This window comes from Pseudomonas sp. LAMO17WK12:I5, from assembly GCF_900215165.1.
Taxonomy (GTDB): domain Bacteria; phylum Pseudomonadota; class Gammaproteobacteria; order Pseudomonadales; family Pseudomonadaceae; genus Aquipseudomonas; species Aquipseudomonas putida_A.
Genome location: NZ_OBDS01000017.1, coordinates 1 through 56,338, shown reverse-complemented (window position 1 = coordinate 56,338; position 56,338 = coordinate 1). Strand labels below are relative to the sequence as shown.

At 60.2% G+C, this 56,338-nt stretch carries 51 protein-coding genes and 1 pseudogene (1 of these 52 cut by a window edge); 29 read left to right on the top strand and 23 right to left on the bottom strand.

Features of this window, described 5'->3' with window-relative positions; genetic code table 11:
• Positions 1-958: the 3' portion of a MerR family transcriptional regulator gene (locus CRO59_RS26500; RefSeq protein ID WP_027610871.1), read on the top strand. 2 nt of this gene lie to the left of the window's left edge; only the last 958 of its 960 coding nucleotides appear in the window; the start codon is cut by the window's left edge — 1 of its three bases falls inside, at position 1; its stop codon occupies positions 956-958.
• 3 nt (positions 959-961) lie between these two features.
• Here CRO59_RS26500 and CRO59_RS26495 read toward each other — a convergent pair whose 3' ends face one another.
• Together CRO59_RS26495 and CRO59_RS26490 are read right to left on the bottom strand one after the other, a co-directional pair.
• A complete protein-coding gene (locus CRO59_RS26495; RefSeq protein WP_027610872.1) occupies positions 962-1,567 on the bottom strand; it encodes a hypothetical protein in 606 nt (201 codons plus the stop codon).
• Between the two features lie 55 nt (positions 1,568-1,622).
• Positions 1,623-2,099, bottom strand: a complete 477-nt coding sequence (locus tag CRO59_RS26490; protein WP_027610873.1) for a PAS domain-containing protein — start codon at positions 2,097-2,099, stop codon at positions 1,623-1,625.
• Positions 2,100-2,251: 152 nt separating this feature from the next.
• Here CRO59_RS26490 and CRO59_RS26485 point away from each other — a divergent pair, with 152 nt between their 5' ends.
• Entirely contained in the window at positions 2,252-2,707 is a 456-nt protein-coding gene (locus CRO59_RS26485; protein WP_097090403.1) for a flavodoxin, read from the top strand.
• Here the strand turns inward: CRO59_RS26485 and CRO59_RS26480 are convergent.
• A complete protein-coding gene (locus CRO59_RS26480) occupies positions 2,697-3,584 on the bottom strand; it encodes a LysR family transcriptional regulator (RefSeq protein ID WP_097090404.1) in 888 nt (295 codons plus the stop codon). The two genes, CRO59_RS26485 and CRO59_RS26480, sit on opposite strands and share 11 nt — an antisense overlap.
• 94 nt (positions 3,585-3,678) lie before the next feature.
• On the opposite strand from CRO59_RS26480, the gene CRO59_RS26475 reads away from it, so the two are divergent.
• From CRO59_RS26475 to CRO59_RS26450, 6 genes are all read left to right on the top strand, one after another.
• Complete coding sequence (locus tag CRO59_RS26475) at positions 3,679-4,065, top strand: CidA/LrgA family protein (protein ID WP_027610876.1); 387 nt, start codon at positions 3,679-3,681, stop codon at positions 4,063-4,065.
• Positions 4,055-4,741: an LrgB family protein gene (locus CRO59_RS26470; RefSeq protein ID WP_097090405.1), complete on the top strand. Its 687-nt coding sequence runs from the start codon at positions 4,055-4,057 to the stop codon at positions 4,739-4,741. Before CRO59_RS26475 ends, CRO59_RS26470 begins: the two co-directional genes overlap by 11 nt.
• A gap of 131 nt (positions 4,742-4,872) precedes the next feature.
• Complete coding sequence (locus tag CRO59_RS26465) at positions 4,873-5,655, top strand: class II aldolase/adducin family protein (RefSeq protein WP_097090406.1); 783 nt, start codon at positions 4,873-4,875, stop codon at positions 5,653-5,655.
• Positions 5,655-6,557: an alpha/beta fold hydrolase gene (locus CRO59_RS26460; RefSeq protein WP_097090407.1), complete on the top strand. Its 903-nt coding sequence runs from the start codon at positions 5,655-5,657 to the stop codon at positions 6,555-6,557. Before CRO59_RS26465 ends, CRO59_RS26460 begins: the two co-directional genes overlap by 1 nt.
• A gap of 201 nt (positions 6,558-6,758) precedes the next feature.
• Positions 6,759-7,670, top strand: a complete 912-nt coding sequence (locus CRO59_RS26455) for an SDR family oxidoreductase (RefSeq protein ID WP_007968066.1) — start codon at positions 6,759-6,761, stop codon at positions 7,668-7,670.
• A gap of 601 nt (positions 7,671-8,271) precedes the next feature.
• The gene (locus CRO59_RS26450) at positions 8,272-11,754 is read left to right on the top strand and encodes a dermonecrotic toxin domain-containing protein (RefSeq protein WP_097090408.1); all 3,483 of its coding nucleotides are present in this window, start codon (positions 8,272-8,274) and stop codon (positions 11,752-11,754) included.
• A 31-nt stretch (positions 11,755-11,785) separates the two neighbouring features.
• Here CRO59_RS26450 and CRO59_RS26445 read toward each other — a convergent pair whose 3' ends face one another.
• Positions 11,786-12,571 carry an IclR family transcriptional regulator gene (locus CRO59_RS26445; RefSeq protein WP_097090409.1) on the bottom strand — a complete coding sequence of 262 codons (786 nt, stop codon included), beginning with the start codon at positions 12,569-12,571 and terminating at the stop codon, positions 11,786-11,788.
• 165 nt (positions 12,572-12,736) lie between these two features.
• On the opposite strand from CRO59_RS26445, the gene hmgA reads away from it, so the two are divergent.
• The 4 genes from hmgA (at position 12,737) to CRO59_RS26425 (ending at position 17,528) form a co-directional block, all read left to right on the top strand.
• The gene (gene hmgA / locus CRO59_RS26440; RefSeq protein ID WP_097090410.1) at positions 12,737-14,041 is read left to right on the top strand and encodes a homogentisate 1,2-dioxygenase; all 1,305 of its coding nucleotides are present in this window, start codon (positions 12,737-12,739) and stop codon (positions 14,039-14,041) included.
• A gap of 3 nt (positions 14,042-14,044) precedes the next feature.
• Complete coding sequence (gene fahA, locus CRO59_RS26435; protein ID WP_097090411.1) at positions 14,045-15,349, top strand: fumarylacetoacetase; 1,305 nt, start codon at positions 14,045-14,047, stop codon at positions 15,347-15,349.
• 12 nt (positions 15,350-15,361) lie between these two features.
• A complete protein-coding gene (gene maiA / locus CRO59_RS26430) occupies positions 15,362-15,997 on the top strand; it encodes a maleylacetoacetate isomerase (protein ID WP_097090412.1) in 636 nt (211 codons plus the stop codon).
• A gap of 160 nt (positions 15,998-16,157) precedes the next feature.
• Complete coding sequence (locus CRO59_RS26425) at positions 16,158-17,528, top strand: aromatic acid/H+ symport family MFS transporter (protein WP_097090413.1); 1,371 nt, start codon at positions 16,158-16,160, stop codon at positions 17,526-17,528.
• Positions 17,529-17,713: 185 nt separating this feature from the next.
• Here CRO59_RS26425 and CRO59_RS26420 read toward each other — a convergent pair whose 3' ends face one another.
• Positions 17,714-18,517: a SirB1 family protein gene (locus CRO59_RS26420; protein ID WP_097090414.1), complete on the bottom strand. Its 804-nt coding sequence runs from the start codon at positions 18,515-18,517 to the stop codon at positions 17,714-17,716.
• 172 nt (positions 18,518-18,689) lie between these two features.
• Between CRO59_RS26420 and CRO59_RS26415 the strand changes: the two genes are divergently transcribed.
• The gene (locus CRO59_RS26415; protein ID WP_047597781.1) at positions 18,690-19,709 is read left to right on the top strand and encodes a Glu/Leu/Phe/Val dehydrogenase dimerization domain-containing protein; all 1,020 of its coding nucleotides are present in this window, start codon (positions 18,690-18,692) and stop codon (positions 19,707-19,709) included.
• 181 nt (positions 19,710-19,890) lie between these two features.
• On the opposite strand, the pseudogene CRO59_RS26410 reads toward CRO59_RS26415, so the two are convergent.
• From CRO59_RS26410 to CRO59_RS26390, 5 genes and pseudogenes are all read right to left on the bottom strand, one after another.
• A pseudogene (locus tag CRO59_RS26410) lies at positions 19,891-20,145 on the bottom strand (YebG family protein); the annotation flags it as partial.
• Between the two features lie 186 nt (positions 20,146-20,331).
• Positions 20,332-21,102, bottom strand: coding sequence for an SDR family NAD(P)-dependent oxidoreductase (locus tag CRO59_RS26405; RefSeq protein WP_027610888.1), 771 nt, complete (start codon positions 21,100-21,102; stop codon positions 20,332-20,334).
• A gap of 13 nt (positions 21,103-21,115) precedes the next feature.
• Positions 21,116-22,264 (bottom strand): NADH:flavin oxidoreductase, encoded by a 1,149-nt coding sequence (locus CRO59_RS26400; RefSeq protein ID WP_097090416.1) that lies wholly within the window; start codon positions 22,262-22,264, stop codon positions 21,116-21,118.
• Positions 22,261-23,505 (bottom strand): AfsA-related hotdog domain-containing protein, encoded by a 1,245-nt coding sequence (locus CRO59_RS26395; protein WP_097090417.1) that lies wholly within the window; start codon positions 23,503-23,505, stop codon positions 22,261-22,263. Before CRO59_RS26395 ends, CRO59_RS26400 begins: the two co-directional genes overlap by 4 nt.
• A gap of 156 nt (positions 23,506-23,661) precedes the next feature.
• A complete protein-coding gene (locus tag CRO59_RS26390) occupies positions 23,662-24,216 on the bottom strand; it encodes an acyl-homoserine-lactone synthase (protein ID WP_097090418.1) in 555 nt (184 codons plus the stop codon).
• Between the two features lie 155 nt (positions 24,217-24,371).
• On the opposite strand from CRO59_RS26390, the gene CRO59_RS26385 reads away from it, so the two are divergent.
• Both CRO59_RS26385 and CRO59_RS26380 read left to right on the top strand, forming a co-directional pair.
• Positions 24,372-25,091, top strand: a complete 720-nt coding sequence (locus CRO59_RS26385; RefSeq protein WP_027610892.1) for an autoinducer binding domain-containing protein — start codon at positions 24,372-24,374, stop codon at positions 25,089-25,091.
• A 325-nt stretch (positions 25,092-25,416) separates the two neighbouring features.
• Complete coding sequence (locus CRO59_RS26380; protein WP_003221775.1) at positions 25,417-25,917, top strand: phosphate-starvation-inducible protein PsiE; 501 nt, start codon at positions 25,417-25,419, stop codon at positions 25,915-25,917.
• Here CRO59_RS26380 and CRO59_RS26375 read toward each other — a convergent pair.
• The 3 genes from CRO59_RS26375 to CRO59_RS26365 form a co-directional block, all read right to left on the bottom strand.
• Positions 25,914-26,231 carry a DUF3509 domain-containing protein gene (locus tag CRO59_RS26375; RefSeq protein ID WP_095139557.1) on the bottom strand — a complete coding sequence of 106 codons (318 nt, stop codon included), beginning with the start codon at positions 26,229-26,231 and terminating at the stop codon, positions 25,914-25,916. The genes CRO59_RS26380 and CRO59_RS26375 overlap by 4 nt on opposite strands.
• A 295-nt stretch (positions 26,232-26,526) precedes the next feature.
• Positions 26,527-27,828 carry an HAAAP family serine/threonine permease gene (locus CRO59_RS26370; RefSeq protein WP_096795389.1) on the bottom strand — a complete coding sequence of 434 codons (1,302 nt, stop codon included), beginning with the start codon at positions 27,826-27,828 and terminating at the stop codon, positions 26,527-26,529.
• Positions 27,829-27,914: 86 nt separating this feature from the next.
• The gene (locus CRO59_RS26365) at positions 27,915-29,291 is read right to left on the bottom strand and encodes an L-serine ammonia-lyase (protein WP_097090419.1); all 1,377 of its coding nucleotides are present in this window, start codon (positions 29,289-29,291) and stop codon (positions 27,915-27,917) included.
• A gap of 135 nt (positions 29,292-29,426) precedes the next feature.
• Between CRO59_RS26365 and CRO59_RS26360 the strand changes: the two genes are divergently transcribed.
• Together CRO59_RS26360 and CRO59_RS26355 are read left to right on the top strand one after the other, a co-directional pair.
• On the top strand, positions 29,427-30,374 hold the full coding sequence (locus CRO59_RS26360; protein WP_007914183.1) for a LysR substrate-binding domain-containing protein: 948 nt from the start codon (positions 29,427-29,429) through the stop codon (positions 30,372-30,374).
• 200 nt (positions 30,375-30,574) lie between these two features.
• Positions 30,575-30,979: an HPF/RaiA family ribosome-associated protein gene (locus CRO59_RS26355; RefSeq protein WP_027610895.1), complete on the top strand. Its 405-nt coding sequence runs from the start codon at positions 30,575-30,577 to the stop codon at positions 30,977-30,979.
• A gap of 213 nt (positions 30,980-31,192) precedes the next feature.
• On the opposite strand, the gene fecA is transcribed toward CRO59_RS26355, so the two are convergent.
• From fecA to CRO59_RS26340, 3 genes are all read right to left on the bottom strand, one after another.
• Positions 31,193-33,523: a TonB-dependent Fe(3+) dicitrate receptor FecA gene (fecA, locus tag CRO59_RS26350; RefSeq protein WP_097090420.1), complete on the bottom strand. Its 2,331-nt coding sequence runs from the start codon at positions 33,521-33,523 to the stop codon at positions 31,193-31,195.
• Between the two features lie 168 nt (positions 33,524-33,691).
• Positions 33,692-34,624, bottom strand: coding sequence for a DUF4880 domain-containing protein (locus tag CRO59_RS26345; protein WP_097090421.1), 933 nt, complete (start codon positions 34,622-34,624; stop codon positions 33,692-33,694).
• Positions 34,621-35,109, bottom strand: coding sequence for a sigma-70 family RNA polymerase sigma factor (locus CRO59_RS26340; RefSeq protein ID WP_097090422.1), 489 nt, complete (start codon positions 35,107-35,109; stop codon positions 34,621-34,623). Before CRO59_RS26340 ends, CRO59_RS26345 begins: the two co-directional genes overlap by 4 nt.
• Positions 35,110-35,287: 178 nt before the next feature.
• On the opposite strand from CRO59_RS26340, the gene CRO59_RS26335 reads away from it, so the two are divergent.
• From CRO59_RS26335 to CRO59_RS26310, 6 genes are all read left to right on the top strand, one after another.
• Entirely contained in the window at positions 35,288-35,593 is a 306-nt protein-coding gene (locus tag CRO59_RS26335) for a DUF3649 domain-containing protein (RefSeq protein WP_007967542.1), read from the top strand.
• Complete coding sequence (locus CRO59_RS26330; RefSeq protein WP_097090423.1) at positions 35,590-37,173, top strand: PepSY domain-containing protein; 1,584 nt, start codon at positions 35,590-35,592, stop codon at positions 37,171-37,173. The genes CRO59_RS26335 and CRO59_RS26330 overlap by 4 nt, the downstream gene beginning before the upstream one ends.
• A complete protein-coding gene (locus tag CRO59_RS26325; RefSeq protein ID WP_097090424.1) occupies positions 37,173-37,499 on the top strand; it encodes a DUF3325 domain-containing protein in 327 nt (108 codons plus the stop codon). The genes CRO59_RS26330 and CRO59_RS26325 overlap by 1 nt, the downstream gene beginning before the upstream one ends.
• Position 37,500: 1 nt before the next feature.
• Positions 37,501-38,067 (top strand): RNA polymerase sigma factor, encoded by a 567-nt coding sequence (locus CRO59_RS26320; protein WP_003221797.1) that lies wholly within the window; start codon positions 37,501-37,503, stop codon positions 38,065-38,067.
• Positions 38,064-39,053 carry a FecR family protein gene (locus CRO59_RS26315; protein ID WP_097090425.1) on the top strand — a complete coding sequence of 330 codons (990 nt, stop codon included), beginning with the start codon at positions 38,064-38,066 and terminating at the stop codon, positions 39,051-39,053. The genes CRO59_RS26320 and CRO59_RS26315 overlap by 4 nt, the downstream gene beginning before the upstream one ends.
• Before the next feature lie 205 nt (positions 39,054-39,258).
• Complete coding sequence (locus tag CRO59_RS26310; RefSeq protein WP_097090426.1) at positions 39,259-41,694, top strand: TonB-dependent receptor; 2,436 nt, start codon at positions 39,259-39,261, stop codon at positions 41,692-41,694.
• Positions 41,695-41,837: 143 nt separating this feature from the next.
• Here the strand turns inward: CRO59_RS26310 and CRO59_RS26305 are convergent, their stop codons facing one another.
• Positions 41,838-42,713, bottom strand: a complete 876-nt coding sequence (locus CRO59_RS26305) for a helix-turn-helix domain-containing protein (RefSeq protein ID WP_097090427.1) — start codon at positions 42,711-42,713, stop codon at positions 41,838-41,840.
• A 254-nt stretch (positions 42,714-42,967) separates the two neighbouring features.
• Between CRO59_RS26305 and CRO59_RS26300 the strand changes: the two genes are divergently transcribed.
• A complete protein-coding gene (locus tag CRO59_RS26300; RefSeq protein WP_027610905.1) occupies positions 42,968-43,870 on the top strand; it encodes a DMT family transporter in 903 nt (300 codons plus the stop codon).
• A gap of 19 nt (positions 43,871-43,889) precedes the next feature.
• Here CRO59_RS26300 and CRO59_RS26295 read toward each other — a convergent pair whose 3' ends face one another.
• The 4 genes from CRO59_RS26295 to CRO59_RS26280 all read right to left on the bottom strand — a co-directional run bounded on the left by CRO59_RS26295 (position 43,890) and on the right by CRO59_RS26280 (position 47,940).
• Positions 43,890-44,399 (bottom strand): DUF2165 family protein, encoded by a 510-nt coding sequence (locus CRO59_RS26295; protein ID WP_096795160.1) that lies wholly within the window; start codon positions 44,397-44,399, stop codon positions 43,890-43,892.
• Between the two features lie 148 nt (positions 44,400-44,547).
• Positions 44,548-45,522, bottom strand: a complete 975-nt coding sequence (locus tag CRO59_RS26290; RefSeq protein ID WP_097090428.1) for a D-glycerate dehydrogenase — start codon at positions 45,520-45,522, stop codon at positions 44,548-44,550.
• Between the two features lie 692 nt (positions 45,523-46,214).
• Complete coding sequence (locus CRO59_RS26285; RefSeq protein WP_097090429.1) at positions 46,215-46,589, bottom strand: DUF6124 family protein; 375 nt, start codon at positions 46,587-46,589, stop codon at positions 46,215-46,217.
• Between the two features lie 382 nt (positions 46,590-46,971).
• Positions 46,972-47,940, bottom strand: a complete 969-nt coding sequence (locus CRO59_RS26280; protein ID WP_027610909.1) for a LysR family transcriptional regulator — start codon at positions 47,938-47,940, stop codon at positions 46,972-46,974.
• Between the two features lie 274 nt (positions 47,941-48,214).
• Here CRO59_RS26280 and CRO59_RS26275 point away from each other — a divergent pair, with 274 nt between their 5' ends.
• The 4 genes from CRO59_RS26275 (at position 48,215) to CRO59_RS26260 (ending at position 53,116) form a co-directional block, all read left to right on the top strand.
• Positions 48,215-49,714 (top strand): efflux transporter outer membrane subunit, encoded by a 1,500-nt coding sequence (locus tag CRO59_RS26275; RefSeq protein ID WP_027610910.1) that lies wholly within the window; start codon positions 48,215-48,217, stop codon positions 49,712-49,714.
• A 142-nt stretch (positions 49,715-49,856) separates the two neighbouring features.
• Positions 49,857-52,049: an FUSC family protein gene (locus tag CRO59_RS26270; protein WP_096795163.1), complete on the top strand. Its 2,193-nt coding sequence runs from the start codon at positions 49,857-49,859 to the stop codon at positions 52,047-52,049.
• On the top strand, positions 52,039-52,239 hold the full coding sequence (locus CRO59_RS26265) for a DUF1656 domain-containing protein (RefSeq protein WP_003221811.1): 201 nt from the start codon (positions 52,039-52,041) through the stop codon (positions 52,237-52,239). The genes CRO59_RS26270 and CRO59_RS26265 overlap by 11 nt, the downstream gene beginning before the upstream one ends.
• 10 nt (positions 52,240-52,249) lie before the next feature.
• Positions 52,250-53,116 carry an HlyD family secretion protein gene (locus tag CRO59_RS26260; RefSeq protein WP_096795164.1) on the top strand — a complete coding sequence of 289 codons (867 nt, stop codon included), beginning with the start codon at positions 52,250-52,252 and terminating at the stop codon, positions 53,114-53,116.
• Positions 53,117-53,245: 129 nt separating this feature from the next.
• Here CRO59_RS26260 and CRO59_RS26255 read toward each other — a convergent pair whose 3' ends face one another.
• Both CRO59_RS26255 and CRO59_RS26250 read right to left on the bottom strand, forming a co-directional pair.
• Positions 53,246-53,644: a DUF4440 domain-containing protein gene (locus CRO59_RS26255; protein WP_097090430.1), complete on the bottom strand. Its 399-nt coding sequence runs from the start codon at positions 53,642-53,644 to the stop codon at positions 53,246-53,248.
• Positions 53,641-55,011, bottom strand: a complete 1,371-nt coding sequence (locus tag CRO59_RS26250) for an MFS transporter (protein WP_097090431.1) — start codon at positions 55,009-55,011, stop codon at positions 53,641-53,643. The genes CRO59_RS26255 and CRO59_RS26250 overlap by 4 nt, the downstream gene beginning before the upstream one ends.
• Positions 55,012-55,120: 109 nt before the next feature.
• Here CRO59_RS26250 and CRO59_RS26245 point away from each other — a divergent pair, with 109 nt between their 5' ends.
• Positions 55,121-56,002: a LysR family transcriptional regulator gene (locus CRO59_RS26245; RefSeq protein WP_097090432.1), complete on the top strand. Its 882-nt coding sequence runs from the start codon at positions 55,121-55,123 to the stop codon at positions 56,000-56,002.
• The last annotated feature ends 336 nt before the right edge of the window (positions 56,003-56,338 follow it).

The following is a 56,338-nucleotide window of genomic DNA, read 5'->3' as shown; positions in this document are numbered from 1 at the left end:
GGCTGTTATCACGGACGCTAACCCTGCCTCGCAGGCCTCTGTCGCACTTGAGCGCGAAGAGTTGTTCCCTATTCGGGAGGTGTCGCGGCTGACCGGCGTCAACCCGGTAACGCTGCGTGCATGGGAGCGCCGCTACGGTTTGATCCAGCCGACGCGCACCGAAAGCGGGCACCGGTTGTATTCGATGACCGAAATCGAGCGCGTGCGCAGCATTGTCGACTGGATTGATCGCGGCGTTGCCGTGAGCAAGGTCGGCAAGATCCTGGCGAGGACCGAGCCGCTGAAAGCCTTGGCCCATATCATCCCCGATGATCTGGTCCAGGCCGATTACGCGCAATGGCAGCAGCAGGTGCAATTGGCCGTCAGTTCGTTCGACGACCGCGCGCTGGATCAGGTTTACAACCAGATCTTCTCGTCCTACTCGCTGCCGGTGGTGTTTCCGAACATTCTCATGCCTTTGTGGCTGCAGATGTTGCAGCGCCAGGATGCCTTCGGGCAGACCAGCGAGTGGCTGTTTTTCGACGGGTTCCTGCGGGCGCGGGTGTTGCAGCGGATCGTCGCGCTGCGCGGCACCCAGCCGCGCAAAGTGATTGTCAGTGCGCTCGCCGGTCAGTGTCGTGAACTCGAGCTACTGGTTGCCGCGTTGTTTCTCAGTGGCAATGATGCGGGCGTGCGGGTGCTGACCACCGGTCAGCCATTCGATGAGTTGGCGCTGGTGTGCGAGCGGATCAAGCCGCAGGCGCTGGTGCTGTTTTCCAACCATGCCCCCACCGCGGATTTGCCGCGCCGTCTGAATCGACTGGCCTTGAGTCTCGACTGTCAGGTAATGCTCGCCGGCGACGCTGCCGATCTGGCACAGGACAGTCTGGCCGGATCGTCGATCGGTTGTCTGGGCAATGAAGGAGCGACGATGCGTCAGCGCATGACGCAATTTCTCGCAGGTACGCTGGATACCTGAATATCAGGTGTGCAGGGCGGGGTGGGTCAGACGGTGTTGTTGCAGGATGAACTGGCGCAGCCGTTCGGTTTCATCGGCGTCGGTCTGGCTCAGCTCGTAGGCGTAGAAGCCGTGCTCGGTTTCGCGCTCGAAGTTGCCGCGCAGGGAAATCCGCTCGTAACCTGAAGGGCTGAACCACAGCGCGAAATGCTTGGGCGGTTTGGTCTTGTTGCGCATTTCCAGCAGCACGCCTTTGTGCGACACCTCGTGCACCCACATCATGCCCGGTTGCCCTTTGGCATTTTCCAGCGCGACCGGCTCTTCGAGAGTCAGGCGCCATGGGCGAATCATCGGCCCGTCTTCGTAAATGCTCGGCACGCCCAGGCGCAGGTGCAACGCGTGGAATTCGTCTTCCACCAGGTGCAGCGGAAAGGTCATTTGCTGATTTTCGAAATTGGCCTGAATGGTCACTTGCTCGTGAGCCGCCAGGCGTGTGAGCAGGTCACGGATCTGCGAACCTCCATTGACCAACAGGCTCGACGTCGCATCCCGCACATTGAGCTGCGGGTTGTGCTGCATGGTCTGGATGAAATCCAGCTCATCCTGGGTCAGGAGTGCGTCGCGTTGCATGGCCTGGCTCGAAAGAAATAGTTACAAAGTCATTGGTGATTGTAGTTACTGACACTTAGTTCGCAGTTTTGTTTGCGCCGTTCGTCGCTTTCAGGGCGGCGAGTTCGGCTTGCAAGGCGGCAACTTGTGCTTCCAGTTGTGCAACGCGTTGCTGCGCCTTGACCTGAACCGTGACATCTTTCTGCACACCGACGAAATAAGTCTGGCCGTCATCAGCGTTTTTCACCGTCGAAAGCGACAGTTCGTTCCAGAACGGGGTGCCATCCTTGCGATAGTTGCGCAGGATTTCCCGGCACGCCCCGCCGTTGTGCAAGGTGTCGCGAATCAGCGACAGACCGGCTTGATCGCGGTCTCCTGACTGCAGAAAGCGGCAGTCCTGATAAAGTATCTCTTCACTGCTGTAACCGGTCAGGCGTTCGAAGGCCGGGTTCACGTAAATCAGGATGTTGTCCTGCTCGCCTTCCTTTTCGGCCACCACGATTCCATCGTTCGACGCGTTGATCACCATTTGCAGCAGACTGGCGTTGATCATCAATGAATCCTTTCAGTGTCGATAATGGCTGGCATTCTAGAAGTTCCAACGCCGCTGTCTACTGGCTATCACGGCGAATCGGGGCTGGATCGCGGCTTTTGCGTCGGACTGCTACTATCGCCGCTCTTTTTTTCAGCTTCAGGATCAGATTGATGAAAGTCGCCATCCTCTCCGGCTCGGTTTACGGCACGGCCGAAGAAGTCGCCCGTCACGCGCAGAACCTGCTGAAAGACGCCGGTTTTGAAACCTTCTACAACCCGCGCGCCAGCCTGGCGGATATCCAGGCGTTCGCACCTGAAGCGTTTCTCGCGGTGACGTCTACCACCGGCATGGGCGAATTGCCGGATAACCTGCAGCCGTTGTATTCGGCGATTCGCGACCAGTTGCCAGCCGCGTGGCGCGGTTTGCCGGGCGCGGTGATCGGTTTGGGCGATGCCAGTTACGGCGATACGTTCTGTGGCGGCGGCGAACTGATGCGTGAGTTGTTCGCCGAACTGGGCGTGCGCGAAGTGCAGGAGATGCTGCATCTGGACGCCAGCGAAAGCGTGACCCCGGAAACCGACGCCGAGCCATGGCTGGCGCAATTGATCGCCACGCTCAAGGGCTGATCCCGCGCTCACGCAGCAGAGCCAGCCAGGCCTGCGCGGCTTTCGACAGATAGGCGCCCCGGCGCCAGATGAAGGCGATGTCCCAGCGCAAATAATCTGGCGCGCGCAAGGTCAGGCGCACCACGCCCGGACGCTCCAGTGCCCGGGCCACCACGCTGGGCAGCAGCACCACGCCTTGCCCGGCGGCCACCAGTGCCACGAGAAAATCCGCCTGCCCGCTGCGCCCGCCTTCTTTCGGGGTAAAGCCCAGTTGCTGGCAGGCCTGCAGTAAACGGTCATTAAGCACGAAGCTGCGCTGATACAACAGGAACGGCGTGTCGGCCAATTCCTCAAGGCCAATCTCGCCGCGCCCCGCTAACGGATGATCCACCGGCAATAACGCATCGAGTTTCTCATCGCAGAACGGCTGGAAATCGAACTGCGGATCTTTCGGCAGCAGGCTCCCGCCTAACTCCAGTTCGCCGCTGAGCACCGCTTGCTCGACATTGCGGCTGCCGCCTTCAAGCAATTGAATGCTGATGTTCGGATAGCGCCGGCGATACTCGGCGAACAACCCGGCGAACAGCGCATCACTACCCAACAGCGGCAGACCGAGGCGCAATTCGCCGCGTGCCAGTTGGCTCAGATCATCCAGTTCGCTGAGCAATTCATTGCGCAGGCGCAACATGCCCTCGGCGCGCTGCAGCACCACGCTGCCCGCGGCGGTCAGGCGCAATTGCGAGCCGAGTCGTTCGAGCAAGGGCGTGCCGAGGCTCTGCTCCAGTTGCGCGACTTGCTTGCTCACCGCCGACTGGCTGATGTGCAGGGTTTTCGCCGCTTGGGTGAAGCCGCCCTGGTGCATGACTTCGACAAAACTGCGCAGCTGTTTGAATTCCATCTTCCGATTCCATTGTGGAATAGGACTGAGTCTAACAATTCGCTTCTGGGATGATAGGCCGCTTCGTAAAATAAGCCCCTGTAAGGAGCCCATCATGAACGCCGCATCCCTCAAATACCTGTCCCGTCTATTCGCAGAACTGGCCGTGTTGCTCGGTCTCTACCTGCTCGGCTGCCAGATCGCCGCGTGGCTGGCCTGGCCGATTCCCGGCGGCGTGATCGGCATGGCCCTGTTGCTGCTGGCGTTTGCGTTTGGTTGGGTCAAACCGGCGGCGCTGCAACTGGGTGCCGGATTGCTGATGGCCGAGATGCTGCTGTTCTTTATTCCGGCGCTGATGAGTCTGCTCGACTACGGCGCGCTGTTGCGCGATGACGGCTGGCGGATTTTGCTGGTGATCGGCGCCAGCACCCTGATGGTGATGCTGGTGACAGCCTTCACCGTGGAGCTGGCCGTGCGCCTGAGGCGGTCCCATGAAGCTTGAATGGATGCCGATGTTCTGGCTCGCCTTTACCCTGTTGGCGTACCTGTTCAGTCGCTGGATTTATCGGCGCACCGGGCGTTACTTGCTGTCGCCACTGATTCTGGTGCCGGCACTGCTGCTGGCGCTCGCCGTGCCGCTGCACACCGCCTATGCCGAATACGCCAGCAACACCCATTGGTTGATGCTGGTGCTCGGGCCGGTGACGGTCGCCTTCGCCGTGCCGATCTGGCAGCAGCGGCGTCTGCTGGTGCGGCACTGGTCAGCGCTGTTGCTGGGCATGCTTGCCGGCAGCGCGGCTTCGATCGCTACGTCGTTCGGTCTGGCCAGAGCGCTGGCGCTGGATAGCTCGGTGACGATGTCGCTGGTGCCGCGTTCGATCACCACGCCATTCGCCATGCCGCTGGCGCAGGATCTCGGTGGCGTGCCGGAACTGACTGCCGTGTTCGTGATGTTTACCGGCGTGTTCGGCGCGATGCTCGGCGGCGTATTGCTCAAGTGGCTGCCGTTGCGCAGTGCCCTGGCGCGCGGTGCGTTGTTCGGGGTTGGCGCGCACGGCGCAGGCGTCAGTCGGGCGCATGAAGTGGGTGGTGAGGAAGGCTCGGTTGCGGGGCTGGTGATGGTGCTGACCGGGCTGCTCAATCTGTTCGCCGCACCTTTGTTGGCGTCGTTGCTTTGACATGGATCCAAGGTGTTTGCCTGGCTGACCCGCTCAGTCATCAAGCTGGCTGGCAATGCAACTACGCGATCCTCTGCGCCTGACTAGACTGCTCGTACGTGCAGAACAATAAGAACGCAGAGGTGCATACAGTGAGCGTAGCCCCCGTCCAATTGTCCCTTGATGTCAAAGACCAGGTCAGTGCCGCGGAATGGCAGACCCGGGTCGATCTCGCCGCCTGTTATCGGCTGGTAGCGTTGCATGGCTGGGACGACCTGATCTTCACCCATATTTCCGCCAAGGTGCCGGGCACCGAAGACTTCCTGATCAACCCGTTCGGGTTGATGTTCCATGAGATCACCGCGTCGAGCCTGGTCAAAGTCGATCAGGCCGGCAACAAGCTCATGGACAGTCCCTACGAAATCAATCCCGCCGGTTACACCATCCACAGCGCCGTGCACGAAGTGCGGCACGATGTGGTTTGCGTGCTGCACACCCACACCGCCTCCGGTGTAGCCGTTTCCGCGCAAAGACAGGGTGTGTTGCCGATCAGCCAGCAGTCGCTGTTCGTGCTGTCGAGCCTGGCCTATCACGCCTATGAAGGTGTGGCGCTGAATCACGAAGAGAAGGCGCGCTTGCAGGCGGACCTTGGCGAGAACAATTTCCTGATGCTGCACAACCACGGTCTGTTGACCTGTGGCGGCACCATCGCCGACACTTTTCTGATGATGTTCACCTTCCAGCGCGCCTGCGATATTCAGGTCATGGCGCAGACCGGCGCTGCTGAACTGATCGCCATCGAACCGCAGATCCTGGCGGGCGCCAAAGCGATGATCGCCGGCGTCACCAAAAGTGCTCAAGGCATGGGTGGCGCGCTGGCCTGGCCGGCGTTGCTGCGCAAACTCGATAAACAAGACCCCGGATATAAACTCTGATGCCTCTTGCCGAGATTCCTCTGTGTGTCTGGCGCAAACGCAGCCGGACGTTTGTCTTTCGCGGCCAGTCGATCCGTTACTGGACGGCGGGGCAGGGTGAGCCGCTGCTGCTGATCCACGGTTTCCCGACGGCCAGTTGGGACTGGCACTACCTGTGGCAGCCTCTGGCCCAGCGCTACCGGGTGATCGCCTGTGACATGCTCGGTTTTGGGGATTCGGCCAAACCATTGCATCACCGCTACAGCCTGCTGGAACAGGCCGACTTGCAACAGGCGCTGCTGGCGCATCTTCAGGTCGAGCAAGCGGTGCATGTGCTGGCCCACGATTACGGCGACAGCGTTGCCCAGGAATTGCTCGCCCGGCATTACGAAAACCGGATCGAGATCGCCAGTTGCGTCTTTCTCAATGGCGGGCTGTTCCCCGAAACCCATCGCCCGGTGCTGATGCAAAAGCTGCTGCTCAGCCCGCTGGGCTGGATGATCGGGCGGGCGTTCAGCCGTGATGCGCTGGTGAAAAGCTTCCGACAGATTTTCGGCCCGCAGACCGGCCCCAGTGAAAGTGAACTGGATGATTTCTGGAGCCTGATCGAAACCCATCGTGGCCCACGCATCCTGCACAAACTGATCGGCTACATCCCTGAGCGGCGGGTGCAACGTGATCGCTGGGTGACGGCGATGCAACGCGGCGAGGTGTCGCTGCGAGTTATTGACGGTGAGGTCGACCCGATCTCCGGTGCGCACATGGTCGAGCGTTACCGCGAGCTGATTGCCGACGCCGATACGGTGCTGTTGCCGGGCATTGGCCACTATCCGCAGATCGAAGCGCCGGTGCAGGTGCTCAAGCATTACCTGGCGTTTCGTGAGCGCCTGGAGTTGCCGCCGCGCAAGGTCGCATGCTCCTGAAAGATCAAAAGATCGCAGCCTGCGGCAGCTCCTATACCGATCTTCTGTAGGAGCTGCCGCAGGCTGCGATCTTTTGATCTTTTGACGCCCTCATCATCCCTCACCCTTATCGCGCACCATTCAGCCTCAGCCGTATTCGTTGTGACCCAAAGCCCTGTGCCTGACACTCGGACTCAATACTGGCCTGCTGGAGTTCCTGCGATGAATGAGTCCGTACGTTTCGAAGATAAAGTCGTGATCGTCACCGGCGCCGGTGGTGGCCTGGGGCGAGCGCACGCTTTGCTGTTCGCCCGGCACGGTGCCAAAGTGCTGGTCAACGACCTCGGCGGCTCGACCCAGGGCGAAGGGGCCAACGCCTCCGCCGCCGACCGTGTGGTGGCGGAAATTCGCGAAGCCGGCGGCATCGCCGAGGCCAACCATGACTCGGTCACCGACGGCGACAAACTGGTGCAAAACGCCCTCGACGCCTTTGGCCGTGTCGACGTGGTGGTGAACAACGCCGGGATTCTGCGCGACAAGACCTTTCACAAGATGGACGACGCCGACTGGGATCTGGTTTACCGCGTCCACGTCGAAGGCGCCTACAAAGTGACCCGCGCCGCGTGGCCGCACTTGCGCGAGCAAAACTACGGAAGGGTGATCTTCACCGCTTCGACCTCGGGCATCTACGGCAACTTCGGCCAGTCCAACTACGGCATGGCCAAACTCGGCCTCTACGGCCTGACCCGTACCCTGGCCATCGAAGGTCGCAAGAACAATATTCTGGTCAATGCCATCGCGCCTACCGGCGGCACGCGCATGACCGAAGGCCTGATCCCGCCGCAAGTGTTCGAACAGCTCAAACCGGAGCTGGTCAGCCCGCTGGTGGTGTACCTGGCCAGTGAGCAGTGCCAGGAAACGTCCGGCCTGTTTGAAGTCGGTGGCGGCTGGATGGGCAAGGTGCGCTGGGAACGCAGCCTCGGTGCTGGCTTCGATCCCCGCAGCGGTTTCTCGCCGGAAGATGTCGCGGCGCACTGGCAGCAGATCTGCGACTTCGAAGGCGCGGCGCATCCGAAGGACAACATTGAAGCGCTGAAGGAAATGATGGCGAATTTGCAGAAGTATTCGCTGTAACGTTGCCACGCCCCGCAAATACCGATCCCGCCGGTAAAGCCTTCGCCCATAAAAAAGGCCGCTGCAAACGCAGCGGCCAAGGTAAGACGTTGGATCAAGGAGCTACAAATCAACGTCAGTGAACACCGGGGCGATCAATCGAAGCATCGACTCATCTGAAATCGGTCAGCGCTGGCGCGAGTTGCTCAGCAGCCAAGGCTTGGTGCTTTGCGGCGTCTGCCTGAAAGCCCGCTCAGAATAAGCATTTGAACCCGAAGGAAAAATAGCGATTCCGGACATGCACTGTTACGGGGCGTGCAACAGTCTTGATCGCGCCACAGGATCCTGCACGGACTGCGCAAAGTGTTCGCGCCCGGAAATATATCGCTTCGCTGTCTATTCTGGATGGTTGAGTTAGTTACTTTGTATGAGGCTTTTGTGCGGATTATTTGTTTGTGAATTTGTCATTTTTTACAGGTAGTTTTTTTGTTTCGGTTAATACCTTGTAATCTATATTTGTTGAAATGAACTGGCGCTTCTTGTTTGTTAAAAATAAAACTATCTTTCGCTATCGCAGTGATGCGGGGTTGCGTTCACTGAACTTGAAAGATAGGACTTGAATATGGATAAGTTATACAAAAGCTTGATGCGAGGTTCTGAAGGTGCAGAAGTAACCTGGAGGGCTGAGTGGGTAAAGTCCGCTGCCGCGCAGAATGATTTGTTCGCTATTGTTGAGGCGATCCCGACAGTTCGGCAGATTGCTCGGCAGGCATTGCAGCAAGAATTGCAGCAGCGGCAGAAGAATATCGATATCGATAATGTTTTTATAAATATTACCGATCAGTCCAGTGAGATTGAACGTCGTCCTTCGGGGAAACTCTCTGAGGTATTGCTTCATTGTCTTGATAATAATGTGCTGCCGAGCTATCTGGCTGGCGGCGGGGACGGTGTCTTTCACCTGCCCGATACCGTTGGCGAAGAGATGAGAGTCAAAGGCTTCAGTATTATCGAGGCTGAGGAGGCTATTACTTATACGCTGCGAAACATGGAGAGCAGCCTGCGTTCGGAGATAGGCAAGTATTGGGCGGCACCCGTAAAAGTCGCAACAACTGAAAATACCGGACTGACAAATAAACAGGCGTTGCAGCAGGCTTATAACGTTGTGCTGACAGCGGAGCTTTCTTTAAAAGCCATGGCGGGATTTCTGGATCACGGCATGGCGACGCGCTATTGCTATTTGTTGAATCTGGAAAACGGCGCCGGCGCTTATAACGTTGTGGTGAGTCCTGAATCCGACTCTCGCACTTCGCTTGTCCCGGGGGTTGTCCTCGATAATGCGATGCGGGCGGATCCGCAAATGAAACTGATCGATGAATCCACCGGCTATGTCATTCACACGCCTGGCAACGGCTTTGAATACTTCGCCAGGAATATCGACGTGCACGCAACGCTGCTGGCGCGTGTATCGGCGTCCGTTAGCAAAATCGCTTTCCCTAAAGCCACGCAAAGTGTGTCTGCTTATTGTGTGGACGCTTACTTGAAGGGACAACTTGAGACGCTTGCAAGTCTGATGCGCGATCGCAATCGCCAGACTCGAGCGTTCAGCCGGGTATTGCAGGACAATCAGATGTTGTCGGTGATGCGTGCTGATATCGGTCATCGATTCGATCAAGTGCAGGCAGAACTCAAGCGGACCGAATGGCCACTCTGGCTGAAGAACGGTGGTAACGCTCTTCAGCAGCGTTACGTCGAGCTTGAACACTCGATGGAGAAATATCACTCTGACTACCGGGTGGTTTTCGACAGGTGTTTCTCGTTTAAAGATTATGTCTTGCGTTGTTTTTCCGAGTGGGCGATGAGCGCGTTGGGTGAGCAACTGGAAGCCGAGACGATAAAGGTGCGCAGCGTCCACAAGATGCAACTGGGCGGCCGCACCCTCGAGCAGGTCGACAGTCGGACCCTGACGGAATTCATCATCTTCGGTCTGCATGACGAGGGGTATAAAGCCGAAATCAGCCTCACCGGGCTGCCGTCCGGCAGCAGGCTGTCCGCTGCTGCACTTGAGCAATGGTTGAACAACATCAACTTGCGCTCGCAGTTCGTATCCAGTCTTCCAACTGATCCATCGCCGGAGTTTGCACAGGCGTATCGCGACCACTTGCACAGCAACATCGAGTTCGCGCTTTTCGTTGCGCGCCATTCGGGCGTCTTCAGTGAAACCGAAGCGAAGGTCATTGAAAGGGCGTTGGCAGGTGACCTTTCGGTGTCTATCCGCGGATTGAAACTGAGCCTGCAGATTCCAGGGCCCGCCTTGAAAGGTGTGATGGTTTTTCGGGCACCGGAGACTCGGAACTATCTTGTTTATCTGATAACACCTGCAGGCAAATCCGTTTTCATGGCGTTTGCGGATGTACTCGCTCTGAACAAATGGTTTGAATCGGCCATGACCGCTGATCGTGAATACGCGGCGTCATTGATTCATCCGGACTATTTGCACGATGCCGGATCCTTGCGCGGTATCAGCCGTCACTCCACCCATTATCTGTACAAGCTGGATACTCAATACTCGGATCTTTTCCCCAATGGCACAGCGCCGTTGCTCAATGACGTCAATCTCGCTTTTCAGTCTGAGCTGGCGTTACACAAGACCATTGCGCCTGCGCCTTACCGCTATCTCGGAATTGAGCCGCGCAAACGTTACGCTCGATTGAATACCGAACTGAAAGCGCTCTCCACCGTAGAGGCAAGGGACAATGCGTTCCCTTCTTTCGAACGCTTTACCCACGATGCGGTAAAGCAGAACCTTGAAAGTCTGTTGCGTTCGCGAGGACGAAATGTCGAGATCAATCCCGATCAGATTATTGTCCAGACTGACGATTTTCAGAAAAGCGTAACGGATCTGCTCATCGAAGGGCTATCGTTTGAAGCTGCCAATCCGGCTTATCCGAGCAAGTATGACCCGAGGTATTTTTTGACGGACGGCCATCCGGCGATCGATCAACTGGATATTCGCGATCTGTCCTCGTTATCGAAAACATTCCGTCCTGGTGACAGGTATACGGAAATGCTCAATACCGACTATCTGGACGGGAAGCATCCTGGCTATGCATTCAAGCGCGCCGTTCACGCAAAAAAAATTCGCTGTCAGATGCATTACGATCTGCTCTCCAACTACATCGATGGCAGGTTTGGGTCTGACATTTTTTTAGCGCTACAACGGGTTGTCGGGAATTTGAAAGAGGATGTCTATCACTACCCGATCAATGATTCGTCCGCAGAAGGTGATGAAGGTCTTTACGAATTCAATATCGGGAAAACAGGCTTGACCAAGTCGAGGGATCGTACGGTTGCGGGTGTCTACATCCTGCGGATGAACGTTCTCGGCCAGTTCCACGACTGGTTATATACGCCCGATGCGCCGGATGGCGTTGCCTATCGACCCATCAACGATTTCATTCCATCCATTCGTTTCCAATATGGACCGATGCGCGATTACTACTTTGACCGGGTTGCAATCGTCGATCAAAAAGTAATCAATGACTATTTTGACGATCTTGCCGCAAGCGGGAAACCCCTGCCTCCGGTCAAGACGCAAGAACGTGCCAAGTTGAACAACCTCTTCACGTTCCATGATCGGAGAGTGCGTCGCGCATTGAGCGATATCGACGAGCGAACCACCAGTTTGAAGGAGGTTATCGCGGGACTGGTTTACGATGGCCTGATCAAAGTGGTGAATGTCATCAGTCTCGCCGTGCCGCCTATTGGCTCCGTGGCCGTTGCGGTGCAGATGATGAAAAGTGTCTACGACGGAGCACAGGCGCAACGGCGCGGTGACTACTCGGCGGCACTGGGGTACGGAGCGGACGCGTTGATCGGACTATTTACGCTTGGCCAGGCGGCCACAGCCGGTGCGAGCGCAGAGGTGATCAAGCAGGTGACCAACGTTCAACGATCGTTTCTCGGTCTGGTCGATGATGCACGGTCGGCGGCGCAATTCGTCGCCGAGGCGGCGGGTCATAAAGCGGCAGATCAACAGTTGATCGATTTCTTCACTGAATTGATGAAGGATCGGGTAACCGGCATCAGCCAGACCATCGTGCGCTGATCCCCGGGCTGGCGCCTGGAGATCGCCTGACTCAACCGGCTTGCTCATACCCCATTCGCCAGCTCACGGCCCGCGACGCCGCCAGTAACCGCTGCGCCGCCGGGCCGTCTTCATCAGCGTGGAACAGTGAAGTCGGGCCGACGATGGTCAGCACCGCGGCGATCTGCCCGACTGCGTTGAACACCGGGGCTGACAACGCGTCCACACCTGGCATCAACAAGCCGTGCACATGATGCAGACCGCGTTCACGGATCTGCTCGCACAAACCGCTGTAGGCATTTTGATCGGCCAGTGGATGGCCGGCGACGGCGATTTCCTGCGCGCGCAACTCATCGGTTTCCCGATGCGGCAGAAAGGCACTGAACACCAGCCCGGTGGACGAGCTGAGTAACGGCAACACCGAACCCAGTTGCGTCACCACCGTCACCGCGCGCACCGCCGGTTCGATGTGCACCACGGTCGCGCCCTGATTGCCCCACACCGCCAGAAAACAGGTTTCGTTCAGTTCATCGCGCAACTCGGACAGGGGCAGGGCGGCGACTTTCAACACGTCCATACTGTTCAGGGCCGCCAGGCCCACGCGCAACGCTTCACGGCCGAGTCCGTAATGGTTGGTGGCAGCGTTCTGCTCGGCGAAACCACTGGCGATCAGTGCCTGGAGATAGCGGTGCACCTTGCTCGCCGGCATCTGCACATGTTCGGCCAATCGCGATAGTGAGGTAGAGGGCGACAACTCGGCCAACGCCTTGAGGATGTCGGTGCCGACCTCGGCGGAGCGGACTTTCTGTTTGCCGTTGCTGTCGCTGGTTTTTTCCATGGTGCGGCCGGGATCCGAAAACGAATGGGCGTCTTTATAGCTTGACGCTGGATAGCGAGCAAATTACGTTATGCGTAATCGAATTACGATAATAACAACCCCGGCGTGCGCAAAGCTCTGAGCCAGAGCGATGGGCCACTGCCGACTCCCTGTTCAGGAGGCTCCATGAACCTCGATTCAAACGCGTCGGAGCTGACGTACCAGTCCGGTTTCGGCAACGAATTCAGCAGTGAAGCGTTGCCCGGCGCCTTGCCCATCGGCCAGAACTCCCCGCAAAAAGCCCCGTACGGCCTCTATACCGAATTGCTCTCCGGCACTGCGTTTACCATGACCCGCAGTGAAGCCCGGCGTACCTGGATGTACCGGATTCAGCCGTCGGCCAATCACCCGGCGTTCGTCAAACTGGAGCGGCAACTGGCCGGCGGCCCGTTGGGTGAAGTGACGCCCAATCGCCTGCGCTGGAATCCTCTGGATATCCCGGGCGAGCCGACTGATTTCATCGACGGTCTGGTCGGCATGGTGGCCAATTCGGCGGCGGAAAAACCAGCCGGCATCAGCATCTATAACTACACCGCCAACCGTTCGATGGAGCGGGTGTTTTACAACGCCGACGGCGAACTGCTGCTGGTGCCGCAACTGGGGCGGCTGCGAATTGCCACTGAACTCGGCGTGCTCGAAGTCGCGCCGCTGGAAATTGCTGTGCTGCCGCGTGGCCTGAAATTCCGCGTCGAGCTGCTTGATCCGCAGGCGCGCGGTTACGTTGCCGAGAACCACGGCGCGCCGCTGCGTCTGCCGGACCTGGGGCCAATCGGCAGCAACGGCCTGGCCAATCCACGGGATTTCCTCGCGCCGGTCGCGTGTTACGAAAACCTGCAGCAGCCGACGACGCTGGTGCAGAAATTCCTCGGCCAGTTGTGGGGCACCGAGCTCGATCATTCGCCGCTGAACGTGGTCGCCTGGCACGGCAACAACGTGCCGTACAAATATGATCTGCGCCGTTTCAACACCATCGGCACCGTGAGCTTCGATCACCCGGATCCGTCGATCTTCACCGTGCTGACCTCGCCGACCAGCGTGCACGGTCTGGCCAACCTCGACTTCGTGATCTTCCCGCCACGCTGGATGGTCGCCGAGAACACCTTCCGTCCGCCGTGGTTCCATCGCAACCTGATGAACGAATTCATGGGCCTGATCCACGGCGAATACGACGCCAAGGCTGAAGGCTTCGTGCCCGGCGGTGCCTCGCTGCACAGCTGCATGAGCGCCCACGGCCCGGATGGCGAAACCTGCACCAAAGCGATCAACGCGGAACTCAAACCGGCGAAGATCGACAACACCATGGCCTTCATGTTCGAGACCAGTCAGGTGCTGCGTCCAAGCCGCTTCGCCCTCGACTGCCCGCAACTGCAATCCACTTACGACGCCTGCTGGGCCACGCTGCCCGCCACGTTCGACCCGACCCGGAGATAACCCATGACTCAGACTTCCATCACCCGCAGCTGGGTTGCTTCGGCCAATGGCCACGCGGATTTCCCGCTGCAGAACCTGCCGCTGGGCGTGTTCAGCACTGGCGGCTCGGCGCCGCGCGCGGGCGTGGCGATCGGTGAACATATTTTCGATCTGCAGGTGGCGCTTGAAGCCGGCCTGTTCGACGGCCCGGCACGCAGCGCGGTCGAAGCCATGCACGGCGGTCTGCTGAACGCCTTCTTCGACCTCGGTCGCGAAGCCCGCGTAGCCTTGCGCAGCCGCTTGCTGGAATTGTTCAGCGAGGGCAGCAGCCATCGCGGCGCCATCGAAGCCCAAGGCGCAAAACTGTTGCCACTGGCTGCCGATTGCCAGATGCATTTGCCGGCGCGCATCAGCGATTACACCGACTTCTACGTCGGCATCGAGCACGCGCAGAACGTCGGCAAACTGTTCCGCCCGGACAACCCGCTGCTGCCCAACTACAAGCACGTGCCGATCGGCTATCACGGTCGCGCCTCCACCGTGCGCGCTTCTGGTACCGACGTGCGCCGCCCGAAAGGCCAGACCCTGCCGGCCGGTGCGAGCGAGCCGACCTTCGGCCCGTGCGCACGACTGGACTACGAGCTGGAACTGGGCATCTGGATCGGTCAGGGCAACGACATGGGCGAGCCGATTGCCATTGGTGACGCCGCCGAACACATCGCCGGTTTCTGCCTGCTCAACGACTGGTCGGCCCGCGATATCCAGGCCTGGGAATACCAGCCGCTGGGCCCGTTCCTCTCCAAGAGTTTTATCACCAGTGTTTCGCCATGGGTGGTGACCGCCGAAGCGCTGGAGCCATTCCGCATGGCGCAACCTGCGCGCCCGGAAGGTGATCCGCAGCCGCTGCCATACCTGTTCGACAAACGTGATCAAGATGGCGGCGCCTTCGAAATCGAACTGGAAGTGCTGCTGCTCACCGAAGCCATGCGCGAACAGAATCTGCCGGCCCATCGCCTGACCCTGAGCAACACTCGCTACATGTACTGGACCGTCGCACAAATGGTCGCGCACCACAGCGTCAACGGTTGCCAGTTGCAGGCCGGTGACCTGTTCGGTTCGGGGACTTTGTCCGGTCCGGAAAACGGTCAGTTCGGCAGCCTGCTGGAAATCACCGAGGGCGGTAAAAAGCCGATCGAACTGGCGTCCGGCGAAGTGCGCAAATTCCTCGAAGACGGCGACGAAATCATTCTGCGTGCGCGCTGCGCCCGTGACGGTTTTGCCTCGATCGGCTTCGGCGAATGCCGCGGCAAAGTGCTGGCGGCGCGCTGACAGGAGCGGATCATGGATCTCTACACCTATTACCGCTCGACCTCGTCGTATCGGGTGCGTATCGCGTTGGCGCTGAAAGGGCTCGACTACACCGCGTTGCCGGTCAACCTGATTGCGCCGTCGGGAGGCGAGCATCGCCAGCCGGCGTATCTGGCGATCAATCCGCAGGGCCGGGTGCCGGCCTTGCGCACCGATGACGGCGAGCTGCTGATTCAGTCGCCGGCGATCATCGAGTACCTGGAAGAGCGTTATCCACAGTTGCCATTGCTACCCGAAGACCTCGCCGCCCGTGCTCATGTGCGCGGTGTGGCGGCGGTGATCGGCTGCGATGTGCATCCGCTGCATAACGTCAGCGTGCTCAATCGCCTGCGCCAGTTGGGCCACGAAGAGCCGCAGGTGGTGGAGTGGATCGCGCACTGGATCAGTCAGGGGCTGGCGACCGTCGAGCAATTGATCGGTGACAGCGGTTTCTGTTTCGGTGAGTGGCCGTGTGTGGCGGATGTTTATCTGATTCCGCAGTTGTATGCGGCCGAGCGCTTCGGTGTTTCGCTGGAGGCTTATCCGCGGATTTGTCGGGTGGCGGCGTTGGCGGCTGAGCATCCGGCGTTCATCAAGGCGCATCCGGCCAATCAGCCGGATACCCCTTAAAGCTTCACCTTGCCCCAATGTGGGAGCGGGCTTGCTCGCGAAAGCGGAGTGTCAGGTACCGGGATGCTGACTGATACACCGCTTTCGCGAGCAAGCCCCTCCCACAGGGGAGATTCGGCGCCCGCCAAAAAAATCATAAAAACAAAACAGGTACCTTGCGATGCATAACCAGATTGCCAGCTTTCGCGCGGCACTCGACGCCCGTCCTGTGTCCCGCTATCAGTGGTTATTGCTGATCCTGCTCGCCTTGCTGCTGGTCACCGACGGCTATGACGCCCAGGTGCTCGGTTACGTGGTGCCGGCTCTGGCTCAGGACTGGGGGCTGGAGAAAGCCGCATTCGGGCCGGTTTTCAGTGCCAACCTGTTGGGCCTGACCCTTGGTTCGCTCGCGGTGACGCCGCTGGCCGATCGCTTCGGCGTACGGCGGATCCTGCTCGCCTGCGTGTTGATCTACGCCAGCCTGACGGTGTTGATGGTGTTCGCCGATTCTCTGAACACCTTGATGATCGCGCGCTTCATCTGCGGCATCGGCATGGGCGGGGCGATGCCCAGTGCCATGGCCTTGATGTCGGAATATTCACCGCCTCGTCTGCGCACCTTGATGGTGACGCTGGCCGCTTGTGGGTTTTCGTTTGGCGGTGCGGCGGGTGGTTTTGTTGCTGCGGGCTTCATCGACCGCTTTGGCTGGCAAGCGGTGTTCCTTGCCGGTGGTGTCACGCCGTTGCTGCTGTTCCCGTTCCTGTGGTGGATGCTGCCGGAGTCGCTGCCACGTCTGCTGCGCGATGCACCGCCCTATGCGCGCCTGCGCAAAGTCACCGCGCGAATGCTGCCGGACTGGCAACCGCCGGCCGCGTCCGTCGAACAGAACAAGCGCGAGCAGGGCAGCAAATTGACCGTGGTCGAGCTGTTCCGCAACGGTTATGCGCGCCCGACCCTGCTGATCTGGGCGACGTTTTTTGTCAGCCTGATTCTGTTGTATTTCATGATCAGCTGGCTGCCGACGCTGTTGCTGGAAAGCGGTCTGAAACTCAATGAAGCCAACCTGGTGACCTCGATGTTCCTGTTCGCCGGCACCTTGGGCGCAGTATGCATGGCGTGGTTCGCCGACCGTTTGAAACGCAAGGTGCGGCTGCTCTGCGCAGTGATGGCCGGGGCGGCGCTGTGCACGATTCTGCTGGGTTTGAACCACGATAATCCACGTTATCTGGTGGCCTGCGTGTTTGCCGCCGGGTTCTGCATCATCGGTGGGCAACTGACGCTGAACGCCTTCGCCAGCAACTTCTACCCAGCGCATGTGCGGGCCACGGGCACGGGCTGGGCGTTGGGGGTAGGGCGCTTCGGTTCGATCCTCGGGCCGCTGTTCGGCAGCATGCTGCTGGCGATGCACATTCCGGTGACGCAGATTTTCTTCTTCTGCGCGATACCGGCGGTCATTGCGGCGCTGCTAATCATCCAGGTGCGCTCGCCTTCAGATATCCCGCAATCCAATGTGGGAGCGAGCTTGCTCGCGAAGAACGATAACGCAGTCTGACAGGAACAACGGTGGCGCCTGCTTCGCGGGCAAGCCACGCTCCCACAAGGGATCGTTGTGATGCAGAAGAATGGGGCCACGCTGAACCCTGTGGGAGCGGGCTTGCTCGCGAAGGCGATTCAGGCTTCGATGCATTCATCGCTGACACGACGCTTCGCGAGCAGGCTCACTCCTACAAAAAGCGTTTAGTGGACGACGGAATTGGGCGGCAGGTGGCCGAGGCGTTCAGTCAGGCGCAGGCGCTGGATCGGGTCGTCACTAAGCAGCAGCGCATGTTCCAGATCAAAGCGCTCGGCGTTCGGGCAATCGAGCCGTTGATACAGGCTGGCGCGGGCCAGATAGTCGGCCGCGCTGGCACCGCCCAGTTCCAGCACCCGCTCGGCATCGATCAGCGCGGCGATGTAATCCTCATGCGCCAGATGCAACTGACGCAGGTTGCGTGACAAGCGCTGGAGCATCTGCTGCGGGGTGGCGGTGGCCATATGATCGGCATTGAGTTTGAGGTGCGCGCCGTACTGACGCTGCAACAACTCGCGACAATCATTGGGATACAGCCGCCGACCACCGCAGGGATCCAGCAGGTGATCAGCACCGGGCACCCGCAGCAGGAAATGCCCCGGAAAGTTCACCCCGACCAGCGGAATCTCCAGACCACGCGCCAGTTCCAGAGCAATCAAGGACAGGGTCAGCGGCTGGCCGCGACGGGTCTGCAACACTTTGTGCAACAGCGCGACCTGCGGGCGCAGCGGCAGAAAGTCATCCTGAGAGAAGCCCAGATCATTCATCCGCCGCAGCAACGGTTGCGCCAGTTCGCTGACTGGCAGCATCGGCAAGCCGTAACTGACGCGCTGTTGCAGCTCCTTGAAGTCCTGTTGCAGCGCTTCGACATCCAGGCCTTTTTCGTGCTCGGCAGCCATCCACAGCGCCGCTTCGAACAGCGCGGGCGGTGAACGGTGCAGACACTCGAAAAAACGTTGGCGCGGGCTCATCGCAATCTCCGGGGAATGCCTCGTTTTAGCCCCGTCCGCGCCATTCGTCCAGTACCGGCCAGGTTATGCCGCAAAGTCGCCGTCGAAGCGGGCGCTTATTCCGGTGCGCTTCAGCAATTTTTGGGCGCAAGCCTATACTGGCGTCTACCAGAAGTGATTCGGGAGCCTGCCGATGTTCGCTCTCATGCAAAGCACTCGCCTGGAATCGCTGCACCTCAGCGTTGACCCGGTCACCGGGTTGAAGGCGGTCATTGCCATTCATAACAGTCGCCTCGGGCCTGCCCTGGGCGGTTGCCGTTATCTTGCCTATCCCAACGACGAATCCGCAGTCGAGGACGCCATTCGCCTGGCCCAGGGCATGAGCTACAAGGCGGCACTGGCCGGGCTCGATCAGGGCGGCGGGGTGGCGGTGATCGTGCGCCCGGCGCATGTGGAAAACCGCGCCGCGCTGTTCGAAGCGTTTGGCCGCTGCATCGAGCAGCTCGACGGTCGCTACATCACCGCCATCGACAGCGGCACTTCGGTAGCGGACATGGATTGCATTGCCCAGCAAACCCAGCATGTCACCAGCACCACCTCGGCCGGCGACCCGGCGCCGCATGCGGCGATGGGCGTGTTCACCGGGATTCGCGCTACCGCCATGGCGCGGCTGGGCAGCGACAATCTTGAAGGCTTGCGCGTGGCGATTCAGGGCTTGGGAAACGTTGGTTATGCACTGGCCGAGCAGTTGCACGCGGCAGGCGCCGAATTGCTGGTCAGCGACATCGACCACGGCAAGGTGCAACTGGCGATGGAACAGCTCAACGCGCATCCGATCGCCAACGACGCCTTGCTCAGTACACCCTGCGACATCCTTGCGCCGTGCGGCCTCGGCGGGGTGCTCAACAGTCACACGGTGACGCAACTGCGCTGCTCGGCGGTGGCCGGTTCGGCGAACAATCAACTGACGCATCTGGATGTGGCTGATCAGCTGGAGCGGCGCGGGATTCTTTATGCGCCGGATTATGTGATCAATGCGGGCGGGTTGATTTATGTCTCGCTCAAGCATCGCGGCGAAGAGCTGGGGACAATTACTGCGCACCTGTCGAAGATCAGTTCGCGGCTGACCGAGGTGTTTGCCCATGCGCAGGCCGAGAAGCGCTCACCGGCGCGGGTGGCGGATGAGTTGGCGGAGAAAGTCCTGTATCGCTGAAAAGCAAAAGATCGCAGCCTGCGGCAGCTCCTACATATGGAATGCGTATTCCCTGTAGGAGCTGCCGCAGGCTGCGATCTTTTCGATTCAAACGTGGTTACTTGGCAGCTTTCGCCGCTTTTGCCGGTTTGACCGGTGCCTCATCGGATTTTACCGACTCAACCTCTTCAGCCACTGGCTCGGCCGGTGCATTGATCAGCTCCGACAGCGCATCAGGCTGGCTCTTGAAGGCCTTGGCGAACACATCGCGGTTCTTCGCCATGTAGATTCCGACTTCTTCAACCTGCTGCTCGTTCAGCGACGGCACGGCTTTTTGCAACACTTCGGACAGCATCTCGGCCAGTTCGAGCATTTTGTCATGACGGTCAGCTTCGGCTTTATCCATGAACAAGCGCTCCAGATCTCGGCTGCTGCGGTATACCACTTCGACGGCCATTCACCACCTCACATGCCTTCACATTAGTTGTCTTAGCGACTACTGTATTTATATACAGCGAAAGGATAAGCGAATCCCTGCGCTTTGGGTAGTGGCTTTTCAATGTAGACCGGATTCGGCATTTTTCCTGATGCACGCGCCTCAAACAAAACGACCCGCACACGGCGGGTCGTTGGTTTATTTGATTCAGAACTTGCCGCTGGCGTAACCGCCATCGATGGGCATGATCACACCCGTGACGTAAGCAGATTGATCGCTGAGCAGCCAGAGCACCGCGTTGGCCACTTCGTCCGCCGTGCCGAAGCGCTTCATCGACGTCACGTTGATTTTGCGCTGGGTGTTTTCCGGTGCGGCTTTCAGGCGTGCCTCGCTGTTCATGCCGCCGAGGATCGGCCCGGGGGCGACCGCATTGACGCGAATGCAGCCGCCGTCTTCCAGCCGCGCATTCTCGATCGACGCCACCTGGGTCATGCCGTTGATCGCCTGCTTGCTGGCGACATAGGCGACCTGGCCGCCAATCGGTACCACGCCGGCGCAGGACGAGGTATTGACGATGGCCCCGGTGCCGCGGGTGAGCATCAGTTGCAGTTCATGGCGCATGCAGTGGTAGGTGCCGTTGACGTTGATGTTCATCACCTTCATCCAGTCGTCCGGGCACGATTGCGCGAGTGCTCCGTACTTGGCAGTCACGCCGGCATTGTTGAACGCGCAATCGAGGCGGCCGTAGGCCGAACGAATGGTCGCGAACGCCTGCTCGACCTGCTCCGGATCACCGACATCGCAGGCGATAAAGCGGCAGTGTTCACCCAGCCGATCGGCCAGCGCCGCGCCTTTTTCTTCGTCCCGGCCGAACACGATCACATCGGCGCCGGCCTTGATCAGGCGTTCGCTGACGGTTTCGCCAATGCCACTGGTGCCGCCGGTAACCAGACAGACTTTTCCCAGAAAATCGTACATATGTCGCATCTCCTTATGCCAACGCGGGGCGTAAATATTTCGGGTTTACGCAGCAATACACCCGATCCAGTCGCGGATTGCTTTTGTCACTGAAGCACTGGCTGTCCCATCGGCATTTGTGGATGTCGGCGGAGCGGCCCTGCAGGGTTTTGTTGATCAGGTCGTTGTCGGCAAACAGCGCACGCGACATCCCCACCCAATCGCATACGCCGTCGGCGAGCAACTGCTCGGCCTTGTCCAGACCGTCGATGAAACCGGCGTAACCCACCGGCACTGTCGACACCGACTTGATCGCTCGCACTCCGGCTTGCAGGTAGTGGTCCATGGTCTCCGAATGCACAATCAACTGGCCGAAAGTCGCGCCCATGCACATCGAACATTCCAGCGCGGCAACGCCGGCCTGACAGAGCGCCTGCACGGTTTCCTTGAGGTCCGGATATTGCAGCCCTTCAGCGCCCAGACGGTCGTCGATGCCCAGACGAATAGTGACGATCAGTTGGCCCTGGGTGCGCTCGCGGATGGCCTTGACCACGTCGAGCAACAGTCGCGCACGGTTCTCTTCGCTGCCGCCATATCGGTCAGTGCGCTTGTTGGTGTGCGGCGAAAGAAAACTGCTCAGCAGGTAGCCGTTGGACGCCTGCAACTGCACCAGACGTGCGCCGTTGGTCCAGGCCAGCCAGGCGGAATGGGCGAATTGCTCGATCACCTGAGCGATGTCGCTTTCGTCCATGATCCGCACGCGGTAATCCGGATCGAGTTTCGACACGCGCGGGCAGGGCACGCCACTCGGGGTCAGCACGGCAACGCCGGTGTGGGTGGTGGTGCCCTGACCGCCGTAATGCTGCAGTTGCACACCCACCGGCGTGTTGACCTGCTCGGCCATCGCGAACATCGCCTTGAGCGATTCGCCCTGCTGCTGTTCGAACAGGCCGAGCCCGGTGCTCTGTAAACGCGACTGCGGCGAGACCGTGGCGTTGCACAGAAACGCCATGGAGCAACCGCCCTCCATGATGCCCTGATAGAACTCGATCATGGCGGGCGTCACACACCCGCTGTGATCGGCCAGGTCCACGCCCATCGACGCGAAGAACAGCCGATTGCGCAACTCCAGCCCGCCGGCCAGCCGCAGCGGCTCCAGCACGTGGGGATAGCGCGGCATCATGCTTCCTTCCTTTGTTCGGGCATCGCCGAAGCCTGGTCGAAGGTCATCCACAACGGTTGGCCGAGGACGGGCGCCGGAACCGGGGCGGTTTCTTCGTGGGAGAAGTAAGCGAACTGTTTGAGCACTTCGCGCCACTTGAAGCGCAACGGCGAATCCAGCTCTGCCAGGTGCAGTTTGAGCGTGCCGGCCTTTGTCTCGTCGCTGGCGTGCAGCGATTGCAACGGCAGGCTGATCATCCCTTCGTTTTCCAGGTACAGGTAGACGTGTCCGCGCTCGGAAGCCTCGAGCGGGCTGTCGCATTGCACTTGCAGACCGGCCATCGACAGCAGCTCAAGGCGGGCGGACAGGTGACGACCAGAATCCAGGCGCACCAGCACTTCATGGCGGATGCCCTTGAGCGGACGGAACCAGCAGGCCGGGTCGATGTTGATGTTTCGCATGCGCTTGAACACCGGCATCTTGATCACTTCACCGTGCAGGCGAATGTCGGCCACCAGCTCGCCCCGCTGGAAGAATCGCGCACGCTTGTCGACCTTGCGCGCCCGCGGCTGGGCCATGCCTTCGTAGTCGCCAACCAGCACATCCACCTGAAACGAAGACTCGGTGTAACGGGGAAAACTCGACAGCAGATCAACGATGGAAATCGACACCTCACCGCGGGCATAACCGCTGTGCTCGTAGAACTGCGCGTACATGGCCTGGCGTGCCGCTTCGATCAGCATCAGGCCGGGCACGTGCTCGTGGTGCTTGCGGTAGAAAAAGTAATTGGCGGTGTCGTTGAACAGGGTGAAATAGAGCAGACCCTGCTGCGGGCAGCCGTCCAGGTTTTTCAGGACATCATGTACCTGCCGGCGCTGATCGAGGCTCAGGCCGTTGCCGCAACCGGGCAGTCGAGCCAGTTTGGCCTCGGTGCTTTCCAGCACCCAGATGCCGCTGAGGATCAGGTGGTCGGTGGCCTTTTCGTAATTCGTCAGCAGTTCCGGCAGACAGTCCGACAGGCCTGCCTGTTCGAGCTCTTCCAGGTCAATGATGGTTGGCAGCGAGCGCAGCACCAGACGTTCGCTGTCCAGCCGATAGGCCTGATTGACGATCTCCAGATCCATTGGATCAAGGTTCGCCCGTTGCACGATGGCGGCCGGCAGCCAGGCCGGCAGCAAGTGGTGAGCGTCGTAAATCAGCACATCGTCATCGTGGCCCTTGTGGACGATGTCTTTGGCAACTTTCCTGTGCATGTCGATCATGATCATCCCTCTGTGTTGAACGTTGGTTGTAAGGCAGTTGCTATCCATGGCGTGAAATCGACCCACACCGAAAGGTGCTGCTCGACGCGTGTCAGCAGCTTCAGTTGATGTGTTTTCTTGTTTTCTTGTTTTCTTGTTATCGAGTGTCGGGCAGGGTTACTGCACCGTGATGTAGCAGGCGCCCAGGGTTCGGTTGTCCAGAACCTGCAGCGGCGCCAGCCATTTGTAGTCGATGCCGCCACGTCTGAGCAGGCGTCCGATGGCAACCGGGGACACTGACACCAGATGTGAAACGCCGCAGGTTCGGGCGTACTCCAGCGTGGCCATGAACAGGCCAACGGTGTTTTCGTCGGACATCACCTGTTCGTTTTTGCCGCCCTCGGCATCGAGGTCCAGTGAGGTGAAGCGCGACAGCTCCCAGATGTCATCGCCGCACGGGGCAGGCTTGTCGCCGAGCAACGAAGTGAATACTTCACTCAGCAGATACGGCTGGGTGGTGGGCAGCAAGCGGGCGCATCCCTTGATGTTGCCGTCGTGCTCTTCGGCGACAATGTAGTGAGTGCCGCTGTGATCAAATTGGTCGAATTCGAAATCGTCCGGCGTGGATAATTGCCAGCCGAGGCGTTCGACGAACACCTGATAGCGATATTGAGCCAAGCGTTGACGCTTTAGTGTCGTCAACTCGTCATAACGTCCTGACAAGTAATCCATCACAGATTCCGTTTAGTGATTGGTTGGGTGGCGATTAAAGTGCACACTGCGCTCGCATACTACCTGTCACCCTTGACAGCTAGCGGAAACATTTGGAAATATGCTAGGCATGTTGGCAAGAGGCCGACAGCATTAACTGTGGGAAAGGAATCTCTATGTCATATTGGCAGGCTGAACTGTTGGAAAACGCCATGTCTGCAACGGATGTCGAGTTGTTGTTCGACAGTATCAAGACCGTCGCCAGGCAGTTGGAGTTTGATTATGTGGCTTACGGGTCACGCCGGCTTTTCCCCATCACCAAACCTTGTCTTTTTCTCGCCAATAATTATTCGCCCGCCTGGCAAGCTGCCTATTCCGCCAATCGTTACCTGGACATCGATCCTTACGTCCAGCGCGCAATGCGCAGCGTGAAACCGGTGCTGTGGGACGCTGAACTCAAGGCTCAGATGCCCGAATTCTGGCAGGATGCGCAGGCTCACGGGCTCTCGGAGGGCTGGGGGCAGACGCTGCTCAATAGCGAAACTCAAGGGCTGGTGACCTTTGCCCGGGGCAGCGGGACGATCACCGCGCAGGAACTCGAAACCAAACAGGCGCAGCTGTCCTGGCTGGCCCAGATTACTCACCTGGGGCTGACGCGCCTGCAGATGCGCGGCGCCGATTCGGTGCTCCCGGTGCCGATAGAACTGTCGCAGAGAGAAAAGGAAATCCTGCAATGGACCGCTGACGGAAAGTCATCGGACGATGTTTCGGTGATCCTCGGTATCAGCAAAAGGACAGTAAACTTCCATATTAATCATTGCCTGAAAAAACTCGGTTGCCAAAACAAGATCGCCGCTGCAGTTAAAGCTTCGCTGATGGGCCTGCTGTGGAAATAATTACCCTGATAATTTATTGGATAACTAACTGGTGAATAACCGGAGTGTTTGTGCGCGAGTTCACAGATTTTCCCGATTAATAATATTTCATTTATAAGCTAATGCCTTTTCAAGCGTAACGAACTCATCAAGAAACTTCAGTTATAGCGTCATAAACATTCCTGACGACGGTGCCTGTTCAACGGTGCGACCAAACGCCACGGCGCAGGTTTCATGCCGGCTCGCCATGATGCGTGGCCTCGTTTCTGCATGGCGCATAGCGCATACGGAAAACCGTCACGTCCAACCGGCATCATCCGCTCGCATCGGGCTAAGGAACATCATCGTGAAAATCAACTGGGCCGAGAAACTGCGGCAAAACGTGCATCAACTGGCCGAGTCCCTGGGCAACCTGTTCGTCGAGACCTTCCACTACCTGGCGCTGTTCGCCATTGGTGCGGTGACCGCATGGGCGGCGGTGATGGAATTTCTCGGCATGCTCGAAGAAGGCCACATCAAGATCGATGACATTCTGTTGCTGTTCATCTATCTGGAACTGGGGGCGATGGTCGGGATTTACTTCAAGACCAACCACATGCCGGTGCGCTTCCTGATCTACGTGGCGATCACTGCGCTGACCCGCCTGCTGATCTCCAACGTTTCGCACCACAACCCGCCGGACATGGGCATCATCTACCTGTGCGGCGGCATTCTGCTGCTGGCGTTCTCGATCCTGGTGGTGCGTTACGCCTCGTCGCAATTTCCGTCGGTGAAGATCGAAAAACCGCAACGCAAGCTCGGCGCCGGCTCCGGTGAACACCCCGAGATCGAGAAGGGCGAGCTTTAAAGGCCCATCGACGGCCGAGGCTGGCCGTTGCTCTGCTGCGGTGGCGGGGGCAGCCCGCCGCCGCTGGTCATTGCTTCGAGGATCGCCATGGCGCTATGGCCTTGCTCGATGGCGATGCCGAATTGGATGCTTTGCACCAGCCGCTTGAGCCGTACCGGATCGTTGCGCTGTTCGGCGCTGATCATCCGTTTGGCGACGATCCGGCCGCTGTTGGACAGGGTCAGCATGATGCTGCCGTCCAGCCCCTGAATGCTCAGGTTGATCTGATAGTCCGGCGCGAAGGCATCGGTAATGATCTGAAAAGGGTTGTCCATGATGCGTCACCGCCTGATTGAACGTGCAGTTGTTGACCGGCCGTGATCGGGTTGGTTCGCAATACCTGATCATCGGCGATTCCGTGGCCTGTGTTGTTGCTTTATGTGGGAGCTGCCGCAGGCTGCGATCTTTTGATCTGCGCTGTTTTGACTTCGGTCATGAAGATCAAAAGATCGCAGCCTGCGGCAGCTCCTACATAGGAATTGCAAGGGCTGTGCCGGGAAAATTGTTGGACAATGGATACGGCATAAAAAAGGCGAGCCCATGGCTCGCCTTTGTCATTTGTGGCCCGTTTCAGGGCAGAACCGAGTAGATGATCGCCGACAGTGCAATCAGGCCGATCAGCACCACGAACACGTTCGACACCTGTCCCGAGTACTGGCGCAAGGCTGGCACACGGCGGATGGCGTACATCGGCATCAGGAACAACAGGCAGGCAATCACTGGCCCGCCGAGGGTTTCGATCATGCCGAGGATGCTCGGGTTGAACGTCGCCACGGCCCAGCAGCTGAGGATCATGAACAGCGCGGTCGCACGGTTCAGCCAGCTCGCCGACATCACCTTGCCACGGCCGCGCAGGCTTTTGACGATCATGCCCTGAAAGCCTTCGCTGGCGCCTATGTAGTGGCCGAGGAAGGATTTGGTGATCGCCACCAGCGCGATCAGCGGCGCGGCGTAAGCGATGACCGGGGTCTGGAAGTGGTTGGCCAGGTACGACAGGATCGAAATGTTCTGCGCCTTGGCCGCGGCCAGATCGGCCGGCGACAGCGCCAGCACGCAGCTGAAGCAGAAGAACATCACCGTCACCACCATCATCCCGTGGGCCATGGCGAGGATGCCGCTGCTCTTGCGTTCGGCCTCGGCGCCGTAGCGCTGCTTCTGGTCAACCGCGAAGGCGGAGATGATCGGCGAGTGGTTGAACGAGAACACCATCACCGGGATCGCCAGCCACAGGGTCTTGAGGAACGTCGACAGCGGCATCGCTTCCTTGGCGCTGGCGAAGAACGCGCCGTTCCAGTTGGGGATCAGGCTCAGGCCGAGCAACAGCAGCGCGGCGACGAACGGATAGACCAGCACGCTCATGGCTTTGACGATCACGTTCTGCCCGCAGCGCACGATCGCCATCAGGCCAAGGATCAGCACCAGCGACAGGATTGCCCGAGGTGGCGGCGCGATGTGCAATTGATGTTCGAGAAAACTGCTCAGGGTGTTGGTCAGTGCAACGCTGTACACCAGCAGGATCGGGAAGATCGCGAAGAAGTACAGCAGGGTGATCAGCTTTCCGGCACCGATGCCGAAATGTTCTTCAACGACTTCGGTGATGTCGCCCGAACGCCCGGACAAGACGAAGCGGGTCAGGCCCCGGTGGGCGAAAAAGGTCATCGGGAACGCCAGCAACGCCAGAATCAACAATGGCCAGAAGCCGCCGACACCGGCGTTGATCGGCAGAAACAAAGTGCCGGCACCGATGGCGGTGCCATACAGACCGAGCATCCAGGTGGTGTCGGATTTGCTCCAGCCCTTGTGGGCTATTTCGGTGTTGCGTGTGCGATCTACAGCGGGATTTTCGGCAGCAGGTGTACGTACATCGGTCATCGTTTTTGCCTCGTTATTATTTTTGCTCGGGCTCACGGTTGGCGGGCCGCAAGTTGCGGCCCGCCGGGACGGTCAGGGAACGCGCGTTAGCATTCCACCCAGTTCACAGCCAGGCCGCCCCGTGAAGTCTCTTTGTATTTGTCGTGCATGTCGGCGCCGGTATCGCGCATGGTGCGGATCACCCGGTCGAGGGAAATGAAGTGTTTGCCATCGCCGCGCAGGGCCATTTGCGTGGCGTTGATCGCCTTCACCGCGGCGATGGCGTTGCGTTCGATACACGGCACCTGCACCAGGCCGCCGACCGGGTCGCAGGTCAGGCCGAGGTTGTGTTCCAGGCCGATTTCAGCGGCGTTTTCCAGTTGCTCCGGGGTTGCGCCGAGCACTTCAGCGAGGCCCGCCGCGGCCATGGCGCAGGCCGAACCGACTTCGCCCTGGCAGCCGACTTCGGCGCCGGAGATCGAGGCATTTTTCTTACACAGAATGCCGACGGCGGCGGCGCCCATGAAGAAAGCGACGACGTCATCGTCAGACGCGTCCGGATTGAATTTCATGTAGTAGTGCAGCACCGCCGGAATGATCCCGGCCGCGCCGTTGGTCGGCGCGGTGACCATGCGCCCGCCGGCAGCGTTCTCTTCGTTGACGGCGAGGGCGAACAGGTTGACCCACTCCATCGCCGACAGCGTCGAACTGATCACGTTCGGCTTGCCGATTTCCAGCAGGCTGCGGTGCAGTTTCGCCGCGCGGCGCGGTACGTTCAGACCACCGGGCAGGATGCCTTCGTGGCGCAGGCCCTGCTCAACGCACTCGCGCATCACCGACCAGATGTGCAGCAAGCCGTTACGGATTTCGGCGTCGCTGCGCCAGGCCCGTTCGTTGGCCATCATCAGCTCTGAGACTCGCAGGTTGTGGGTTTTACACAGGCTCAGCAGTTCGGCGGCGCTGGAAAAATCGTACGGCAACACCACGTCGCCGGCCGGTGCCACACCGGACTCGGCTTCCGCCGCTTCGATGATGAAACCGCCGCCAATCGAGTAGTACGTTTGCGTGAACAGCTCGGCGCTTTCGCCAAAGGCTGTCAGCGACATGGCGTTGGGATGGTAGGACAGGCTTTCGTCCAGCAGCAGGAGATCGTGCTGCCAGTTGAAGGAAATTTCTCTCTGGCCGGCCAGCAGCAACAGGCCGCTTTCGCGCATTTGCCGGATGCGTGGGTCGATGGTCGCCGGATCGATGCTGTCCGGCCATTCGCCCATCAGGCCCATGACCGTCGCGCGGTCGGTGGCGTGGCCGACGCCGGTGGCCGACAGCGAACCGTACAAACGGATTTCCACGCGACGCACATCGTTGAGCAAGCGTTGCTCGATCAGCGCCTGGGCGAAGGTCGCGGCGGCGCGCATCGGGCCAACCGTGTGGGAGCTGGACGGGCCGATGCCGACTTTGAATAGATCGAAAACACTGATAGCCATGCTAAACCCTTACAAGCAATGGAGTAGGAATCGCTGCCATTTTTTGTAGGACAAGCGCAATGTCGGCGATACTGCCTACCTCGGTCCTACGTGACCAACGAAACTTCCTAAGAAAGCCTTTAGCAGGACTAAACGATGAGTCGTCAATTGCATGCCCAGACCTACGTCTGGCTGCAGGTGTTTTCCTGTGCCGCGCGGCACCTGTCGTTCACCCGTTGCGCTGAAGAGCTGCACATCACTCCGGGGGCGGTCAGCCAGCAGATTCGCCAGCTGGAAGAGCGCCTCGGTTTTCGCCTGTTCCACCGACGGGCGCGGGGCGTGGAGTTGAGTGCGGAAGGCCAGCGGTTAGCGATTACCGTCAACGAGGCCTACGGCAGCATCGATGCTGAATTGCGTCGGCTGGATGCCGGGATGATCAGCGGGATTCTGCGGGTGCGTTCGATTCCGTCGTTCCTCAGCAAATGGCTGACCCCGCGTTTGCCGCGTCTGCAACAGCGTTATCCCGACATTCAGTTGCGCCTAGTGGCCGAGGACAGCAGCGTGCCGTTGCACGAGGGCGATTTCGATCTGGCAATCGATCTGAACGACGGCAGCTATCCGGGGCTGTTATCCACAGCCTTGCTCGATGAGCAGATTTTCCCGGTGTGTGCGCCGAGTTTGCTGCGCGGACGCCCGCCGCTGCACGGGCCGGCGGATCTGGTGCATTTCCCGTTGTTGCACGACATCACCGCCTGGCGCGGCAGTTATGAATACGCGGAATGGGAGTTTTATCTCAACGCGATTGGCTTTGAAGGCGCCGACGTACGGCGTGGGCACACGTTCAATCGCAATCACCTGACCATCGAAGCGGCGATCGCCGGTATGGGTGTGGCGATTGCCCGGCGCACGTTGCTCAACGATGAACTGGAGCGCGGGACGTTGATTGTGCCGTTCGGCCTGTCGGTGCCCAACCACAAACGCTACGTGCTGCTGTATGCGCCGGGGGCGTTGAGCCATCCGGGCGTGCGTGCGGTGCATGACTGGCTGGTGGAGGAAGCGGGGATTTTCCGCAGCTTGCACCCGTTGAACGACGGGCAATTGTGAGCAGATTTTGCAGGGTTGCGAAGCGACCCAACTCCCGACCTTACCAGTGACTTGCCCGGTTGTCCGGCTTTTTTTGCGAATGAATATTTATCTTTTTTCAGGGGTTGAAATGTTCGCCGGTCGGGCCGATTGTTGTAACCAGGAGGTCAGGAAATCCAATTCAAGGCCTCTGGCGAGCTAGCTGAAATAAGGGATGAACTATGCAAATCCAAGTCAACAGCGATAACCATATTCAAAGCAGTAAGCGACTGGAGGAGTGGGTACGTACAACTATTGAGAGCACGCTCGAACGTTATGAAGAAGACCTGACCCGTGTCGAAGTCCACCTGAGCGACGAGAACGGCGACAAACCAGGTCCCCATGACTTGCGCTGCCAACTGGAAGCGCGGCCAAAAGGCCATCAACCGATTTCCGTCACCCATAAAGCCGATTCGCTGGAACAGGCGATCGACGGTGCAGCCGAAAAACTGGAGCACGCGCTGGAGCACCTGTTTGGCAAACTGCGAGGCAAGCCCCGCGCCGCCATCGTGCCATTCAGCAAGGCGAATGACGCACTGCTGGAAGAAGAGTTTCTCGAGAACGAACAGGCAGCGATCAACAGTTGATGCGCTGATTTTTCAAGCCACCCAATGAGAACGGGCCTGCGCAAGCAGGCCCGTTTTTGTTTGTGTTGCTGAACAGTGTGGCGAGGGAGCTTGCTCCCGCTGGGCTGCGAAGCGGCCCCAATACCTGCACGGCGTTCAACAGCCAGACTGTATCAGCAGGATTTACGGCTGCTCCGTAGCCGAGCGGGAGCAAGCTCCCTCGCCACAGTTTTATTAGAAAGCTACAGAAGTTTGCACGTACACCGTGCGCGGTTCACCCACGTACTTGCCTTTATTGTTGTCATCAAACGAGCGGGTGAAATACTGGGTATTGAAAATGTTCTTCACCCCCACCGCCACGTTCAGATCCGACAATTGCGGGCCGAAGTCATAACCGGCGCGGCTGCTGAACAGCATGTAACCGGGGATCTTGCCGGTGCTGCCGTCGGCGCTTTCCCTGGAGGTGTTGGCATTGTCGGCGAACTGGTCGCTCTGGAAGCTGCTGTCGACATTGAGTTTCCACGGGCCCTCGGTATAACCGACGCCAATCGTGCCTTTGTGTTTCGACGAGAACGGCACGCGATTGCCTTTGTTCGGCCCGTCTTCACGGATGGTCGCGTCAACATAGGCATAAGTGGCGTAAACATCGAAACCGGCGAGTGCCGGGCTCAAGTCATCCAGCGCGTAGTTGACGCTGGTCTCGATGCCCTGATGGCGGGTCTCGCCCCGGGCGATCACCGAATCGTTGGTCTGGTTGCTTTCGTACTGGTTGTCGAAGTTGATCAGGAACGCGCCGACTTCCGCGCGCAGGGTGCCGTTGTCATAACGGGTTCCTAGTTCCCAGGTGCGGGCCTTCTCCGGTTTGACTTCGCCGCTGCTCACACGGTTGGGCATCTGACTGTATTGCACGCTGCCGAACGAACCTTCGGTGTTGGCGTACAGATTCCAGCTGTCGCTCAGGTGATACAGCACGTTCAGCGCCGGCAGCGCGGTGTTGTAGTCGCCCTTGTATTTGACGTCGGTCAGGTTGTTGGTCTGCTGCGACTCGATCATCTCGTAGCGCACACCCGGGGTGATGGTCCATTTGCCGATGTCGATGCGGTCGTCAACGAAGAACGCATTGGCTTCGGTGCCACCGCGGGTGTCACGGTCGTTGCGGCTGTCGGTGGTCGGGTATTGGTTGCTGCTGATCGGCGTGCGATAGCGCAATTCGTGGCCAGCCTCGTTGATGTAGCGGTAACCGACGCCGACTTCATGGCTGGTCGGGCCGAGGTCGAAGCCTTGGGCGAAACGCGTTTCGAAACCGCGCACCCAATACTCGCGCGGTGACAGCGAGAGGAAACTGCCCTGATCCAGATAACCGCTGCGCAGGGTCTTGGTGAAGAAAGTGTTGGCGGTGAATTCGCGACGATCTTCCTGATAGCGATAGCCGAAGTTGAACATTGTGCGGCGACCCCAGAACTGGTCTTTCAGGCGCGTCGACTGATACGAATCGGCGTCGTAATCGGCAACGCTGAGGCCGCCGGGCATGTCGGCCTTGCCTTCGTAATACTGGGCCATGGCGTTGAAGCTGTTGGCCTCGTCGAGCTGGTATTTGCCCTTGAGGATCAGGTCGTCGATTTCGCTGTCGCTGTGTTCACGCCAGTCACCGCCACGGGTGCCGGAGTAAAGCAGCGCGCCGCCCAGACCATTTTCGTTGGTGCCGCCGGCCAGCAGGTTGGCGCTGGTCTTGAAGCCGTCATGGCTCGACGACGGACTGGTCTCCGTCTGGAAACCACCCTTGACCGTCGGCTCATCCGGGATGGCACGGGTTACGAAGTTGACCACCCCGCCAACGTTCTGCGGGCCGTAACGCACGGCGCCGCCGCCACGCACCACGTCCACGGCATCCATGTTGCCCATGCTGATCGGCGCAAACGACAACTGCGGTTGGCCGTACGGTGCGAACGGCACGGGAATGCCGTCCATCAGTACGGTCGAGCGCGCGGCCAAGCGCGGATTGAGACCGCGAATGCCGAAGTTCAGCGCCATGTCGTGGCTGCCGGTGCCGTTGTTTTCCGGGGCATTGACCCCGGGGATGCGGTTGAGCACGTCGCGCGCCTGAGTCGCGCCTTGACGTTCGAAGTCTTCGCGGCGGATCACATCGCGGGCGCCGGGGTGTTCGAACACGTTGACCTGCGCCGCTTCACCGAGCCAGTCACCGACGACCTTCGAGGTGTCCAGCTCCAGCGCCGTGTCGCCGACCGGTTGCAGGCTGAAGGCATTGTTGCCTTCGGCGCGAGCTTGCAGGCCGGTGCCTTCGAGCAATGCATCGAGGCCTTCTGCGGTGCTGTAGCTGCCTTCGAGGCCACGGCTTTGCACGCCTCGGGTGATCTGCGAGCCGAAGGAAATCAGCACGCCGGCTTCACGACCAAACTGGTTGAGGGCGTTTTCCAGCGACGCCGGAGCGATGTGGTAAACCTTGGTTTCGGCAGCCATGACCGGTAGGGCGCTGAAGCTCAGGCTGGCGCCCAGTAAGAGGTTGCGCAGGCGGCGGGCCAGTGGCGTGAGACGGGTGGGGTGCATGAAGGTTGATCCTGAGAAGGTTGAATCAAGGGGGCTTTCCTTCTCTGTCACGCCAGATCTGAAAAACGGCTCATTTTTTTTGAAAGCAAAAGATCGCAGCCTTCGGCAGCTCCTACACTTGTTCAGCCTGTAGGAGCTGCCGCAGGCTGCGATCTTTTGATTTTGCTTCTACGCCCGCGCCTCAACGCTGACCCAATAGCGGGTAAACCGCCGCACTTTCACCGGCAGACTGATTTGCAGCAGATCAAGAATCCGCTCGCTGTCGTCCAGTGGATAGGTCCCGGAGATCAGCAGGTCGGCCACTTTCGCATCGCAATGCAACTGGCCACGACGGTAGCGGCCGAGCTCTTCAAGAAAATCGCCCAGGCGCATGTGTGCGGCGATCAGCATGCCGTCGGTCCAGGCGCCGCTGTTGGCGTCCAGTGGCTTGGCTTCGCTGACGGAAGTGGCGCTGAAACTCAGCTGACGAGCGACGGGCAGCCCCATCGGCGCGTGCCCGTGGCGGATCAATTCGACCTGGCCTTCGAACAGCGCAACTTGTGTGCGATCGGCAAATTGACGGACGTTGATCCGGGCAGCACTGGTTTTCAACAGCCCTTGTGCCGTGTGCACTTCGAACGCTTGTGCGGTGCTCAGAAGGATCTCGCCCTCCAGCAAACGGATCAGCCGCTGCGCGCCATCCACGTCCGCGGCGCTCGCGGTATTGAGCTGCAGCTGACTGCCCGCACCCAGCGTCACCTTGCGTCGCTCGCCCAGCGGGCTGCGGTAGTCGGCGAGCAGGGTCGGCAGCGGATTGTGCTCGCGCATGCCCCAGGTGACGGCAGAACCGGCACCGAGAAGCAGCAGCAATTTGAGCGCCTGACGGCGACTGGAAGACTTCTGCCCGTTCAACGCGGCGTGGACCAATGGCGACGCCACGCCGCGCAAGCGTTGGTTGACCCGCTGCATGTGCTCCCACGCGCGACGATGTTCGCTGTGGGCGTCCAGCCATTGTTGCCAGGCTTGTTGCTGACGCGGGGAGAGCGTGCCTTGCTGCATTTCCATCAGCCAGTGCACGGCCTGTTCGGCCACTTGCGCAGAGAAATCCGGAGCGCGGTTCATAGGGCGAAATAGCAGCGCAGGGCGGCTTTGTGCAGATGACGTTTGACCGTGGCCACCGAGATGCTCAGCTCGGCGGCGATTTGCGGATAAGTCAGGCCATCGACCTGCGCCAGCAAAAAGGCGCGCTTGACCAGACGCGGCAAGCCATCGAGCAGCTGGTCCAGCTCGATCAGGGTTTGCAGGATGATCGCTTTGTCTTCTTCCGATGGCGCGGTCACTTCCGGCATCTGCGCCAGGGTGTCGAGATAGGCGCGTTCCAGATCCTGACGGCGGTAATGATTGAACAGCACACGTTTGGCGAGGGTGGTGAGAAAGGCGCGCGGTTCGATGATCACTGCGGGGTCGCGAGCGCTGAGCACGCGGATGAAAGTATCTTGCGCCAGATCCGCCGCGCTGTCCGGGCAGCCGAGTCTGCGCCGCAACCAGCCGGTGAGCCAGCTGTGGTGGTCGTGGTAGAGCGATTCGACGGGATGGGCGGACGACAAGGGTATTACTCCGGGCGCATCATCGATGCGTTAGAGAACAAGAACTGTTCGCATTGTAGGGGCGGTCGAGGGTGTCCGGCAATCAGATGCTTTTGCGTATGAGAATATTTATCATTAATATTGCACGCTTGTTGGTTCGGCTCGTTGGCCGGACGTTTTTTCGTTTCAGGGTCGAAACATGAAAGGCAAACTCGCCTCACTTCCCATGTCCTATCGTCTGGCCGTCACCTCGCGGGTGCTGGCGGCGGTGTTCGGCGGCTATCTGGTCGCGGCGCTGGCCAGTGTCGCGTTGACGATGTGGCTGCCGTTGAGCCGCGCCGAAGCGGTGGTGACCGGTATGACCATTTCCTTTCTGGTCTATCTGGTCGCGGTGCTATGGTGCTTCGCTTGCCGCACGGCGTGGTCGGCGTGGGTCGGTTTGCTGGTGCCCAGTGTGATTCTGGCGACGGTGTCGGGTGCCGCGCGGGGCTTGGGTTACGCATGAAAGAGGGCTTTCGTCAGTCGATGGCCTGGCTGCACACGTGGACGGGGCTGGTGTTCGGCTGGCTGCTGTTTGCGATTTTCCTCACCGGAACGCTGGCCTATTTCAAGGATGAGATCAGCCACTGGATGCAGCCGGAAATTCCCTCGCGGCCCATCAATGCCGAAGCGAGCCTGACCCTGGCGCAAAGTTACCTGCAGCAACACGCCGCCGGCGCCTCGCGCTGGCTGATCGACTTGCCCGACGCCCGCGATCCCGGCCTGACGGTGCGCTGGCAACAGGCTCCGAACACACCGGGCGAGCGCGGCAAGTTCGAATCCAGAACACTCGACGCGCAGACCGGCAACGAAGTCCAGACCCGAGAGAGCATGGGCGGCGAGTTCTTCTACCGCTTCCATTTCCAGCTGCAAATGCCTTATCCATGGGGCCGCTGGCTGGCGACGATGGCGGCGATGGTGATGTTCGTCGGGCTGATCACCGGCATCATCACCCACAAGAAAATCTTCAAGGACTTCTTCACCTTTCGCCCGCGCAAAGGCCAGCGTTCATGGCTCGACGGGCATAACGCGGTCGGCGTGATGGTGTTGCCGTTTCACTTGATGATCACCTACAGCAGCCTGGTGATTTTCATGGCGATGGTCATGCCGGCGAGCATTCTGGCGTCCTATAACGGCGACGTGCGCACCTTTTACGACGAAGTTTTTCCGGCATCGAAGACCCCTGAGCGAGCCAACCGGGCGGCGCCGCTGAGCCCGATGGCTCCACTTCTGGCCAAGGCCAGCGAGCAGTGGGCGGGAGGCAGCACCACGCGGCTGACGGTGAACAATCCGGGGGACGCGAATGCCTCGGTGGTGCTGTCGCGCCGTGGCGACCGCGTCGTCCACGATTTCGGGCGCGCGGTGACGTTCAACGGCGTCACCGGCGAGCGCCTCGGCAGCACGCCGGAGCAGCCCGTGGCGATGGCGGTCGGCGGCACGTTCTACGGTTTGCACATGGGCCACTTTGCCGGGTCGACATTGCGCTGGCTGTATTTCATCTGTGGTCTGGCGAGTACCGCGATGATCGGCACCGGGCTGGTGATCTGGCTTGGCAAGCGCCAGCTCAAACACGCCAAGAGCGGCGTGATGCCGTTCGAATTGCGCTTGGTGGAAGTGCTGAACATCGCCAGCATGGCCGGGCTGGTGGTAGCGGTGGCGGTGTTCTTTTTGGCCAATCGCCTGCTGCCGGCAGATCTGGCCGGGCGCGCCGATCAGGAAGTGAATGCGTTTTTTGTCGCCTGGGTCTTGAGCGTGGTGCATGCGTTGCTGCGCAAAGGGCGCAAGGCCTGGGTCGAACAGCTCGCGCTGGCTGCCGTGCTGTTTATCGCGGTGCCGCTGATCAATCTGACCACACCGTGGAATCTCGGGGTAACACTGGCGCAAGGTGACTGGACGCTGGCGGGTTTCGATCTGACTTGCCTGGGCGCAGGTCTGTTCCTCGGCTGGGCCGCATGGAAAATGCAGCGTGCCGGCGGCGCCGTCAGCGTGAAAAAAACATCCCGCGAAAAGCCGCGACCGATCGCGCTTGAGCAGGAGGTCAGCTGATGTTGCTGGCGTTGTTGCTGTGCTATGCCGCCTTCAGCGCGTTGTGTCTGTCGATGCCTCGGCACCATGATGAACTGCTCGGCAACAAACCCTCGGCCCGACGCGCACGGGGTCTGAAACTCGCTGGTTGGCTGTTGCTCGGGCTGTCGCTTTGGGCGGCAGTCGCTGCACACGGCTGGAGTTTCGGTCTGGTCGACTGGTTCGCGGTGCTCATGCTCAGCGCCTTGGCGTTGGTGCTGTTGCTGCCGTATCGCCCACGTCTGGCCCTCGCACTGGCCGGGTTGAGCCTGCTGGCCAGTCCGGTCGCTGCCTGGGCGCAGGTCTGACATGCTGATCGGTCATCCCCCGGAATCCCGCGACGACGAGCCACACGGCGCGCGTGCGCATTTTCTCCAGGTGTTCCTGTCGCAGCGCTCACAGATGGAAGCGCTGGTGAATCGGCGCGTCGGTTGCCGGGCCACGGCAGCGGATCTGGTGCAGGATCTGTTCCTGCGTTTCTGGCGACGGCCGTTGGTGCAGGTCGAAGAACTCAGCACCTACCTGTTGCGCTGCGCCGGCAACATCGCCATCGATCACTTGCGCAGCGAAGGCACGCGGGTGCGGGTCAACGAGGGTTGGCAACCGGATGCGCCGGACAGTCACGGCAGCGAACCGCAAGCCGCGCTCGAAGCGGGCAATGATCTGCGCCATGTCGAGGCGGCGTTGCGTGCCTTGCCCGAGCGCACTCGGCAGATCTTTTTGCTCAATCGCATCCACGGCCGCAAATACGCAGACATCGCCAAAGCCATGGGCCTGTCCCAAAGCGCCGTGGAAAAACATATGATGCGCGCCCTCGAGGCCTGCAAGGCCAGCCTGCGCGAACCCGCGCCACGCCTGCCAGGGAAAGCACCGTGAAAGTCACCGACCGCGTCACCCCGACGCCTGCTCAGGAGCAGGCCGCGCTCGCCTGGCTGAGCCTGCTGCACGACCGCCCGAGCACCGGCGATCAACTGACCTTCAGCCAATGGCTGCGCGCCGACCCGGCCCACGCCGAGGCTTACGCCCAGGCGCAAGTGCTCTGGGAGTTGAGCGAAAGTCCGGCGCGTACCTTGGCCGATGAAGAGGCGTTGGCGTTGCAGGGCTACCTCAATGCGATGGATCGTCCGCGTCGTTCAACGCTGCTGCGCTGGTCGGGCGCGCTGGCGATGGCCGCGTGTCTGATGCTGATGATCAGCGTTGGCACGGGATGGCAGCCGCAGCGCTGGATCGATGATCTGGGTGCCGATTACGTTTCGGCACCGGGCGAGATCCGCACCGTGACCCTGGCCGATCAATCGCAAGTCACGCTGGATGCCGACAGTGCCATCGCGGTGGATTTCAGTCATGGCGAGCGGCATGTGCAATTGCGTCGCGGTGCCGGATTTTTCAGTGTCACGCATACGGGGGATCCGTTTGTGGTCGCGGCGGAGAAGGGCGAGGCGCGGGTGCTCGGCACGCAGTTCGAAGTGCGTCTGCAGCCCGGTGGTGCGCAAGTCACGGTGCTGTCCGGGCGTGTTGGCGTGACGGCGGATCGCAACGCGCAACAGCAGATTCTGACCGCCGGCCAGCAAGTGGCTTACGGGCAGGGCAGTGCGGAAAAACTGCACCCGGTGGACAGCGAAGCGCAACTGGCCTGGCGTCAGGGCTGGCTGAATTACTACAAGGCGTCACTGGCAGATGTGGTGGAGGATCTGCGGCGCTATTACCCGGGACGGATTGTTGTGCTCAATGATGAGTTGGCTGCGCGCAAGGTCAGCGGCAGTTTTCCGAGCAAGGATCCGCAGGCGGTGCTCAGTTCCCTGCAAGGTGTGATGGGGTTTGAGCAGCATCAGGTGTTGGGGCATCTGATTATTTTGCGCTGAGCCTGCCGGCGCCATCGCGAGCAGGCTCACTCCTACATTTGGAATGTGTTCCCCCTGTAGGAGTGAGCCTGCTCGCGATAGCGTTCTTTCAGACAGCAAAAAATATTTTCAAATTTGTGGTGAGGTAAACCACAGCCCCATCCGTGTAGTGACTGAAACTGCGAGTCATTCGCATCCGTTGCGGTTCTACACAGGTCATTGAGCAATGAAGTCCAGGGCAAAATCGGGTTCGGTCAAACAGTGGTTGGGTGTTTCGGCATTGAGTTTTTCGGCGTTGGCGCTGTTGCCGCTGAGTGTGGCGCTGGCCGCTGAAACCGTCAGCAGCCCGACACAGACACAGAAACAGTTCAGTTTCTCCCTGAGCGCCAAACCACTGCCCCAGGCCCTGAGCGACTTCAGCCGCGTCACCGGGCAAAGCGTGGTCTACACCGACGAAGCGCCGTACGGCCTCAACGCTCCGGCGGTCAGTGGCCAGATGAGCGCCGAACAGGCGCTGCAACGCCTGCTCAGCGGCTCCGGCATGACCTTTCGCCGTACCGACAGCCACACCCTGGCGCTGGAACCGCAGCCCAGCGCAGGCGCACTCAATCTTGGCGCGACCACCATCACGTCGATGCGTGACGAGTCGATGAGCTATCAGCCGCCGCAGACCAGTTCGGTGATGCGCTCCTCGGCTTCGCTGCAGGAGATTCCTCAGACCGTCAACGTGATTCCGGCCCAGGTCATTCGCGATCAGTCCCCGCGCAATCTCGACGATGCGTTGGCCAACGTCAGCGGCATCACCCAGGGCAACACCTTGGGCAGCACGCAAGACTCGGTGATGACCCGCGGCTTTGGCGACAACCGCAATGGCTCGATCATGCGCGACGGCATGCCGATCGTGCAGGGCCGTGGGATGAACGCGACGGTCGATCGGGTCGAAGTGCTCAAGGGCCCGGCCTCGTTGCTCTACGGCATTCAGGATCCGGGCGGCGTGGTCAACCTGGTCAGCAAGAAGCCGGAACTGACTCAATACAACGCGCTGACCCTGCGCGGTTCCACCTACGGCGACGGCAAGAATGGCAGCGGCGGCACCTTCGACAGCACTGGTGCGCTGGGTGAATCCGGGCTGGCCTACCGGCTGGTGCTGGATCATGAAGACGAAGATTACTGGCGCAACTACGGCACTCACCGCGAGACGCTGATCGCGCCGTCGCTGGCCTGGTTCGGCGAGCGTACCAAGCTGTCGTTCGGCTATGAACACCGCGAGTTTCTCACCCCGTTCGACCGGGGCACGGTAATCGATCCGCGCACCAACCATCCGCTGGACATCTCGCGCAACGAGCGTCTGGACGAGCCGTTCAACGACATGGAAGGCCGTTCCGACCTGTACCACTTCGAAGCCGACCACGAACTCAACGACGACTGGAAAGCCCATTTTGGCTACAGCTGGAACCGCGAAACCTACGACGCCAGCCAGGTACGCGTGACCGCCATCGACACCAAAAAAGGCACGTTGACCCGCAGCATGGACGGCACGCAAGGCGCGATCAGCACTGACCGTTTCACCACCGCCAGCCTCGAAGGCAAAGTCAACCTGCTGGGCATGCAACATGATCTGGTGTTCGGCGTCGACGACGAGTACCGCAAGATCTACCGCGCCGACCTGATCCGCCAGAAAAGCCTGAGCACCTTCAGCTACGTCAATCCGGTGTATGGCCGTGAAGTCGAAGGCACCACGGTCAGCCCGGCGGACAGCGCGCAGACCGATCTGCTGCGCAGCGATTCGGTGTTTCTGCAGGACTCGATACACCTCAACGACCAGTGGATTCTGGTCGCCGGCGGACGCTTCCAGGAGTACGACCAGTACGCCGGCAAAGGCGTGCCGTTCAAGGCCAACACCGACAGCAACGGGCAGAAATTCGTACCGCGCGCCGGTCTGGTGTATCGCTACACCGACGAATTATCGTTCTACGGCAGCTACACCGAATCGTTCAAACCCAACTCGACCATTGCCCCGCTCAGCGGCAGCAGCACCGTGCTCGACGGCAGCATTGCGCCGGAAGAGGCCAAGTCGTGGGAACTGGGTGCGCGTCTGGATATGCCGGGGCGCATCACCGGCAATATCGCGCTGTTCGACATCAAGAAGCGCAACGTGCTGGTCTCCAATTCTGAAGGCCCGACCACCATTTACAGCGCGGCTGGCGAAGTGCGTTCCCGGGGGCTGGAACTGGACCTGACCGGGCAGTTGACCGATCGCTGGAGCCTGATCGGCGCCTATGCCTACACCGATGCCGAGGTCACCGAAGACCCGGACTACAAAGGCAATCGCTTGCAAAACGTGGCGAAGAACAGCGGTTCATTGTCGGCGGTGTATGACTTCGGCAGCGTGATCGGTGGTGATCAACTGCGGGTCGGTGCCGGGGCGCGGTATGTCGGCGAACGCGCGGGCAATGCGGTGAATGATTTCGACCTGCCGAGCTACACCGTGGCCGATGCGTTTGCCACTTACGACACCAGACTCGAAGGGCAGAAGGTCAAGTTCCAGCTCAACGTGAAGAACCTGTTCGACCGCACCTACTACACCTCGGCGGCGAGCCGGTTCTTTGTGTCGATGGGCGATTCGCGGCAGATTTCGCTCTCCAGTACGCTGGAGTTCTGATTCAGGACCGCGTCATCGTTCATCGCTGGCAAGCCAGCTCCCACAGGTTCTCGGTCGGGCACAAATATCTTGAACGGCCGGAGACATTGTGGGAGCTGGCTTGCCAGCGATAAGGCCCTGATAGACACCTGAAAAGTTCGGATCTAACGCAAAAACGCCTGTCGATAATCCCCCGGCGTCCCACCCAATACTTGCCGAAACCGGTTGGTGAAATGACTGGCACTGGCAAACCCGCACGCCAATGCAATCTCCCCCAGCGGCAACGCCGTGCCACGCAACAATTCCCGCGCCCGGTTCAAGCGCCGCGCCAGCACGTACTGATGCGGCGGCAGGCCGAAACTCACGCGAAACATCCGCGCAAAGTGGTATTCCGACAGCGCACACAATCCGGCCAGTTGCCCGAGGCTGATCGGCTCGGCCAACTGATTGTCGATGAACTCGACCAGTTGCCGCCGCTGATGGGGCGCCAGTCCGCCCTTGAGGCGCACACCCTGCCGGGCGCCGACCTGGCTGAGCAGGGTATGGCTGATCAATTCATGCGCAATGCTGCTGGTCAGCAGGCGTTCGGCCGGTTCGTCCCAATTCAGTGTCAGTAACTGACGAAAGCGTCGGGCCTGCTGCGGATCTTCCAGAAAGGTCTGCTCGCGCAACTGCATCTCTCGCGGCTCGCGATCCAGCAGCGTGACGCAACCCAAGGCAAATTGTTCGGCGCTGAAATACAGATGAGCGAGACGCAGATCGCCGTTGATCACCCAGCCCGATTGGTGATCGGCGGGCAGGATGCACAACTTGTCCGGTCCGCCCTTGCGCCCCGGTTGGCCACGGCGAAAGGTGCCCGTGCCCCCGGCGATGTAGCAGGAAAGCGTGTGGTGGCTCGGCGTTTCGTATTCCTGGGCATCGTGGTGGTTGGTCCACAGGGCCGCAGACAAGCCGTCACCGAGATCGGCGCTGTGCAACAGGCGTGCATTCGGCGAGCGGTTGAGGGCTTGGAAGACTTGCAGGGTATCGATAGCGGCCATATTCGGTTCTCTCCAACGCCTTGCATCCTACTCCGTAGCTTTCGCGCTGCCAGCCTGTCGAGCGACAAAAGCGCAAGAATCTGCAAGCGCCCCGATCGTTGCTGTCGCACCCTGAACCTCCATACAACACAACCCTGTGGCGAGGGCGCTTGCTCCCGCCGGGCTGCGCAGCGGACCCATCAGTGAGTGCTGCGCACTCAAGCGCGAGCAAGCTCGCTTGCCACAGAGTGCCCGGTGTTCTCAGGAGTTTCGTCATGAACCTTTCGCTGTATCTGCTGACCGTGCTGATCTGGGGCACCACCTGGATTGCCCTGAAATGGCAACTGGGCGTGGTGGCGATTCCGGTGTCGATCGTTTATCGCTTCGGTCTCGCCGCGCTGGTGCTGTTCGTGTTGTTGCTGCTCAGTCGGCGGCTGCAACCGATGAATCGGCGCGGACATCTGATCTGTGTGGCGCAGGGGCTGTGCCTGTTCTGCGTCAACTTCATGTGCTTTCTGACCGCCAGCCAGTGGATTCCCAGCGGGCTGGTGGCGGTGGTGTTTTCCACGGCCACTTTGTGGAATGCGCTCAATGCACGCGTGTTCTTCGGTCAGCGCATTGCGCGCAACGTGTTGATGGGCGGGGCGCTGGGTTTGTTCGGTCTGGGAATGTTGTTCTGGCCGGAACTGGCCGGCCATCACGCCAGCCCCGAAACGTTGCTTGGTCTTGGCTTGGCGCTGTGTGGCACCTTGTGTTTTTCGGCGGGCAATATGTTGTCGAGTCTGCAGCAGAAGGCAGGCTTGAAACCCTTGACCACCAATGCCTGGGGCATGGCCTACGGGGCGGCGATGTTGTCGGTGTGGTGTCTGGTCAATGGCATTGCGTTCGACATGGAGTGGTCGCCACGTTACGTCGGGGCGTTACTGTATCTGGTGATCCCCGGTTCGGTGATCGGCTTCACCGCGTACCTGACGCTGGTCGGACGTATGGGGCCGGAACGTGCGGCGTATTGCACCGTGCTGTTCCCGGTGGTGGCACTGAACGTGTCAGCGTTTGCTGAAGGTTATCAGTGGACGGCACCGGCGTTGCTCGGGCTGGTGTTGGTGATGCTGGGTAATGTCTTGGTGTTTCGTAAGCCGAAAACGCTGGTGGCGCCGGTGCAGGGGAAGTTGGTATGAAACAAACGATCACTGAACATCAGCGCTCGACTTTCAAGGTGATGTAAATCATCACCGGGAATATGAAGTCAATGATATGCCGGGCCCAGTCCTTGGCATTCCATGATTGTGAGGTGTCCATGTCAAACCATTCCACCCCCACGGTTTGCAGGCACACGTAATAAATGAAAATTGCCGTCAGTATGCCCATGATCGAGAACTTTTTTGCCTCGTGGAATACCTCTGCAGGCGCGTTGATATGCCGATAGAGTTGATAGGTGCCTATCAGGCATAACGTCGTATACGTCACTTCCAGCGTGATGATGAACCAGTAGATCCGGTGATGAATCATCGGTGAATCGATGGCTCGGTACTTTATGGACTCATTGGCGGTGGTAGTGTCCATGCTCAGGATATGAGCCACGTACGTGTAGTTCGAGTCATAGTCGGTAAAGTTGTGAATCATCACCAATACACCAAAGAAGCTGATGTAAGCCATCAATATAACTTTGCTGTAGCGAATAACTTTATCGGTTGTCAGGTTGGTCACGGGATTAGCTCTCCATAGCAGTGGTCGATCATTCGATTGCCAGGCAGAGCTTATAATGCTGTTGTTTAATTGGCTTTGTTGTTCAATTTCAAGTTGTGTAGGGCGGCAACTAACGGGCAAGTGCGGTTCTGCACTTGCCCGTCATTTTTTATCCGCGCCAGACTTGCGGATTGACCAGATCCTGCGGGCGTTCGCCGAGCAGCGCGCTGCGCAGATTGGCCAGTGCACGATTGGCCATGGCTTCGCGCGTTTCATTCGTGGCGGAGCCGATGTGCGGCAATGTCACAGCATTTTTCAACTGGAACAGCGGCGACTCGGCCAGCGGTTCTTTCTCGTAGACGTCCAGTCCGGCGCCACGGATGCGATTGTTTTGCAGGGCTTCGATCAGCGCCGGCTCGTCGACCACCGGGCCACGGGAGATGTTGACCAAAATCGCCCCCGGCTTCATCAACGCCAATTCGCGATGGCTGATCAGGTGGCGGGTTTTGTCGCTGAGCGGCACCACCAGGCAGACGAAGTCGGCTTCGGCCAGCAGTTGGTCAAGGCTGCGGAATTGCGCGCCGAGTTGCTGTTCCAGTTCGGTCTTGCGGCTGTTGCCGCTGTAGATAATCGGCATGTTGAAGCCGAAGTGGCCACGGCGGGCGATGGCAGCGCCGATGTTGCCCATGCCGACGATGCCCAGGGTCTTGCCGTGGACGTCACAGCCGAACAACGGTGCGCCGACGCTGGCCTGCCATTGGCCGGCCTTGGTCCAGGCGTCGAGTTCGGCGACGCGGCGGGCGCTGCTCATGATCAGGGCGAAGGCGAGGTCGGCGGTGCTTTCGGTGAGCACGTCCGGGGTGTTGGTGAGCATGATCCCGCGTTCATTGAAGTAGTCGAGGTCGTAGTTGTCGTAGCCGACGGAGACGCTGGAGACTACTTCGAGTTTTGTGGCTGTTTCGAGTTGGGCCTTGCCGAGTTTGCGGCCGACGCCGATCAGGCCGTGGGCGTGGGGGAGGGCTTCGTTGAATTGGGCGTTGATGTCGCCGTTCTTCGGGTTGGGGACGATGACGTCGAACTCTTGTTGCAGGCGTTCGATCATGGGCGGGGTGATGCGGCTGAAGGCCAGGACTGTTTTTTTCATCGCTATGGGCTCGGCTTCTGGGCTTTATTGCCAAGCAAGCTAACATTTCTGTTTTGGGTTGTCTTGGCGGCCTCTGGGCCGACCATGCTTTGGGTTGATGGGGGACATATCCGTTGCTTCGGGTGCTGCTGCTGGCGGTTTCGCTCTTACAGCGACTCCCTTTGGCAAACGCCCCAAAGGAAGCAAAGGTCTTGGCCCCTGCGTTCGGCCCTCGCTTAGGCTCGGGTTCCTTCGTTGCGGGGTTCATCCGGGGGCATCGCCTCCGGTTTGCTTCGCTGCACCTCCTCTCGATGTATGCGGCTTCGCCGCATGGCGCTGCGCGCCTACCCCCGGATAAACCCCTCCACTCAGCCTGCCGATGGGGCCGGCACGGCAAGATCAAGAGCTTTCGGCGAGCTGATACTCGGCCATTTGAGTGGTGAAGAGCATGCGGTCTGTCTGGACTGCTTTGCTTTTCTGTAGGAGTGAGCCTGCTCGCGATGGCGGCCTGACAGCCGACCAGGCTCTAACTGACTCACCCAATCCCTGTGGGAGCTGGCTTGCCAGCGATGGCGGTCTGACAGCCGACCAGTTTCCAACTGACTGACCCAATCCCCCTGTGGGAGCGGGCTTGCTCGCGAAAGCGGTGTGTCAGTCACCGAAAGTGTTGGATGTGCTGACGCCTTCGCGAGCAAGCCCGCTCCCACAATGGCTCAGCTGTGTGCTGCAGGTTGGCTGATTTCCACGTTGTCCAGCACCCGATTCACCGCCAGCTCGGCCAGCATGATGATCTGCTGGATCGCCAGTATCGTCTGTCGCTGCGGGCTTTCGACATAGGCCGCAATGTCGCTGGTCATGATGCTTGCCGAGGCCAGTGATTCGCAGGCGTGAACCAGCAGGCTTTCGTTGTCCATGTCGGGGACGACCTGGAACATGCTGCTGGGTTTGTGGAATCTCACAGCGGCGGCGGAAGGTTTCAGGTAATGGTCGAGTGCACGCTCGGCGGCGTCGTGGAGCTTTTTTGAATCGAGGGATTCGTAGGGGGAGGTGCTTTCGGCTTGGGGCGGATTGGGTGTGGGTTTGATCATGGTGGAACTCCATTCGGGATGTGGAGTTCGCCACGTACTGCGACCAAGCAATAGGGTGGCGAACCGTACGCAGGTTGGTCGACCAGGGAATGGAAACCCGGCAGGGCCAAGGCCCTCCCACGCACAGCTCGCCATTAAGCAAGCTTAAAAAGTGCGCCATTCTAAACCCGGACGACCAAGTCCGGTCGTTGATTCGTCAACGACCCCCTGAGCCTATCCACCCCACTTCCGAGCCACAACCGTCAAAACCTGTCGGAAAACTCCCTTCAAATCACCGCTTTTGTAGGAGCTGCCGTAGGCTGCGATCTTTTGATTTTTAAACATCAAGGGCAAAAGATCGCAGCCTGCGGCAGCTCCTACAGTGAACACCGTGTGTTGAAAATCAGTTGGCGACGCGGGCTCCGGCGAGGCTCCCACTCAACTCATACGCCGCCAGTTCCGCCTGATGCGCCGCCAATATCTCCGGCAGTGACCCGCGCAAATACTCGACCCAAGTCTTGATCTTCGCATCCAGGTATTGCCGCGACGGGTAGATCGCGTACAGGTTGAGTTCCTGCGAGCGGTAGTTGGGCATCATCCGCACCAGCGTGCCGTTGCGCAGGCCTTCGATGGCGGCGTAGACCGGCAGGACGCCGACGCCCATGCCGCTGATGATCGCGGCTTTCATTGCGTCGGCGGAGTTCACCAGGAACGGCGAGCTGTTGATGGTGACCATTTCCTGGCCGTCCGGGCCGTTGAAGGCCCACTTTTCCAGGGGGATCACCGGGCTGACGAGGCGCAGGCAGGCGTGGTTCAGCAGGTCTGCGGGCTTTTGTGCGCAGCCGTTGGCTTTCACGTAGGCCGGGGAGGCGCAGACGATGCTGTAGGTGATGCCCAGGCGTTGCGAGACGAAGCCCGAGTCCGGCAGTTCGCTGGCGAGCACGATGGACACGTCGTAGCCCTCGTCGAGCAGGTCCGGCACGCGGTTGGCCATGGTCAGGTCGAAGGTCACGTCCGGGTGGGTCTTGCGGTAGCGGGCGATGGCGTCGATCACGAAGTGCTGGCCGATGCCGGTCATGGTGTGCACTTTCAACTGGCCGGCGGGGCGGGCGTGGGCCTGGCTGGCCTCGGCTTCGGCTTCTTCGACATAGGCCAGGATCTGTTCGCAGCGCAGCAGGTAGCGCTTGCCGGCCTCGGTCAGGGCGATGCGCCGGGTCGTGCGATTGAGCAGGCGGGTTTGCAGGTGGGCTTCCAGGTTGGAGACCGCGCGCGAGACGTTGGCCGTGGTGGTGTCGAGTTGCACGGCGGCGGCGGTGAAGCTGCCGGCTTCGGCCACACAACTGAAGGCGCGCATGTTTTGCAATGTGTCCATGGGGTGCTCTCAAGGGAGATGGCAAATTGTGACACGAAGTTTCAGGGGCTGAGACCCCCGACCAACGGATTATCTCGTTAACGGTAACAAAGATTCACAGGAATCCCAGCTTATCGCCACCAAGGCGCCCACCTAGAATTGCGCCGTTCCCTGTAGGAGCTGCCGAAGGCTGCGATCTTTTGATCTTGTTTTAAGGGATCAGGATCAACTGATCGCCGCCTGCGGCAGCCCCTGCACAAATCCCCGCCTTATCCTCTTTCAGGAATTCGCAGCTGTGCCGCGTCGCATCAACAGAGCGCTTTTGCCGCTCAGTGTTCTGGCTTTTACCCTGGGTCTCAGCGGCTGCATCTCAACGCAAGGAATCGCCCCGCATAGCAAGGCATTGGAAGCCGACGCACTGGCCACTGACGACGCGATTGCTCACGCCGCCAAAGACGCCCACTGGCCCACCGCACAATGGTGGCAAGCCTACGGCGATCCGCAACTCAATCACTGGATCGACCTCGCCGTGCAGGGCAGCCCGAGCATGGCCATGGCCGCGGCGCGGGTGCGTCAGGCCAAGGCGCTGGCCGGTGTCGCCGAGGCCGCCGAGTCGTTGCAGATCAATGGCGAGTCAACGCTCAAGCGCCACAACTGGCCGACCGACCAGTTCTACGGCCCGGGCGAGCTGGCCAACACCACCACCTGGGACAACAACGCCGCGCTGGGTTTCAGCTACGCCCTCGACCTCTGGGGCCGGGAAAGCAATGCCAGCGAACGCGCGGTGGATCTGGCGCACATGAGCGCCGCCGAAGCGCGGCTGGCGCAGCTGGAATTGCAGAACAACATCGTGCGCGCCTACATCGAGCTGTCGCTGCATTACGCCCAGCGCGACATCGTCGCCGCGACCCTCAAGCAGCAACAGCAGATTCTCGATCTGGCGCAGAAGCGTCTGGACGGCGGCATCGGCACGCACTTTGAAGTCAGTCAGGCGGAAACGCCTTTGCCGGAGACCCATCGGCAACTGGATGCGCTGGACGAAGAAATCGCCCTGAGCCGTAACCAGATCGCCGCGCTGGCGGGCAAAGGCCCGGGCGCCGGGGCGCAGTTGCAGCGGCCGACGCTGGCGCTGGGTGCTGCGTTGAAACTGCCATCGGCATTGCCCGCCGAGTTGCTCGGTCAGCGCCCGGATGTGGTCGCCAGTCGCTGGCAAGTGGCGGCGCAGGCACGCGGCATCGATGTCGCGCATGCCGGGTTTTATCCCAACGTCGATCTGGTCGGCAGCCTCGGCTACATGGCCACCGGCGGCGGAGCGCTGGAGTTTTTGACTGGCAAGAAACTCAATTACAACGTCGGCCCGGCAATCTCGCTGCCGATCTTCGACGGTGGGCGTTTACGCAGCGAATTGGGTGAAGCCTCCGCCGGGTATGACATCGCCGTTGCGCATTACAACCAGACGCTGGTCAATGCGCTGAAGAACATCTCCGACCAGTTGATCCGCCGCGAGTCGATGGACAAGCAGCAAGCCTTCGCCGCCGAGTCGGTGGCTACTGCGCAGAAGACCTACGACATCGCGATGATCGCTTATCAGCGTGGCCTCACCGATTACCTCAACGTGCTGAATGCGCAGACCTTGCTGTTCAAGCAGCAGCAAGTGCAGCAGCAGGTGCAGGCGGCGCGCTTGAGTGCGCATGCCGAGTTGGTGACGGCGCTGGGTGGCGGCCTCGGGGCTGGCAATGATGTGCCCACTGCCGAGCAAACCCAGGCCCCGAAAACCCCGACCCTCCTGCGGTGAACACACAACCCAATGTGGGAGCGAGCCTGCTCGCGAAAGCGGTTTGTCTATCGACATCAATGTTGAATTTGAAAACGCATTCGCGAGCAGGCTCGCTCCCACAGGTTCTGCGATCAGACCGAATCTCATTGAGCACATTTGAATGACTCCCTTGCCCGCACCTCTACGCTGGCTCTACTCCCTGGAATGGCGTCGGGGTTTGTTTGACTGGGCGCGCAGCGATGGCGTGACCTGGGTGTATATCTTCAAGGTATTGCTCGCCGCGTTCCTCACGCTGTGGCTGGCGATGCGCCTGGAGTTGCCGCAACCGCGCACGGCGATGATCACCGTGTTCATCGTCATGCAGCCGCAGAGCGGCCAGGTGTTCGCCAAGAGTTTCTATCGTTTCCTTGGCACCCTGGCCGGGTCGGCGATGATGGTCACGCTGATCGCGCTGTTCGCGCAAAACACTGAGTTGTTCCTCGGTTCGCTGGCGATTTGGGTCGGCATCTGCTCGGCCGGTGCGGCGCGTTGCCGTAACTTCCGCGCCTACGGTTTTGTCCTCGCCGGCTACACCGCCGCGATGGTCGGCCTGCCGGCGCTGGCGCATCCGGACGGTGCGTTCATGGCCGCCGTCTGGCGGGTGCTGGAGATCTCGCTGGGGATTCTCTGCTCGACAGTAGTCAGCGCCGCGATACTGCCGCAAACCGCCAGCGCGGCGATGCGCAACGCGCTGTATCAGCGCTTCGGGGTGTTCGCGTTGTTCGTCACCGATGGCTTGCGCGGACGCAGCAAAGCCGAATCGTTCGAAGCGAGCAACGTGCGTTTTATCGCCGAAGCCGTGGGCCTGGAAGGGCTGCGCAGCGTCACCGTGTTCGAAGACCCGCACATGCGTCGGCGCAACGGTCGCCTCAGCCGTTTGAACAGCGAGTTCATGGGCATTACCACGCGCTTCAACGCGCTGCATCAGTTGCTGGAACGCTTGCGCGTGAATGACGAAGAACACGTGGTGGCCGCGATCAGGCCGGGCCTGCAGGATCTGGCGGAAGTACTCGACGGCTTCAGTGGCCGCGCCTTGACCAGCCCGGACGCGGCACGTTTGGCGACGGCATTGGCCACGTACAAGGAAGGCCTGCCGACGCGCGTGCGAACCTTGCGCGGGATTTTCCAGGAAACCGGTCCGAGTGAAGCCGAACAACTGGATTTTCACACCGCATACGAACTGCTCTATCGTTTCGTCGACGACCTGCACAGTTATGCACAGACCCACGCCTCGCTGGCCGATCACCGCCACGAACGTGAGCGCTGGGACGAGCCGTTCACCCCGCAAACCAACTGGTGGGCTGCTGCCGCTTCGGGGATTCGCGCCTCGTTCATCCTGATTGTACTGGGCAGCTATTGGGTCGCCACGGCGTGGCCGAGTGGTGCGACCATGACCCTGATTGCCGCCGCGACCGTGGGCCTGTCTGCCGCCACGCCGAACCCGAAACGCATGGCGTTCCAGATGGCCTGCGGGACTTTCCTCGGAGCGGTGATCGGCTTCGTCGAGATGTTTTTCATCTTCCCGTGGATCGACGGTTTTCCCTTGTTGTGCGTGATGCTCGCGCCAGTGATTGTGCTCGGCTCATTCCTCGCTTCGCGGCCGAAATATGCCGGGGTCGGTCTCGGTCTGTTGATCTTCTTCAGCACCGGTTCGGTGCCGGACAACCTGACCATTTACAACCCTTACACCTTCATCAACGACTACATCGCCATGGTAATGGGCATGCTGGTGTGTGCCGCTGCCGGCGCGATCATTCTGCCGCCGAACAGCCGCTGGTTGTGGAAGCGCCTGGAGCAGGATCTGCGCGAGCAAGTGGTCTATGCGATCAGCGGCAAGCTCAAGGGCCTGGCATCGAGTTTCGAGAGTCGTACCCGTGACCTGCTGCACCAGGCTTATGGCCTGGCGGCAGGTCAGCCGACGGTGCAGAAGAACCTGCTGCGCTGGATGTTCGTGGTACTCGAAGTCGGCCACGCGATCATCGAGTTGCGCAAGGAACAGGCGATCCTCCCGGTGCATCCGGCGTATGCCGAATCGCAGCCGTGGCGTCAGGCGATCCGCGTCATGGGCCGGGCGCTGGTGCGACTGTTTCTGCAACCGAACCCGAGCAATCTGGAGCGCGCACTGGTGGCGGTCGATCACGCGATCAGTCGGGTCGCCGCGACCGACGAGCCGTTTGCGCCGCACTTCGACACGTCCGCGTTACGCCGGGTGAAGAGCTATCTGCACTTCATCCGCACCTCGTTGCTCGACCCGCAATCACCACTCGCTGCCTATGCCGTCGCCAAGCCCGAAGGACTTGCCCATGCCTCGTGAAATCGCCTTCCACGGCGTGTACATGCCGACCATGACCCTGATGTTTTTTGTCGCTGCGGCGCTGGCCTGGGCCTTGGACCGGTTCCTCTCGGGGTTCGACCTGTACCGCTTTTTCTGGCACCCGGCGCTTTTGCGTCTGAGTCTGTTTACCTGTCTGTTCGGCGCCATGGCGCTGACTGTCTACCGTTGAGAACGTTCTGATGAAAAAGTTTTTCAGCCTGCTTGCGACCCTGCTGGTGCTGGCCCTGGCACTGTGGATCGGCCGGACCCTGTGGGAGCACTACATGAACACCCCGTGGACCCGCGACGGCCGAGTGCGGGCGGACATCATCAACGTCGCGGCCGACGTCACCGGGGAAGTGGTCGACGTGCCGGTGCGCGACAACCAATTGGTGAAGAAGGGCGATTTGCTGATGCAGATCGATCCCGAGCACTACCGCATCGCGGTCAAGCAGGCGCAGTCGCTGGTCGCTTCGCGCAAGTCGACCTGGGAGATGCGCAAGGTCAACGCGCATCGCCGTGCCGACCTCGACAACCTGGTGATCTCCAAGGAAAACCGCGACGACGCCAGCAACATCGCCGACGCCGCGCTCGCCGATTACCAACACGCACAAGCGCAACTGGAAGCCGCCGAACTCAACCTCAAACGCACTGAAGTGCGCGCGGCGGTGGACGGCTACGTGACCAACCTCAACGTGCATCGCGGTGACTACGCGCGCATCGGCGAAGCGAAAATGGCCGTGGTCGACATGAACTCGTTCTGGGTCTACGGCTTCTTCGAAGAGACCAAACTGCCGCACGTGCGCGTAGGCGACAAGGCCGACATGCAACTGATGAGCGGCGAAGTGTTGAAGGGCCACGTGGAGAGCATTTCCCGCGGCATCTACGACCGCGACAACCCGGAAAGCCGCGAGTTGATCGCCGATGTGAACCCGACGTTCAACTGGGTGCGTCTGGCGCAGCGGGTGCCGGTGCGCATTCACATCGACGAAGTGCCGGAGGGTGTGTTGTTGGCGGCGGGGATTACTTGCACGGTGGTGGTGAAGCAAGAGCCTGTGGATAACTGACAGACCACGCCGACTGAATCGCGAGCAGGCTCACTCCTACACTGGATCTCTGCCACACCGAAGATCCCTTATAGGAGTGAGCCTGCTCGCGATAAGGACAACCCGGTCTTTCAGACCAAAACCGAGTAATCATTCAGCGCAAAACGTCTCCTGCAAATGCCGCCACAGCACCCACCCGGCCTCGGTCTTTTCAAACACCACCGTCGACCGGCGATCGGTGCGCAACCCGCTCGCATCGCTCTGCTGCTCGCGATAACTCAGCGTCGCGCCATGCGCATGTAGCGCAATCCCGCGCAGCTCACTGAGCTCGATCCTGAACCCGGGCTTCTTCCCGCCTGCCGCTTGAAACAGCGCACGCAAGGCTTCGATATCCAGCGTCCGGCCCAGCGGCGTGACCATGGAAAAATCCGCAGAGAACCGGCTCAGCAAGCGCTCCATTTCGGCCGAATCCTGCTCCACGGCAAACCAGCGTTCGATCACCAGATGGGCCTGGATCACTTCATCAAAATATTCGTTGTAGTCAGTCATGTGGATTTTTCCTGAAGGGGAGGTGGGCTCAGCAGGGCGAGCACTTTGGAGGCGTCGAAACGCAGCACGGCGATCATGGGCAGCAATGAGAGCAAGGCCGCCGCGACAAAGCAGTATTTGAATCCGTGGCCGCCCAATGCGCCCAACAGCGAACTGAGCAACGCGGCGCCAAGGCAGAAACCGAGCTGGCGATTGATGTTCCACAGAGCGCTGGAATGCCCCATTTTTTCTGGCGCGATGCCGACAAACGCCAGACTCTGCGCGGTCACGCTGCACAGGCTGCCGCCCAGTCCCATCAAGGCATAGGCAATGACCAGCGGCGCGGCGGCGGGTTGTTCGATGCGCATCAGCAGGACAATTCCCAGGCACTGCAAAAGCATCCCGGCGATCAGCAACGGTTTGGGGCCGATGCGGTTGAAACTGCGTTTGCCGAGCATGATCGCCACCCCCGATGCGGCTGCCCAGGACAGCATCAGCGCACCGGTCTGCGCCGCGCCGAAACCGAGGTCGTGCAGGTACAACACGGCAATCATGTTGGTGCCGGTAAACACCCCGGGCACGAACAGGTAGATCAGCATTGCCAAACGCAGTGACGGACTCTTGAGCAGTTGCAGGTCGAGCAGCGCGTCGGGTTTGTGCCAGCCATCACGCAGGTACATCCATAAGGTCAGGACGCCGAGCAGCAGAACTCCGGCGGCGAGGTGACGGGTAGCGGCGGCGCTCGCCAGGCTCACGGCAATCAACAACAGAGTCAGAGCTGCCACCGCTAGCAGCAGGCCGCGCATATCCAGTGTCGGGCGTTCCGTGCCGGGTTGATCCGCTTGCAACCAGCGCAGACCGAGGCCGAACGCGAGCAGCGCCAGCGGCATGTTCAGATAGAAAATCCAGCGCCACGACAACGCCTCGACGATCAGGCCGCCCGCCGCTGGCGACAGGGCTGGCACCATCAGCGCGACCATCAGCACTACGCCGGTCAGGTGCGCGCGTTGCGTCGCTGGATACTGCCGATAAGCCAGGGCCTGACCGATCGGCAGCAACAAGCCGCCACCGAGCCCTTGCAGCAAACGCCAGCCGATCAGGCTTTCAATCGACCCGGCCTGGGCCACCAGACCGGAAGCGATTCCGAACAGCAGCAACGAGCCGAGAATCAGCCGCCGCTCGCCAACCCGCGCCGCCAGCCACACGCTCAGCGGAATGATCAGCGTCAGCCCGAGCATGTAGGCGTTGGTGATCCACGCCAGTTGCGTTACCGAGGCTTGCAGTTCCCGAGCGATGTCCGGGTAGGCAATGCTCGCGGCGAACATGTTCAGCAGGTCGAGGGCGAACCCGAACAGATACACCAGCGCAACTTTCGAGCGATAGGCCATGGCAGTTTCCCTGTGACGAGACGTGCAGGGTAGGGCGCTTTTGGCGTTAGGAAAACGCTGGTTTGCCTGCTAGTTTGTCAAAATAATTTTGACAGGGAGCGCGCTGGATATGGTCAGCCTGGACCGTTTTGACACTTTCAAAGCCGTGGTCGAGGCCGGGTCGCTGACGGCGGCGGCTGAGACGCTGGGCCAAACTCGGGCGGTGGTGAGCTTCAATCTCAAGCGCCTGGAAGAAGAACTGGGCGTCACCTTGCTCACGCGTAACACTCGGCAACTGGCCCTGACCGATGCCGGCGAGCGCTTCTATCGGCGCTGCCTGCGCACCCTCGACGAAGCGCGACTGGCGATCGAGGAGGCGCGCTCCGAGCATTCGCAACTCAAGGGCACGTTGCGCATCACTACCACCGTGGAATTCGCCCTGGCCCAAGTGGTGCCGGCGCTGGAGGTGTTTCGCCAGCAACAGCCGCAACTGAACATTCACTTGTCGACATCCTCGACCCACGCCGATCTGATCTCCGAACGCTTCGATATGGCGATTCGTCTGGGGCGCATGCACGACTCCAATCTGCGCGCGGTGCAGTTGTCGAGGTTCGAAGTGTTTGCGGTGGCGGCGCCGCAACTGGTCGAGCGCTTCGCGCCGGTCGCCACGCTGGCGACGCTGGAGTCGATGCCGACGCTGGGCCATGGCCGAGTTCCGGAAATGACCGTGACCGACCCGGCCGGCAGCGAGCATGTCTACCAGCCAAAACCGGGGACCACCGCCATCGTCGCCGACAACTCGGCGACGCTCAGGGCGTTTGCGCTGACTGGCCAAGGCGTGGCGATTTTGCCGCAGTGGCTGATTCAGGAGGATCTGCAGGCCGGGCGATTGGTGCGGTTGCTGGCCGATTACCGCTTTGCCCCGCAGGGTGTCTACGCGCTGTATCCGGATACCCGGCATTTGCCGCTGAAGGTGCGGGCGTTTATAGATTTCATGAAGGGTTGGGGTTGAGTGTTGGCTGATCTGGCCCCTTCGCGAGCAAGCCCGCTTGTGTCTGAGTAAGGGAATAAACTCTGGGGTGAGAGGGGTGGATGGCAAGCTGTGAGTCCGCGGTGCTTGAAGCACGAGTGGGAGCAAAGCTGCCATCCACCTTTCTACTCTGGCCCATAAGCCCGAACAGTTGGACGAGCGCCACTCGAATCACAAGCGTGGGCAAAGCCAGAGCACTCTCACTTCTGAGTGTAAGAGGGTTTTGCCATGATTTCCTGGGTCGGCATCGATATCTCCAAATCCAATCTGGTCGTCTGGGTTCAACCACAGAAAGACGGCTTTGAAGTTCCCAATACC

What these genes read in the sequence shown, in the direction of transcription:
- CRO59_RS26495 (WP_027610872.1), bottom strand. Translation starts at nt 1,567, where the DNA reads ATGCAACGCGACGCACTCCTGACCCAGGATGAGCTGGATTTCATCCAG.
- CRO59_RS26490 (WP_027610873.1), bottom strand. Translation starts at nt 2,099, where the DNA reads ATGATCAACGCCAGTCTGCTGCAAATGGTGATCAACGCGTCGAACGAT.
- CRO59_RS26485 (WP_097090403.1), top strand. Translation starts at nt 2,252, where the DNA reads ATGAAAGTCGCCATCCTCTCCGGCTCGGTTTACGGCACGGCCGAAGAA.
- CRO59_RS26480 (WP_097090404.1), bottom strand. Translation starts at nt 3,584, where the DNA reads ATGGAATTCAAACAGCTGCGCAGTTTTGTCGAAGTCATGCACCAGGGC.
- CRO59_RS26475 (WP_027610876.1), top strand. Translation starts at nt 3,679, where the DNA reads ATGAACGCCGCATCCCTCAAATACCTGTCCCGTCTATTCGCAGAACTG.
- CRO59_RS26470 (WP_097090405.1), top strand. Translation starts at nt 4,055, where the DNA reads ATGAAGCTTGAATGGATGCCGATGTTCTGGCTCGCCTTTACCCTGTTG.
- CRO59_RS26460 (WP_097090407.1), top strand. Translation starts at nt 5,655, where the DNA reads ATGCCTCTTGCCGAGATTCCTCTGTGTGTCTGGCGCAAACGCAGCCGG.
- CRO59_RS26455 (WP_007968066.1), top strand. Translation starts at nt 6,759, where the DNA reads ATGAATGAGTCCGTACGTTTCGAAGATAAAGTCGTGATCGTCACCGGC.
- CRO59_RS26450 (WP_097090408.1), top strand. Translation starts at nt 8,272, where the DNA reads ATGGATAAGTTATACAAAAGCTTGATGCGAGGTTCTGAAGGTGCAGAA.
- CRO59_RS26445 (WP_097090409.1), bottom strand. Translation starts at nt 12,571, where the DNA reads ATGGAAAAAACCAGCGACAGCAACGGCAAACAGAAAGTCCGCTCCGCC.
- hmgA (WP_097090410.1), top strand. Translation starts at nt 12,737, where the DNA reads ATGAACCTCGATTCAAACGCGTCGGAGCTGACGTACCAGTCCGGTTTC.
- fahA (WP_097090411.1), top strand. Translation starts at nt 14,045, where the DNA reads ATGACTCAGACTTCCATCACCCGCAGCTGGGTTGCTTCGGCCAATGGC.
- maiA (WP_097090412.1), top strand. Translation starts at nt 15,362, where the DNA reads ATGGATCTCTACACCTATTACCGCTCGACCTCGTCGTATCGGGTGCGT.
- CRO59_RS26425 (WP_097090413.1), top strand. Translation starts at nt 16,158, where the DNA reads ATGCATAACCAGATTGCCAGCTTTCGCGCGGCACTCGACGCCCGTCCT.
- CRO59_RS26420 (WP_097090414.1), bottom strand. Translation starts at nt 18,517, where the DNA reads ATGAGCCCGCGCCAACGTTTTTTCGAGTGTCTGCACCGTTCACCGCCC.
- CRO59_RS26415 (WP_047597781.1), top strand. Translation starts at nt 18,690, where the DNA reads ATGTTCGCTCTCATGCAAAGCACTCGCCTGGAATCGCTGCACCTCAGC.
- CRO59_RS26405 (WP_027610888.1), bottom strand. Translation starts at nt 21,102, where the DNA reads ATGTACGATTTTCTGGGAAAAGTCTGTCTGGTTACCGGCGGCACCAGT.
- CRO59_RS26400 (WP_097090416.1), bottom strand. Translation starts at nt 22,264, where the DNA reads ATGATGCCGCGCTATCCCCACGTGCTGGAGCCGCTGCGGCTGGCCGGC.
- CRO59_RS26395 (WP_097090417.1), bottom strand. Translation starts at nt 23,505, where the DNA reads ATGATCGACATGCACAGGAAAGTTGCCAAAGACATCGTCCACAAGGGC.
- CRO59_RS26390 (WP_097090418.1), bottom strand. Translation starts at nt 24,216, where the DNA reads ATGGATTACTTGTCAGGACGTTATGACGAGTTGACGACACTAAAGCGT.
- CRO59_RS26385 (WP_027610892.1), top strand. Translation starts at nt 24,372, where the DNA reads ATGTCATATTGGCAGGCTGAACTGTTGGAAAACGCCATGTCTGCAACG.
- CRO59_RS26375 (WP_095139557.1), bottom strand. Translation starts at nt 26,231, where the DNA reads ATGGACAACCCTTTTCAGATCATTACCGATGCCTTCGCGCCGGACTAT.
- CRO59_RS26370 (WP_096795389.1), bottom strand. Translation starts at nt 27,828, where the DNA reads ATGACCGATGTACGTACACCTGCTGCCGAAAATCCCGCTGTAGATCGC.
- CRO59_RS26365 (WP_097090419.1), bottom strand. Translation starts at nt 29,291, where the DNA reads ATGGCTATCAGTGTTTTCGATCTATTCAAAGTCGGCATCGGCCCGTCC.
- CRO59_RS26360 (WP_007914183.1), top strand. Translation starts at nt 29,427, where the DNA reads ATGAGTCGTCAATTGCATGCCCAGACCTACGTCTGGCTGCAGGTGTTT.
- CRO59_RS26355 (WP_027610895.1), top strand. Translation starts at nt 30,575, where the DNA reads ATGCAAATCCAAGTCAACAGCGATAACCATATTCAAAGCAGTAAGCGA.
- fecA (WP_097090420.1), bottom strand. Translation starts at nt 33,523, where the DNA reads ATGCACCCCACCCGTCTCACGCCACTGGCCCGCCGCCTGCGCAACCTC.
- CRO59_RS26345 (WP_097090421.1), bottom strand. Translation starts at nt 34,624, where the DNA reads ATGAACCGCGCTCCGGATTTCTCTGCGCAAGTGGCCGAACAGGCCGTG.
- CRO59_RS26335 (WP_007967542.1), top strand. Translation starts at nt 35,288, where the DNA reads ATGAAAGGCAAACTCGCCTCACTTCCCATGTCCTATCGTCTGGCCGTC.
- CRO59_RS26330 (WP_097090423.1), top strand. Translation starts at nt 35,590, where the DNA reads ATGAAAGAGGGCTTTCGTCAGTCGATGGCCTGGCTGCACACGTGGACG.
- CRO59_RS26325 (WP_097090424.1), top strand. Translation starts at nt 37,173, where the DNA reads ATGTTGCTGGCGTTGTTGCTGTGCTATGCCGCCTTCAGCGCGTTGTGT.
- CRO59_RS26320 (WP_003221797.1), top strand. Translation starts at nt 37,501, where the DNA reads ATGCTGATCGGTCATCCCCCGGAATCCCGCGACGACGAGCCACACGGC.
- CRO59_RS26310 (WP_097090426.1), top strand. Translation starts at nt 39,259, where the DNA reads ATGAAGTCCAGGGCAAAATCGGGTTCGGTCAAACAGTGGTTGGGTGTT.
- CRO59_RS26305 (WP_097090427.1), bottom strand. Translation starts at nt 42,713, where the DNA reads ATGGCCGCTATCGATACCCTGCAAGTCTTCCAAGCCCTCAACCGCTCG.
- CRO59_RS26300 (WP_027610905.1), top strand. Translation starts at nt 42,968, where the DNA reads ATGAACCTTTCGCTGTATCTGCTGACCGTGCTGATCTGGGGCACCACC.
- CRO59_RS26290 (WP_097090428.1), bottom strand. Translation starts at nt 45,522, where the DNA reads ATGAAAAAAACAGTCCTGGCCTTCAGCCGCATCACCCCGCCCATGATC.
- CRO59_RS26285 (WP_097090429.1), bottom strand. Translation starts at nt 46,589, where the DNA reads ATGATCAAACCCACACCCAATCCGCCCCAAGCCGAAAGCACCTCCCCC.
- CRO59_RS26280 (WP_027610909.1), bottom strand. Translation starts at nt 47,940, where the DNA reads ATGGACACATTGCAAAACATGCGCGCCTTCAGTTGTGTGGCCGAAGCC.
- CRO59_RS26270 (WP_096795163.1), top strand. Translation starts at nt 49,857, where the DNA reads ATGACTCCCTTGCCCGCACCTCTACGCTGGCTCTACTCCCTGGAATGG.
- CRO59_RS26265 (WP_003221811.1), top strand. Translation starts at nt 52,039, where the DNA reads ATGCCTCGTGAAATCGCCTTCCACGGCGTGTACATGCCGACCATGACC.
- CRO59_RS26260 (WP_096795164.1), top strand. Translation starts at nt 52,250, where the DNA reads ATGAAAAAGTTTTTCAGCCTGCTTGCGACCCTGCTGGTGCTGGCCCTG.
- CRO59_RS26255 (WP_097090430.1), bottom strand. Translation starts at nt 53,644, where the DNA reads ATGACTGACTACAACGAATATTTTGATGAAGTGATCCAGGCCCATCTG.
- CRO59_RS26250 (WP_097090431.1), bottom strand. Translation starts at nt 55,011, where the DNA reads ATGGCCTATCGCTCGAAAGTTGCGCTGGTGTATCTGTTCGGGTTCGCC.
- CRO59_RS26245 (WP_097090432.1), top strand. Translation starts at nt 55,121, where the DNA reads ATGGTCAGCCTGGACCGTTTTGACACTTTCAAAGCCGTGGTCGAGGCC.